The 57,671-nt window shown below is 65.2% G+C and carries 47 protein-coding genes (1 of these 47 running past the window's edge); 32 read left to right on the top strand and 15 right to left on the bottom strand.

Annotated features, from left to right (window positions below; all coding sequences use genetic code 11):
* Window positions 1-10, top strand: partial view of a methyl-accepting chemotaxis protein gene (locus HU738_RS26415; protein WP_371260277.1) — the end only. 758 nt of this gene lie to the left of the window's left edge; the window shows 10 of its 768 coding nt (coding positions 759-768); the start codon falls outside the window, past its left edge; the stop codon is at window positions 8-10.
* A 59-nt stretch (window positions 11-69) separates the two neighbouring features.
* On the opposite strand, the gene HU738_RS22315 is transcribed toward HU738_RS26415, so the two are convergent.
* Window positions 70-849, bottom strand: coding sequence for an AraC family transcriptional regulator (locus HU738_RS22315; protein WP_186604112.1), 780 nt, complete (start codon window positions 847-849; stop codon window positions 70-72).
* A gap of 58 nt (window positions 850-907) precedes the next feature.
* Window positions 908-2,185, bottom strand: coding sequence for an acetyl-CoA C-acetyltransferase (locus HU738_RS22310; protein WP_186604114.1), 1,278 nt, complete (start codon window positions 2,183-2,185; stop codon window positions 908-910).
* Window positions 2,186-2,302: 117 nt separating this feature from the next.
* Here HU738_RS22310 and HU738_RS22305 point away from each other — a divergent pair, with 117 nt between their 5' ends.
* The 8 genes from HU738_RS22305 to HU738_RS22270 all read left to right on the top strand — a co-directional run bounded on the left by HU738_RS22305 (window position 2,303) and on the right by HU738_RS22270 (window position 8,410).
* Window positions 2,303-3,655 carry a 3-oxoacyl-ACP reductase gene (locus tag HU738_RS22305; RefSeq protein WP_186604116.1) on the top strand — a complete coding sequence of 451 codons (1,353 nt, stop codon included), beginning with the start codon at window positions 2,303-2,305 and terminating at the stop codon, window positions 3,653-3,655.
* 2 nt (window positions 3,656-3,657) lie between these two features.
* Window positions 3,658-4,509: a MaoC family dehydratase gene (locus tag HU738_RS22300; RefSeq protein ID WP_186604118.1), complete on the top strand. Its 852-nt coding sequence runs from the start codon at window positions 3,658-3,660 to the stop codon at window positions 4,507-4,509.
* 64 nt (window positions 4,510-4,573) lie between these two features.
* Window positions 4,574-4,879: a MazG-like family protein gene (locus HU738_RS22295; RefSeq protein ID WP_186604120.1), complete on the top strand. Its 306-nt coding sequence runs from the start codon at window positions 4,574-4,576 to the stop codon at window positions 4,877-4,879.
* Complete coding sequence (locus HU738_RS22290) at window positions 4,876-5,625, top strand: methyltransferase domain-containing protein (protein ID WP_186604121.1); 750 nt, start codon at window positions 4,876-4,878, stop codon at window positions 5,623-5,625. Before HU738_RS22295 ends, HU738_RS22290 begins: the two co-directional genes overlap by 4 nt.
* A 22-nt stretch (window positions 5,626-5,647) precedes the next feature.
* Window positions 5,648-6,283 (top strand): DUF4136 domain-containing protein, encoded by a 636-nt coding sequence (locus HU738_RS22285; RefSeq protein WP_176509634.1) that lies wholly within the window; start codon window positions 5,648-5,650, stop codon window positions 6,281-6,283.
* 19 nt (window positions 6,284-6,302) lie between these two features.
* Window positions 6,303-6,872 carry a DUF4136 domain-containing protein gene (locus tag HU738_RS22280; protein WP_186604123.1) on the top strand — a complete coding sequence of 190 codons (570 nt, stop codon included), beginning with the start codon at window positions 6,303-6,305 and terminating at the stop codon, window positions 6,870-6,872.
* Window positions 6,873-7,038: 166 nt separating this feature from the next.
* Window positions 7,039-7,509 (top strand): A24 family peptidase, encoded by a 471-nt coding sequence (locus tag HU738_RS22275; RefSeq protein WP_186604125.1) that lies wholly within the window; start codon window positions 7,039-7,041, stop codon window positions 7,507-7,509.
* A 133-nt stretch (window positions 7,510-7,642) separates the two neighbouring features.
* Window positions 7,643-8,410, top strand: a complete 768-nt coding sequence (locus HU738_RS22270) for a response regulator transcription factor (protein ID WP_186604175.1) — start codon at window positions 7,643-7,645, stop codon at window positions 8,408-8,410.
* Window positions 8,411-8,450: 40 nt separating this feature from the next.
* Here the strand turns inward: HU738_RS22270 and HU738_RS22265 are convergent, their stop codons facing one another.
* Together HU738_RS22265 and pbpC are read right to left on the bottom strand one after the other, a co-directional pair.
* Entirely contained in the window at window positions 8,451-10,112 is a 1,662-nt protein-coding gene (locus HU738_RS22265) for a ShlB/FhaC/HecB family hemolysin secretion/activation protein (RefSeq protein ID WP_186604127.1), read from the bottom strand.
* Window positions 10,113-10,202: 90 nt separating this feature from the next.
* The gene (pbpC, locus tag HU738_RS22260) at window positions 10,203-12,557 is read right to left on the bottom strand and encodes a peptidoglycan glycosyltransferase PbpC (protein ID WP_186604130.1); all 2,355 of its coding nucleotides are present in this window, start codon (window positions 12,555-12,557) and stop codon (window positions 10,203-10,205) included.
* Between the two features lie 77 nt (window positions 12,558-12,634).
* Here pbpC and HU738_RS22255 point away from each other — a divergent pair, with 77 nt between their 5' ends.
* Window positions 12,635-12,928 carry a hypothetical protein gene (locus tag HU738_RS22255; RefSeq protein WP_176509638.1) on the top strand — a complete coding sequence of 98 codons (294 nt, stop codon included), beginning with the start codon at window positions 12,635-12,637 and terminating at the stop codon, window positions 12,926-12,928.
* A gap of 161 nt (window positions 12,929-13,089) precedes the next feature.
* Here HU738_RS22255 and HU738_RS22250 read toward each other — a convergent pair whose 3' ends face one another.
* Window positions 13,090-17,991: an alpha-2-macroglobulin family protein gene (locus HU738_RS22250; RefSeq protein WP_186604132.1), complete on the bottom strand. Its 4,902-nt coding sequence runs from the start codon at window positions 17,989-17,991 to the stop codon at window positions 13,090-13,092.
* Window positions 17,992-18,171: 180 nt separating this feature from the next.
* Here HU738_RS22250 and HU738_RS22245 point away from each other — a divergent pair, with 180 nt between their 5' ends.
* Window positions 18,172-19,509 (top strand): MATE family efflux transporter, encoded by a 1,338-nt coding sequence (locus HU738_RS22245; protein WP_186604134.1) that lies wholly within the window; start codon window positions 18,172-18,174, stop codon window positions 19,507-19,509.
* Between the two features lie 105 nt (window positions 19,510-19,614).
* On the opposite strand, the gene HU738_RS22240 is transcribed toward HU738_RS22245, so the two are convergent.
* From HU738_RS22240 to HU738_RS22220, 5 genes are all read right to left on the bottom strand, one after another.
* Window positions 19,615-20,070 (bottom strand): REP-associated tyrosine transposase, encoded by a 456-nt coding sequence (locus tag HU738_RS22240; RefSeq protein ID WP_186604137.1) that lies wholly within the window; start codon window positions 20,068-20,070, stop codon window positions 19,615-19,617.
* 167 nt (window positions 20,071-20,237) lie between these two features.
* Entirely contained in the window at window positions 20,238-22,151 is a 1,914-nt protein-coding gene (speA, locus tag HU738_RS22235; protein ID WP_176509642.1) for an arginine decarboxylase, read from the bottom strand.
* A 151-nt stretch (window positions 22,152-22,302) separates the two neighbouring features.
* Window positions 22,303-22,674 carry a translation initiation factor Sui1 gene (locus HU738_RS22230; RefSeq protein ID WP_054886854.1) on the bottom strand — a complete coding sequence of 124 codons (372 nt, stop codon included), beginning with the start codon at window positions 22,672-22,674 and terminating at the stop codon, window positions 22,303-22,305.
* Window positions 22,675-22,890: 216 nt separating this feature from the next.
* Window positions 22,891-23,427, bottom strand: a complete 537-nt coding sequence (locus HU738_RS22225) for an NUDIX hydrolase (protein ID WP_176509644.1) — start codon at window positions 23,425-23,427, stop codon at window positions 22,891-22,893.
* Between the two features lie 2 nt (window positions 23,428-23,429).
* Window positions 23,430-24,497: a DUF2333 family protein gene (locus HU738_RS22220; RefSeq protein WP_054886852.1), complete on the bottom strand. Its 1,068-nt coding sequence runs from the start codon at window positions 24,495-24,497 to the stop codon at window positions 23,430-23,432.
* Between the two features lie 246 nt (window positions 24,498-24,743).
* On the opposite strand from HU738_RS22220, the gene HU738_RS22215 reads away from it, so the two are divergent.
* From HU738_RS22215 to accC, 6 genes are all read left to right on the top strand, one after another.
* A complete protein-coding gene (locus HU738_RS22215) occupies window positions 24,744-26,123 on the top strand; it encodes a diguanylate cyclase (protein WP_186604139.1) in 1,380 nt (459 codons plus the stop codon).
* Between the two features lie 105 nt (window positions 26,124-26,228).
* Window positions 26,229-28,190, top strand: coding sequence for a methyl-accepting chemotaxis protein (locus tag HU738_RS22210; RefSeq protein WP_186604141.1), 1,962 nt, complete (start codon window positions 26,229-26,231; stop codon window positions 28,188-28,190).
* A 239-nt stretch (window positions 28,191-28,429) separates the two neighbouring features.
* Window positions 28,430-30,208 (top strand): protein-disulfide reductase DsbD, encoded by a 1,779-nt coding sequence (locus tag HU738_RS22205; protein WP_186604143.1) that lies wholly within the window; start codon window positions 28,430-28,432, stop codon window positions 30,206-30,208.
* 179 nt (window positions 30,209-30,387) lie between these two features.
* Complete coding sequence (gene aroQ / locus HU738_RS22200; protein ID WP_027920816.1) at window positions 30,388-30,840, top strand: type II 3-dehydroquinate dehydratase; 453 nt, start codon at window positions 30,388-30,390, stop codon at window positions 30,838-30,840.
* Window positions 30,841-30,940: 100 nt separating this feature from the next.
* Window positions 30,941-31,402, top strand: a complete 462-nt coding sequence (gene accB / locus HU738_RS22195) for an acetyl-CoA carboxylase biotin carboxyl carrier protein (RefSeq protein ID WP_054886848.1) — start codon at window positions 30,941-30,943, stop codon at window positions 31,400-31,402.
* A gap of 17 nt (window positions 31,403-31,419) precedes the next feature.
* Window positions 31,420-32,775 (top strand): acetyl-CoA carboxylase biotin carboxylase subunit, encoded by a 1,356-nt coding sequence (gene accC, locus HU738_RS22190; RefSeq protein ID WP_054886847.1) that lies wholly within the window; start codon window positions 31,420-31,422, stop codon window positions 32,773-32,775.
* Between the two features lie 98 nt (window positions 32,776-32,873).
* Here accC and HU738_RS22185 read toward each other — a convergent pair whose 3' ends face one another.
* Entirely contained in the window at window positions 32,874-34,727 is a 1,854-nt protein-coding gene (locus HU738_RS22185; protein WP_186604145.1) for a sigma-54-dependent Fis family transcriptional regulator, read from the bottom strand.
* Window positions 34,728-35,007: 280 nt separating this feature from the next.
* On the opposite strand from HU738_RS22185, the gene HU738_RS22180 reads away from it, so the two are divergent.
* From HU738_RS22180 to HU738_RS22125, 12 genes are all read left to right on the top strand, one after another.
* Window positions 35,008-36,063, top strand: coding sequence for an NAD(+)/NADH kinase (locus tag HU738_RS22180; protein WP_186604147.1), 1,056 nt, complete (start codon window positions 35,008-35,010; stop codon window positions 36,061-36,063).
* A 22-nt stretch (window positions 36,064-36,085) separates the two neighbouring features.
* Entirely contained in the window at window positions 36,086-37,063 is a 978-nt protein-coding gene (locus HU738_RS22175; RefSeq protein WP_186604149.1) for a thiamine pyrophosphate-dependent dehydrogenase E1 component subunit alpha, read from the top strand.
* A 32-nt stretch (window positions 37,064-37,095) separates the two neighbouring features.
* Complete coding sequence (locus HU738_RS22170) at window positions 37,096-38,118, top strand: alpha-ketoacid dehydrogenase subunit beta (protein WP_186604151.1); 1,023 nt, start codon at window positions 37,096-37,098, stop codon at window positions 38,116-38,118.
* Entirely contained in the window at window positions 38,115-39,221 is a 1,107-nt protein-coding gene (locus tag HU738_RS22165; RefSeq protein WP_186604153.1) for an acetoin dehydrogenase dihydrolipoyllysine-residue acetyltransferase subunit, read from the top strand. Before HU738_RS22170 ends, HU738_RS22165 begins: the two co-directional genes overlap by 4 nt.
* Before the next feature lie 235 nt (window positions 39,222-39,456).
* The gene (gene prmA / locus HU738_RS22160) at window positions 39,457-40,335 is read left to right on the top strand and encodes a 50S ribosomal protein L11 methyltransferase (RefSeq protein WP_054886842.1); all 879 of its coding nucleotides are present in this window, start codon (window positions 39,457-39,459) and stop codon (window positions 40,333-40,335) included.
* A 42-nt stretch (window positions 40,336-40,377) separates the two neighbouring features.
* A complete protein-coding gene (locus HU738_RS22155; RefSeq protein WP_186604155.1) occupies window positions 40,378-41,694 on the top strand; it encodes a DUF3426 domain-containing protein in 1,317 nt (438 codons plus the stop codon).
* Between the two features lie 159 nt (window positions 41,695-41,853).
* Window positions 41,854-42,867: a tRNA dihydrouridine synthase DusB gene (gene dusB, locus HU738_RS22150; protein ID WP_186604157.1), complete on the top strand. Its 1,014-nt coding sequence runs from the start codon at window positions 41,854-41,856 to the stop codon at window positions 42,865-42,867.
* Window positions 42,864-43,184 (top strand): DNA-binding transcriptional regulator Fis, encoded by a 321-nt coding sequence (gene fis / locus HU738_RS22145; RefSeq protein WP_008093076.1) that lies wholly within the window; start codon window positions 42,864-42,866, stop codon window positions 43,182-43,184. Before dusB ends, fis begins: the two co-directional genes overlap by 4 nt.
* Before the next feature lie 80 nt (window positions 43,185-43,264).
* The gene (gene purH / locus HU738_RS22140) at window positions 43,265-44,872 is read left to right on the top strand and encodes a bifunctional phosphoribosylaminoimidazolecarboxamide formyltransferase/IMP cyclohydrolase (RefSeq protein WP_054886839.1); all 1,608 of its coding nucleotides are present in this window, start codon (window positions 43,265-43,267) and stop codon (window positions 44,870-44,872) included.
* 182 nt (window positions 44,873-45,054) lie between these two features.
* Window positions 45,055-46,350 carry a phosphoribosylamine--glycine ligase gene (purD, locus tag HU738_RS22135; protein ID WP_054886838.1) on the top strand — a complete coding sequence of 432 codons (1,296 nt, stop codon included), beginning with the start codon at window positions 45,055-45,057 and terminating at the stop codon, window positions 46,348-46,350.
* Window positions 46,351-46,485: 135 nt separating this feature from the next.
* Window positions 46,486-49,257, top strand: a complete 2,772-nt coding sequence (locus tag HU738_RS22130) for a hybrid sensor histidine kinase/response regulator (protein WP_186604159.1) — start codon at window positions 46,486-46,488, stop codon at window positions 49,255-49,257.
* 51 nt (window positions 49,258-49,308) lie between these two features.
* Window positions 49,309-49,902 (top strand): MarC family protein, encoded by a 594-nt coding sequence (locus HU738_RS22125; RefSeq protein ID WP_186604177.1) that lies wholly within the window; start codon window positions 49,309-49,311, stop codon window positions 49,900-49,902.
* A 9-nt stretch (window positions 49,903-49,911) separates the two neighbouring features.
* Here the strand turns inward: HU738_RS22125 and cobJ are convergent, their stop codons facing one another.
* Genes cobJ through cobG form a run of 4 tightly spaced genes read right to left on the bottom strand, consistent with a single transcriptional unit; the run spans window position 49,912 to window position 54,287 of the window.
* Window positions 49,912-51,618, bottom strand: a complete 1,707-nt coding sequence (gene cobJ, locus HU738_RS22120) for a precorrin-3B C(17)-methyltransferase (protein ID WP_186604161.1) — start codon at window positions 51,616-51,618, stop codon at window positions 49,912-49,914.
* Window positions 51,606-52,337, bottom strand: a complete 732-nt coding sequence (locus HU738_RS22115) for a precorrin-2 C(20)-methyltransferase (protein WP_186604163.1) — start codon at window positions 52,335-52,337, stop codon at window positions 51,606-51,608. Before HU738_RS22115 ends, cobJ begins: the two co-directional genes overlap by 13 nt.
* Entirely contained in the window at window positions 52,337-52,963 is a 627-nt protein-coding gene (locus HU738_RS22110) for a precorrin-8X methylmutase (protein ID WP_186604165.1), read from the bottom strand. Before HU738_RS22110 ends, HU738_RS22115 begins: the two co-directional genes overlap by 1 nt.
* Complete coding sequence (gene cobG, locus HU738_RS22105) at window positions 52,956-54,287, bottom strand: precorrin-3B synthase (protein ID WP_186604167.1); 1,332 nt, start codon at window positions 54,285-54,287, stop codon at window positions 52,956-52,958. Before cobG ends, HU738_RS22110 begins: the two co-directional genes overlap by 8 nt.
* A gap of 223 nt (window positions 54,288-54,510) precedes the next feature.
* On the opposite strand from cobG, the gene cbiE reads away from it, so the two are divergent.
* Genes cbiE through HU738_RS22090 form a run of 3 tightly spaced genes read left to right on the top strand, consistent with a single transcriptional unit; the run spans window position 54,511 to window position 57,594 of the window.
* Window positions 54,511-55,722: a precorrin-6y C5,15-methyltransferase (decarboxylating) subunit CbiE gene (gene cbiE / locus HU738_RS22100; RefSeq protein WP_186604169.1), complete on the top strand. Its 1,212-nt coding sequence runs from the start codon at window positions 54,511-54,513 to the stop codon at window positions 55,720-55,722.
* Entirely contained in the window at window positions 55,715-56,809 is a 1,095-nt protein-coding gene (locus HU738_RS22095) for a cobalt-precorrin-5B (C(1))-methyltransferase (RefSeq protein ID WP_186604171.1), read from the top strand. The genes cbiE and HU738_RS22095 overlap by 8 nt, the downstream gene beginning before the upstream one ends.
* On the top strand, window positions 56,806-57,594 hold the full coding sequence (locus HU738_RS22090) for a cobalt-precorrin-6A reductase (protein WP_186604173.1): 789 nt from the start codon (window positions 56,806-56,808) through the stop codon (window positions 57,592-57,594). The genes HU738_RS22095 and HU738_RS22090 overlap by 4 nt, the downstream gene beginning before the upstream one ends.
* The last annotated feature ends 77 nt before the right edge of the window (window positions 57,595-57,671 follow it).

Raw genomic sequence — 57,671 nt, 5'->3', positions numbered from 1 at the left:
CCGCACCTGAGTTTCGTCTGTCCGGGCCTCTTCGCGGGTTTACCCGCGAGGAGCCCGGCACAGCGGACATCAAAGCCTCAATTCCCCGGGAGTCGCCCCGAACAACTGCTTGAAGGCCGCAATGTACGCCGAGGTTGAATCATAGCCACAACCCAGCGCCGCCTCGGTCACACTCTCCCCCGCCTCCAGCAACGCCAGCGACGACAGTAGCCGCATCCGCTGGCGCCAGTTGCGAAAACTCAACCCGGTCTCGCGCTGGAACAGCCGCATCAAGGTCTTTTCCGAGCATCCCAACTGCACCGCCCACTGCTGCAAGGTCTGCATCTGGTCCGGCGCGGCGATCAGCCCGTTGCACAGCGCCAGCAAGCCGGGGTGCCGCGGCAACGGCAACGAGAACCCCACCTCCGGCAAGGTGCGCAACTGGTCGAGCAACACGGCTACCAGGCGGCCTTCGGCACTGTCACCCTCGGCATATTCAGCCGGGAACAGGCAAAACTGCTTGATCAATTCCCGCGCCAATGCCGTCACTTCCAGCACCCGGCAGTGCACCGGCGCCCAGGGGCAGGCATCACGGCGGATGTACAGGCTGCGCATTTCAGCCTGCCCGGAGGTAACCACTTCATGTTCGGCATCGGCCGGTATCCACACGCCCCACTGCGGTGGGGCGAAGTAGCTGCCATCGTCGGTATACACCCCCAATACTCCGCTGATGGCGTAGGAAAACTGCACCCAGTCATGGCTGTGGCGAGTGGTCCAGGACCCCGCGCCAAGGCTTTCGGCACGGGCATAAAGTGGCCGGGGCAACTGCTCCAGGGCAGGAATGGCGCGCGGATGTCCGATCGTCTGCATAGCGAATTCTTGTAGTGCTGAGCAGACAAGCCTAACAGAGATCAGCAGCGCCCTCCGGTCAACGCTCGACGATCACCGTCACCCCTTGCCCGCCCGCAGCGCAGATGGATATCAAGCCACGTCCTGTCCCCGCCTTTTCCAGCAACTTCGCCAGGTTGGCCAAAATCCGCCCCCCGGTCGCGGCGAACGGGTGGCCTGCCGCCAACGAGCTGCCCTTGACGTTGAGCTTGCTGCGATCAATGGTGCCAAGCGCTGCCGCAAGCCCCAGCTTCTGCCGGCAGTACTCGGCATCCTCCCAGGCCTTGAGGGTGCACAGCACCTGGGCCGCAAAGGCTTCGTGGATTTCGTAGTAATCGAAGTCCTGCAAGGTCAGGCCATTGCGTGCCAGCAGGCGCGGCACTGCGTACACCGGCGCCATCAACAGCCCTTCGCGGCCAGTGACGAAGTCCACCGCAGCGGTTTCGCCATCGACCAGGTAGGCCAGTATCGGCAGGCCCTGTTGTTGAGCCCATTGCTCGCTGCCAAGCAGCACCACCGAGGCGCCATCGGTCAGCGGCGTGGAGTTGCCCGGCGTCAACGTGCCCAGCCCACTGCGGTCGAACGACGGCTTGAGCCTGGCCATCTGCTCCAGAGTCAGGTCAGCGCGCAGGTTGTTGTCTCGCGAAAGGCCCAGGAACGGCATCACCAGGTCATTCTGCCAGCCTTCGCTGTACGAGGCTGCCAAGCGCTGGTGGCTGTGCAGCGTCAGCGCGTCCTGGTCGGCGCGGTCAATCCCCCAGGTTTGCGCCATGCGTTCGCAATGCTCGCCCATCGACAGGCCGGTACGCGGTTCGCCATTGCGCGGCAGTTCAGGTTTCAGATGGCCCGGGCGCAATTGCAGGAACGGCTTGAGCCGCTCAGCCAAGGTCTTGCCGCGATTGGCTTGCAGGAGGATGCGCCGCAGCCCCTCATTGACGCCGATCGGGGCGTCGGACGTGGTGTCCACGCCACCGGCGATACCGCAGTCGATCTGCCCGAGGGCAATCTTGTTGGCCACCAGCAGTGCCGCCTCCAGGCCGGTGCCACAGGCCTGCTGGATGTCGTAGGCGGGCGTTTGCGGCGACAGGCGTGAACCGAGCACGCACTCCCGGGTCAGGCTCATGTCCCGCGAGTGCTTGAGTACCGCCCCGGCCACCACTTCGCCCAGGCGCAGCCCGTGCAGGCGATAACGCTCGATCAGGCCTTCCAGGGCTGCGGTCAGCATCGCCTGATTGCTGGCGGTGGCGTAGGCGCCGTTGGAGCGGGCGAAAGGGATACGGTTGCCGCCCAGGATCGCGACCCGGCGAGTTGAACGCATGCGTTTGCTCCTCCTGAAACAATTTGATCCGTACAGCCTAGGTGTTTTTGCCGCATTCGAACGACCTGGCCACAAACTTGGTCCACACTTGCAAGCTTGCCTTCTGGAGACCCGCACATGAGCGATCGCTATCTCGGCTTTGCCAACTCCCAGCTCGGGCGCCGCCTCGTCGATGCCCTTGGCCTGCCGCGCCCAGCGCCGCTGGAGCGCTGGCAGGCGGGCCGCCTGCGTCCGGTGGAGGGCGCGCTGGTGCTGGGTGGCGGGCCACTGGCGAACCAGGTCGAGGCCATCGCCCCGCGCCTGACCGACACGCTGTTCAGCTTCAATGGCGACGCCTTGCAGGCCCCCGCTTGGGTCGCCGGCCTGGGGCCGAAGCTCAAGGCCGTGGTGTTCGACGCCAGCCATCTGTCCGACAGCGACCAGTTGAAACAATTGCGCGAATTCTTCCAGCCCCTGCTGCGCAGCCTCGCTCCGTGTGCCCACGTGGTGATCCTTGGACGTGCGCCTGAATCGCTCGACGACCCGCTGGCCAGCGTCGCCCAGCGCGCCCTGGAAGGCTTCTGCCGTTCGCTGGCCAAAGAGCTGCGCAACGGCGCTACGGCGCAGTTGCTGTATGTGGCGACGGGCGCTGAAGCTCAGCTCGAAGGGGCCTTGCGCTTCTTCCTGTCACCCAAGAGCGCCTTTGTTTCCGGCCAGGTCCTGCGCCTGCAGGCCTGCGCAGCCCAGGTCGAAGACTGGACCCGCCCGCTCGGTGGCCGTCGCGCGCTGGTCACGGGCGCTGCACGTGGCATCGGCGCCGCCATCGCCGAAACCCTGGCGCGTGATGGCGCCGAAGTGATGCTGCTCGACGTGCCCCAGGCCCAGCAGGAGCTCGACGCCCTCGCCGCACGCCTGGGTGGCAAGGCCTTGGGCCTGGACATTTGCGCCAGCGATGCCGCCGCGAAACTGCTCGAAGCCCTGCCCGAGGGCATCGATATCGTCGTGCACAACGCCGGCATCACCCGCGACAAGACCCTGGCCAACATGACCCCGGAATACTGGGACGCGGTACTGGCAGTCAACCTCAAGGCCCCGCAGGTACTGACCCAAGCCTTGCATGACGGGGGTGCGCTGGGCGACAACGCACGTATTACCCTGCTGGCGTCGGTCAGCGGTATCGCCGGCAACCGCGGCCAGGCCAACTACGCCGCGAGCAAGGCCGGCCTGATCGGCTTCGCCGAGGCCTGGGCGGCGAAGCTTGCCGAGCGCGGCGGCAGCATCAATGCGGTGGCGCCTGGTTTCATCGAAACCCACATGACCGCGGCCATGCCCATTGGCCTGCGCGAGGCCGGGCGGCGCCTGAGTTCACTGGGCCAGGGCGGGCGCCCGCAGGACGTCGCCGAAGCCATCGCCTGGCTTAGCCAGCCAGGCTCTGGCGCGGTCAACGGCCAGGTGCTGCGTGTCTGCGGCCAGGCCTTGATGGGGGCCTGAACATGAGCCGCCAATGGCAAGACGTGCATAGCCCGGACTCACGCGCCAGCCTCTACCTGCGCGCCGCCAGCAAACGCAAGATCGGCGGCGCTACCCTGCCCGCCGGCGGTCTGCGCAGCTTCATCCGAGTGCAGCCCGGCAACCTGGCGGCCTATCGTCGGCTCTGCCATTTCACCGACGATGGCCGCTTGCCTGGCACCTACCCACACATAATGGCGTTCACCCTTCAGTTGCAACTGCTGACCGCCCACGACTTCCCTTTTCCGTTGCTCGGGCTGGTGCACCTGCACAACCGCATCGACGTGCTCCGCCCGCTGGGTGGTATCGACGGGCTGCGCTTTGCGGTGTACGCCGACAATCTGCAGGCCCATGCCAAGGGCGGCACCTTTGACCTGGTCACCGAAGCCGAGGATGGCTTGGGCCTGCTGTGGCGCGAAACCAGCCGTATGCTGGTGCGTGGCCTGAAGCTGGAGGGGCCGTTCGACGAAAGCCAGGTAACCGAGCCTGCGGCGCTGCCGGAGGTCACCCGCTGGTATGCCGACAGTGATATCGGCCGGCGCTACGCCAAGGTCTGTGGTGACTACAACCCGATTCACCTGAGTGCCGTCAGCGCTCGCCTGTTCGGCTTTCCCAAGGCCATCGCCCATGGCATGTGGAGCAATGCCATGGCGCTGGCAGCCCTGCGCACGCACATGCCCAACAGTGGTTATCGCTTCGCGGTGGACTTCCGCAAACCGGTGCGCTTGCCATCGGAGGTTGTCCTGAGCGCCAGCGAAGCGGGGCCGGCGGGTGAACTGAGGCTGGACGGACAGGGTGGGGTGCTGCACATGGTCGGGCGCTGGGCCGTGCTCTAGCACCCTGATTGCACTTGCTTTGCATCGGGCCTGGGCAGAAGCTATGCGGCATTAGGAGACCCAGATGAACCTGCAAGAACTCACCGAACGCCTGCATCGGATCCGCGACAACAATGACTGGCACGGCTTTCACAGCCCGAAGAACCTGGCGATGGCAGCCAGTGTGGAAATGGCCGAGCTGGTGGAAATCTTCCAGTGGCTGAGCGAGGACCAATCGCGCCAGCTGCCCGCCGACCAGCTGGCCCACGCCGGCCAGGAAGTCGGCGACGTGGTGCTCTACCTGTTGCTGCTGTGCAACGAGCTGGGCCTGGACATGGAGCAGGTGGTGCGCGCCAAGCTGGCCGACAGCGAGAGGCGTTTCGCACGATGAATGACCGTCACTTCGACCAACTGGCCACACGCTTTGCCGAAAAGATCTATGGCGGTGCCAAAGGAGCCATTCGCCTCGCCGTGCTCCAGGCCGACCTGGCCGACGCGCTGCCCGACCGACCGTTGCGGGTGCTCGACATCGGCGCCGGCCTGGGTCACATGGCCTTGTGGCTGGCCCAGCGCGGGCACGATGTAACGCTGGCCGAACCCGCCGCGCCGATGTTGGAGGGCGCCCGGGCACGCTTCACAGAAGCGGGCCAATCGGCAACCTTCATCCAGGCGCCCTGGCAAGAGCTGCTTGGCCAGCTCACCGAGCCTTATGACCTGGTGCTCTGCCACGCTGTGCTGGAATGGCTGGCCGAACCGCAGAGCATCCTGCCGGTGCTGCACCAGCTGACCAGCCCGGAGGGCTGGCTGTCGCTGGCGTTCTACAACCGCGATGCGCTGGTCTACCGCAACTTGCTCAAGGGCCATTTCCGCAAGTTGCGCAGCAACCGCCTGGAAGGTGAAAAGCAAAGCCTGACCCCGCAAAAACCGCTTGATCCACGGGAACTGAAGGCGCAACTTGAAGGGGTGTGGCACGTTGAAAGCGAGAGCGGCGTGCGCGTCTTCCATGACTACATGCCCAAGGAATTCCAGGACAAGGCCGAGTTGCTCGACCTGCTGGAAATGGAACTGGCCCACCGCCGTCACCCAAGTTTTGCCGGGCTTGGCCGCTACCTGCACTGGATGTGCCGCCCCCGCTGATTGCGCCCTCCGGGAGGGATACATGCCGTACCGTCCGTTGTGCCTGGCCCTGCTGCCGCTCGCCCTGGCCGCCTGTCAGGCCAGCAACCCCTACGTGGCCAGCAGCCGCCCGCTGCCGCCAGCCCCTGCGCAAGCGGCCAACACCTTCGACGCCAGTGCCTACCCGGCGCCAGCGCGTGACTATGGCCACTACCGCAGCTGGAGCTGGCGTAACGGCCAGCTGCCAAGCGGCAATGCCGACGCCGACCCGGCACAAATCGCCGACGCCGTCAGCGGTGCCCTGGACCAACATGGCCTGCGCCCTGCTCACGGCGCTATCGGCGACCTGCTGGTGAGCGCCGACATGCGCCTGGAACGGCGCCTGCGCCAGGTGCGCGACTATGACTATTACGACCCGTATTACGGCCCGTACCCCTACGGCAGCGTCGGTTTCGGCGGCTACCGCAATGGTTACGGCGCCTACGGCAGCGTGCCGGTCGTACGCACCTACGAAGTGGAGGTGATGGTAGTGCGCATCGACCTGTTCGATGCCCGCAACGGCCAGCCGGTGTGGAGCGCCAGCGCTGAAAGCGGCAGTGACAAAAGTTCGCCGCGCGATCGCGAGACCGCCCTGCGCGAATCGGTTCACAAGGCGCTCAGCGGCTATCCTCCCAGTTAATGCCTAACGGAGAACCATCATGTTGCGCCGCCTCGTTCTACTGTCAATCGCGCTGCTGCTGGCCGCCTGCTCCAGCAACAACGTCCAGCAGGATTTCGACGCCAGCCGCGATTTCGCCGCCTACCGCAGCTGGGCATGGCAGGAACCGGGCCTGCAATATCGCCCGGATGATCCACGCATCAAGAGCGACCTGACCGAGCAACGCATCCGTGCCGCGGTCGCCGACCAGCTCGAGCAGCGTGGCCTGCGCCCGGCCCAGGGCAATGCCCGGCCTGACGTCACCGTCCGTGCCTACCTGATCGTCGAACAGCGCCAGCAGCAGATCACCACCAACTATGGCGGGGCTTGGGGCGGCTACTGGAACGGCTATTGGGGCGGGCCGATGTACAACGAAACCCGCAGTGTCGATTACAAGGTGGCTACCATCCAGATCGACATGTTCGATGGCCGTGACGGCAAGCTGGTCTGGCGCGGCAGTGCCGAACAGATCATGAACAATTACCCGCCTAGCCCCGACGAGCGTAACAGCGCCATTCAGAAGACCGTTGCCCAGGTGCTCGGCAACTACCCGCCGGGCCGGGTGAAGTAAGCCCGTCGCAGGGGCCGCTTCGCGGCCCTTCTTGCGACACAGGGCCGCTCCTGCAACGACCTTTTTGCCAGTCGGCCATGCCCGTTCGTCAGATCGCGTCTACCCTGATTAGGAAACCTGACTGATCGGGTAGCAGTGTTCAACGAATGGGAAAGGCGGCCTGCCGATGCAAAGCATTGTTCTCCTGATGTGGCTTGCCTTGTGCACCGAACAAGATATCCGCGAACGCCAGATCGCCAATATGCTGACCCTGGGTTTCGCCGCTGGCGCGCTGGTCTGGCTGTTTGCCACGGGCCACTCATGGATCGGCGCCGATGCCAGCGACGCTGGCTGGGCTCTGGCCATAGTCATGCTGCTGACGCTGCCAGGCTACATGCTGGGCCGCTTCGGCGCTGACGACGTCAAGCTGATGGGAGCGCTGGCGCTTGCTACCAGCCCGCAATACGTGCTCGGCACCTTCATCGGAGCCGGGGTCAGCGTGGTGCTCTGGTTGCTGACCCGCAGGCGCCTGTGGACGCTGCTCAACCCCAAGGTGAAGAAGCGCCTGGCCACACTCACAGAAGAAATGGGCGACAAACAAGCCTTCGTGCCTTACGTGCTGGCAGGCTTTTTATTGACTGCCGTATGGATCCAATGAGCGTTCACAGGGTCCGATCACTTGTACAAGACTTGTACGGAATCGCAGGCAGCGTCTATTTTTAAGCTGCCAGAGCGTCTGGCTCGGGGAGCCGGGGTCATTTACGAACAGGGAGTTGATCGTGACCAAGTCAATGAGTGATGTGAAAGTTCTGGTGGTGGATGACCAGCCGCTGATCGTCGAACAATTGTGTGAATTCCTTCTGTCCCAGGGCCACCCTTGCGTTGCGGCCCACTCCACCGACGAAGCCATCGAACGGTTCAGCGCCGACGACGCGATTGGCCTGGTGTTGTGCGACCTGCACATGCCCAATCGCGATGGCATCGAGCTCATGCAGGCACTCAAGGACATTGCCGGGCGCCAGCGCATGTTCGAAGCCATCATGCTCACCGGGCGCGCCGACAAGCAGGACGTGATCCGTGCCCTGCGTGAAGGTTTCGCCGATTACTACCAGAAGCCCATGGACTTCGACGAACTGCTCGAGGGCGTGCGCCGTCAGGAACAAGTGCTACTGGAGCGCAGGTCCAATCTCCAGGACCTGGGCAACCTCAACCAACGCCTGCAGGACCTGGCCGGTTCCATCGACGAGCTGTATCAGGACCTGGAAAAAGCCCGAGGCCAGGGCGTTCACCGCCGCGCCACCGATGCCGCCGAAGAGCCCGAAGGCGAGCTGCCGGCAGCGTTCGAGAAGCTGTCTCCGCGGCAACTGGAGGTCGCCCGGCTGGTAAGCAAGGGCAAGACCAACTACCAGATTGCCTGCGAACTGGGGATCACCGAGAACACTGTGAAGTTGTATGTGTCGCAAGTGTTGCGTTTGACCCACATGCACAACCGCACCCAACTGGCGTTGGCGTTGACGCCAAGTTCGTCTCCTGTTCACCAGCGGTTTACCACGCACTAAGCGTTTCCCAGGCGTTTCATGAGGCCGCTATCGCCTGGATTCACTCCAACCAGTAGCTGAAGCTCACCGTCCAGCGTGGGCTTCTGCTCATGCTGTCCAAGGCCACATCGGCCAGTGGCTTGGCCACCTCCAGCGCCACGTTGCCGTACCGCCCCTCCCCCAGCCGCACACCCAACGCCACGGAACGCATCCTGGCATCTTCGAGTGGTCCGCCGTTGTACCAGGCCTGCGCAGCATCCAGCAGCACATACGGCTGCATCAGCCGCACCCAGCCAGCGCCAGGCGTAATACTGTAGTTCAGCTCGTAGGCGACACCCCAGCCCTTGTCACCCGCCGCCTGATCCTGCGGGTAGCCATGACCGAAATGCTGCCCGCCGAAGACCGCATGCTCACTGTCGGGCAGCCGGTCATCGGTCCAGTACAAGGCGCCTGACAGCACGCCTTGCCAGCGTTGCGACAGCGGGTCGCTCTGCAACCCGGCCACGCGAAAACGCAGGAAGTCCATGTCGTAATCCGCATCGGTGCGAGCGCCCAGGTAATCCAGCCCCTGATACACCCCGGCGCTGACCCTGCGAAACCGCCCGCCCTCGACCTTGCGCCAATCGCCTTCGAACGACAGCGCACGTACAGAGGTGTCGATGCGTGCCCGGCCGCCGTAGAGCGCTTCGTCATGCTCACTGACCGCATACACATGCCCTGTCACCGCCAGCCATTCATCGGCCGTGACGATCACCGGTTGGCCAAGCCCGATTGCATAACGCTCGCTTTCAATCCGTTGGAAAAACTGCGAACCATGTTCCACACGCACAGGTGTGCCTGGCTCGCTGCGGTAGCGAGCGGCTGAAAGCAGCAGCTGGCTGCCTTGTGCGTCCAGGTGCTGGCTGTAGTCCAGGCGCTGGTAATGGCTGTGGTCATCTCCCGGTGGCAGCAGCACGCTGGCCGTCAACTGCTCGGCAAAACGCGTCTGGGCATTGCTGGACACCTTGAACAACCCCTGCGGGCCATCGCGGCTGCCATCGCTGAACGCCACGGCCATATCGAAGGGCTTGCGCCAGGCCCGCACGGTAAGCTGCGCGGCCCCATCACTGTGCTCCGCCCGACCCAGGACAGCCTGCAACGTCACACCGGGAATGCGCTGGGCCAGGCCGATGAAGCGGTCGAGCGTCGCCTGGGTCAGAGGGCGCTCCGCCCGCACGTGCTCCAGCAGCGCCTCGAGGTAGGCGCCAGCGGGCCCGACATCGCCTTGCCGTCGAACGTCATGGACATACCCCTCGACCAATACGACATGCACGCGGCCATCGGCAAAATCCTGATCCGGCAGGTACGCCTGCGATAGCAGGTAGCCGTCGCGCTGGTAGCGCTGGGTCAGCCGTTCGGTGAACTGCTGCAGCTCGCCAACACTCACTTCACGGCCAATCAAGGGCTGGTAATGCTCGCGCAATTCGCTCAACGGGTAGACCGTCCCGCCCTCGAAGCGCACCTTGTGCAGCACGAAACGCGTCGCCCGTGTCGGCGTCCCGGTGGCGATCACGGGCGGCGCCAGGAGCGGGTCCGCAGCACGGGGGCGGTAGGCGTCGATCGGCAGATTCGCGCTGGGCAGGCGGCGCTCGTATTCATGGCCGTCGAGAAACACCGGCAATGGCTCGGCAACCAGCAGACTGGCCCAGGGCGACAGCAGCAGGGGCATCAGCAGAAGACGCATAGGTCGCTCAACAATCCCTTGGGTACCGGGGCGTCGCCGGCCTCGCCCGTCACTTGCAAGCGTAGGTGTTGCCCTGGTAAACGTCGAACCCTACTCGTTGACCTGGAACGCCACCCGTGCCGTTTCTCCACTTTCGTCCAAGGCACTGAGTTCGAACTGCCCGGCCTGGTCGAACCGCACCAGCATGCTGCCCTGCCCTTCGCTTTCGCCCAGCGGCTGGCCGTTGAGGAACCACCAGCGCCGCCCGCCGCCGCCAAGGGCAGACACCTGCAACTGCAAGGGTTCACTGCTGGTGGCTGGGCGCCGCAGGTGGTCGCCGGGGCGCACGCCGACGATGGACAGCGGCGGCGCGCTGGCCGGTACCTGTGGCGGACAGCTCGGGTCCACCGTCGGCAGCCGCGCAGCACGCCGCTCGACGCGTGGCAACCAAGGCTCCAGCGGCGCTGGCCACAAAGCGATGTCGAGCGCCTTGGCCCCGGGGCAACTGCCGTCCACGCGCAGGCCCTGGGCATTGACCCAGATGCTTTCGCGCAGCCCCAGGCCGAGCGGCTGGTCGGCGGCCTGCAAGGTGGGAGGCGTGGTGCCATCGAGGGTCCAGGCAAAGCGCTGGCGCCGGCAGTTCGGGTCCTGCCGGTTCATGGGCTGGCCCAGCGGCCAGCAGATGGCCGCCACCCCGACACTGTCCGGCACGCGTTCCACTGGCTGCCGGATGCCTCGCTGGCTGTCGCGGTTGCTCAGCAGGTCATGCACTTGCAGCATCAGCGGGGCCGCCGAGGCCAGGCCGAACTGCCCGGGCACGGGCGTGCCGTCAGGGCGACCGATCCAGACACCGATCAGGTAGCGCGGCCCGACGCCAATCGACCAGGCATCGCGGAAGCCATAGCTGGTGCCGGTCTTCCAGGCCAGTTGTGGGCGCTGTACCAGTTCGGCATGCGGGTCGCGGTCGGGCCGCGCCTGGCCGCTGAGGATGCGCCGGATGATCCAGGCCGCGCCTGGCGACATCAACTGGCGCTCCAGCAAGGGATCCTGCGGTTGCAGGCGCACCTGCGCACTGTTGCCACCCCGGGCCAGTGCCGCATAGCCGCCGACCAGGTCCTCCAGGCGGCTGCCGGCACCGCCCAGAATCAATGCCAGGTTGGGCTCGGCCAACGGCGGCAGCGCCAACGGCACGCCGGCCATGCGTAACTGCGCGGCGAAGCGCTTGGGGCCATAGGCTTCGAGCAATTGCACCGCTGGCAAGTTGAGCGACAGCGCCAGCGCTGAACTGGCGGAGACCGGGCCGCTGAAGCCCATCGAGAAATTGCCGGGGCGATAGTCGCCGTAGCGCCGCGGCACATCCTGCAACAGCGATTCGGAGTGAATCAGGCCATCATCCATGGCCAGACCGTACAGAAACGGCTTGAGCGTCGAGCCTGGCGAGCGTAATGAGCGGACCATGTCGACATGGCCAAAACGGCGCTCGTCGTTCAGGTCGATCGAGCCCAGGTAAGCGCGTACCGCCATGGTCTGGGCCTCGACCACCAGGATCGCCGCCGAGGTGCGCTCCGGCAAGCGCGCCCGCCAACCCAGCAACAGGTCTTCCAGGCGCCGTTGCAACGAGGCGTCGAGGGTGGTGCGAATCAACGTCGGGCTGTCAGCGGTGTACAGCCGCCGCGCCAGCAACGGAGCCAGTGCGGGTTCCTGACGCGGGGCCAGCAGCAATGGCTCCTCAACCGCCTCCTTGATCTGTTGCGCCGGCCACACCTGGTACTCGTCCAGGCGCTGCAGCACCTTGTCGCGGGCGCGTTGGGCACGCGCCGGGTGGCGGTCCGGGCGCAAGCGGCTCGGTGCCTGCGGCAACACCGCCAGCAGGGCAGCTTCGGCGGGTGTCAGCTGCTGCGGCGACTTGCCCAGGTAAGCCCAGCTGGCCGCTGCCACGCCCTGCAAGGTACCGCCGAACGGCGCACGGTTCAGGTAGATCTGCAGGATCTCGCGCTTGGACAGGTGCCACTCCAGTTGCGCAGTGCGCCACAGCTGCCGCAGCTTGCCGGCCAAGGTGCGATCATGCGGGTCGAGCAGGCGGGCAACCTGCATCGACAACGTGCTGCCGCCGGACACTACCCGCCCACCGCGCAGGTTGAGCCAGACCGCCCGCGCCAGCGCCAGCGGGTTGACCCCCGGGTGCTGGTAGAACCAGCGGTCTTCGTAGGTCAACAGGGCCTGCAGGTAAAGGGGCGAAACATCCTCCGGGCTGACCGGATAGCGCCACACCCCATCGGCATCGGCAAAACGCCACAATGGAGTGCCGTCTTCAGCCAGCACTACCCTTGCCAGGTCGTTGCCCGGCAACGGTAGCGGCCAGATGCGGTCGGCCAGCCACAACAGGCCGAGCAACAACAGGATGCTGACCGCGGCAGCACGCACGAGCCTTCCCGCTCGGGTACGCGGCCGCGCTAAGCTTGGCATCGGGAACCGACCTGGCCAGGTAGTGGCCAAAGGCTTGGGAACGGCAAACGTGCCGATTCGTTCATCAGGAAGCAACTATGCATGTAGAAGGTTTTTTCGAGTGGCTTGGCCAGGCACTGGGGTCGTTGATCCGCTTCATCGTCGACGCCTTGAGCGGCCTGTTCAACCTGCTGGCCAACGCCGGGGGCAATTTCATCGATGGCCTGGCACGCACGTTGGGCATGGACACCTCGCTCCTCAGCATCCTCGCCCTGATCATCGGCCTGATGCTGCTGTACTCGGCGATCCGCGCCTTCATGCGTGCTTCGATCATCCTCGGGATCATCTGGCTGATGCTGGGGCTGTGGGTGATGAGCTGGGTGATTCATTGACATTGAACTGCCCGGCGCGGACCTGTGGGAGCGGCCTTGTGTCGCGAAAGGGCTGCGCAGCAGCCCCAGGATCTCAGCTCCGTAGCTTGAAATGCCGGGGCCGCTTTGCGGCCCTTTCGCGACACAAGGCCGCTCCCACATAGTCCGTGCAAGGCAGGTGCTTAGCGGGCTTTTACAGTCATCTCCCCTTGCCCATCCCCCACGGCCTGCAGGTTCGGCCGGTACATCGACTCCACTTGTGGCGGCGGCACCCGGTAAGTGCCCGGGGTCACCGCACGCGCCAGGTACAACAGGTGCGTGGTGCCATAGCCGTCGAGCTTGAGGGCCGCCACGTAGCGGTCATCACGGTACTCCTGATGCACCACGCTGGCGTTCTGCATCGACTCGCGCCACTGCTTCACCGCGCTGCTGGCGTTGTCCAGGCTGGCAGCGCTCTGGGCCAGGTTCTGGTTCTCCAGTTCCAGGCCGGCAGGCAGCAGGTCAACCACCAAGGCATCCGGCACGCGATCGCTGGTCTTGAGCGCCAGGTGCACCAGCACCAGGTCGCCACTGCGCAGGTTATGCAGGTCCAGCGGCTGGCCATTCATGCCCAGGTAGTCGCGGCGAATCTCCATGCCGTTGCCACCGGCAGCAGGCGCCTGGCGTGGATAGCCCGACAGGGTCAGTTGCTGGTAGAGCGTTTCGCTGCCCTCGTTCTGCACAGTCAGAGGCGAGGCCAGCAACGGCCCCTCGAGCTTCATGCCCGCCTCGACATTATTGAACTCACGCACCTCACCGGCACTGTCCAGGCGCGCCTTCCACGGCGCTTCCGGCTTGCCCAGCAGCCCACGGCCGGCCAGGTACAAGGCATTGCGTTCCTGGGTCGACAGCCAACGGTTGGCCGCCAGCTCGTCCGACAGGGCGAACAGGCGCTGGTCGACCTGGTTGCTGGCCAGCTTGCTTTCCTGCAGCAGCGCCAGGATCAGCGCCTGGTCGCGCAGGCTGCTGCCATAGTCGGCCATCCAGCCCTTGCTGCGGCTGATGCCCAGGCCCGCCTGCAGCGCCTGCTCGGCACGCGGCTTGTCGCCCATGGCGTCCAGCGCTACCGCCAGTTGCACCAGCGGCAGGCCGGAGCGGGCATCGGCGCGGCGCTCGAACAGGCTGCGCAGGGCACCCAGCGGTGCTTGCTGGCTGCGCGACAGCACCAGCGCAGCATAGGCTTGTACGGCAAAGCGGGTGTGCTCGGCATTTTCGCTGTAGTCGACTTCGATCAGATTGCGTTCCTGCAAGTAGCGCAACAGGCGTTCGTTGGCCTTCTTCAAGGCCTCGGCCGGCACGCCGTAGCCCTGGTCGCGGGCTCGCAGCAGGAAGTCGGTGACATAGGCGGTCAGCCAGTACTCTTCTTCACTGTCCGAGCTCCACAGGCCAAAGCTGCCGTTGTAGCGCTGCATGCCCAGCAGATGCTCGATGCCCATCTCGATCTTGCGCTTGCGCACCTCGGCCGGCTCGCCCTTGATACCCAGGCGCTTGAGGCTGGCCGCATCGGCGTACAGTGAGGGGTAGAGGCCGCTGGTAGTCTGCTCCAGGCAGCCGTAAGGGTAAGCTTCGAGGGCGCGGATCTGTTCGGCGAGGTTCAGTGGCGGGCGGCTCGACAGCGCCAGGCTGGCTTCCAGGCCGGCCGGCTCGAAGGCGGCCAGGTCGCTTTCCGGAAGGGTCCATGGCTGGTCCTTGAGGGCCACACGGTAATGCTTGAGCAGCGCCGGGTAGGCCGGGCGCACGCCCAGCGTCCATTCCCGTTCGAAGGTGTTTGCCGGTTCGCCTGTCAGTTGCAGGCCATTGACCCGCACCCGCACCTTGCCCTGCCCCAGCCCACCCTGGGCTTGCACCGGGATAAGCAGCGTGCTGCGCTGGCCTTCGGCCAGGGCGACAGTCTGCTGGGCGCTGGCCGTCAGGCTCAGCTGGCCCTCGGCGAGGATCTCGACACTCAGCTGCTGGGCACGCCCCGACAGGTTTGCCAAGTCCAGCGCCAGGCTGGTGCGGTCACCACCCGCCAGGAAGCGCGGCGCCGACAGCTCGGCGATCAGCGGCGCGGCCACCACCGTCTTGCCTTCGGCCATGCCGAAGTGCTCGTCGGTCCAGGCCTGGGCCATCAGCCGCAACTCGCCATTGAAGTCCGGAATATCGACGCTCGCCTCGCCTTCGCCCTGGTCGTTCAGGGTCACCGGCAGGCTTTGCTGGGCAACGATGGTCACCGTGGTATTGGGGCGCTTGCCACCCTTGGCCATCGCCGCGTCACCGCCAAAGGCCAGGCTGGCCAAGCGGCCCTGGCCGGCCTCGATCAGCTGGCCGTAGATGTCCAGCTGGTCGGCACCGTAGGCCTTGCGACCGAACAGGCTGGCGAACGGGTCGGGGGTCTTGAAATCGGTGATGTTGAGGATACCCACGTCGACGGCAGACAGCAGCACGTGCACCTGCTTCGGCACGCTGCCGTCGGCATTGGCGGCCTTGATCTTCACCGTCAGCGGCTGTTTGGGCCGCATCTTCTCAGGCGCCTGCAGGCTGACCGCCAGCTTGCGCTCGGCACGCGCCAGTGGCAGGTGCAGCACGCCGACGGCGCGCTTGGGCGTGGCATTGGCCTTGCGTTCACCCGGGCGGATCACCAGCGCGCTGATGTACAGGTCGTGGCGCGCCCACTGCTTGTCCAGTTGCACATCGAACGTCTTGCCTTCGGCGGGTACGTCGATTTCCTGCCACCAAAGCGGGCCATCACTGGATTCGACCATCAGGTAGCCGCTGCCGGCCGCAGGTGGGGTCACGGTGACCTTGGCGGTAGCACCGTCGGCGTAGGCCGGTTTGTCCAGCGCCAGCTTCACCTGGTCTGGCCGCACCGCGCCGCCTTCGGCGTTGTCCTGGGCGCGGTATCCGGCCCAGAAGCGCTCGCTGGAAACCAGCCCGGTCTCAGGGTCTTCCACCTCGACCCGGTACGGGCCCCATTCCACCTGGAAGCTCAGTTTGGCAGTGGAGCCGGCCTTGACGCTGACCGTCTCCTCGCTCTGGGTGAGGAATTTCTCGTTGTAGTCGTAGCTCCAGCCATCGCTCTGCGAGTAGTTCCAGTAGTAATCGCGACGCTCACGGATCAGGCGCACCTTCAGGTCATTGGCGGCGAGCTTGTTGCCTTTACGGTCGGCCACGAGCACTTCGAATTCGACCGGCCCGTCGCTGTCGGTTTCCTCGCCGTCGAACAGGCCGCGCAGGCCGGGCAAGCGTTCGGCAGGCCAGATCGGCTGTTCGAGGCGGCGGGTGATCGGCCGGCCGCCGGATTCCTGCAGGCTGGCCTGTACGGTCAGTTGCAACGGCGAGCGTGCTTCGCTCCAACGGCTCTCGATATCGACCACTGCCTTGCCGGCCTGGTCGAGGGTGACTTCGTCGAGTTCCAGGTCCTGGGCCAATTCGGTTTCGGTCACGGAGCCGAACTGGTAGCCCGGCAGCGCCTGCACCGCTTCGCGCAGCGGGCGCACATAGGCTTGGCCACTCAGGCGATTGCCGGCAGCGGGCGCACCGTAGAGGTAGCGGCCATTGACCTGGATACGCGCATCCTCATCGGGCGATAACGGCGTATCGCTGCCCTTGAGTTCAAGCGCCAGGCGCTCGGGGAGGAAGTCTTCGACCAGGAATTCATAAACCTGCTTGCGACCGCCCCCCAGGTCGAGCAGCAGCTGCCAACGGCCAGTCGGCGCCTCCGTGGCCAGCTGCAACTGATATTGATACAGACCACTGGCGTCAGCTTCCCAGACGAACTTGCGGCTGACCTGCTCATCCGGGCGGCGCACCTCGACGCTGACCGGCTGGGCCTTCACCGGCTTGCCATCCTGGTCGCGCAGCAGGCCGTTGAGCAGCACCGTTTCACCCGGGCGGTAGAGATCGCGCGGGCCGAAAATGAAGAATTGCAGCGGGTTGGCCTGGGGGCCGGTGATGTCGAACTCGGCCAGGTCCAGGGCCGCGGTGTTCAGCCGCAGCAGGGTGGTGTGCACGCCTTGGGTAGCGATCAGCGTATCGGCCTTGGCCGTGATCGGCAGTTGGGCATGGCCGGCGCCATCGGTCTTGGCCTGGGCCAGCAGCTTGCCCTTGTCGTCATGCAGTTCGAGGTTGACGTCCTTGAGCGCCTTGCCGCCTTCCAGGGCCTGGGCGAACACATCCAGACGGTCACGGTAGCGGTGGGCGGATACGCCGATGTCGCTGAGGGTGAACAGCGTCGCCGGCTGTGAATAGTCATAGGTACCCGAGGCGCGCATCACGGCCAGGTACACACCGGGCTCCTGCAGCGGCTTGATGCCTGCAATCGGCAGCAGCACGGTCTCGCGGGTGTTGCGCGCCGGGTTCAGGTCGAAGCGGCCGCTGTAGACCAGCTCGGCCATGTCCAGGGTTTCCTTGGACTGGTAGTAGTACAGGCTGCTGTTGCGGCCCCAGTTGGCGAGGAAGGTCGAGAGCATCTCTGGCTTGACCCGGAAGAACTCGACATCGACCTTCGGCACGTTCAGCGCGATCACCGGCAGGCCTTCGGCCAGGCGCGTGGGCAGCAACGAACCGCGGCTGGCGAAGCCGACGGTGGCTTGCATGTCGCGGGTTTCCAGGCGGCTCACGGACTCACTGTCGAGCTTGTTGCCGTTGACGGCCAGCAGGCCCTTGTCGACGGTCAGCACCAGCTTGCGCTGCGGCTCGAGGTGGCGCAGGCGCAATTCCATCTGGTTGTCGGAGAGTTCCCAGGCACCATCGACCTTGCCTTTGACCGTATCGACCAGGTGCACCTTGGCGGCGAAGTCCTGCTTGGCGTCCAGCGGGGCCGAGAAGCTGATCGACAGGGTACTGGCGCCATCGAGTTGCACTTCAGAGACGTCCAGCACGCTGAGCTCGCGCCCCTCATAGCGTTTGGCGAGGACGGCAGGGTCTTCTCGCTTGGCCGCGGGGGCCTCGACCGCAGCGCTTGCGGCCGGTTTTTCGGGGGACGCGGGCTTGTCCGGCGTCGAGGAATCACAGGCACTGAGCAGGGCCAGCGCGCAGGCCAGCAACAATCCTTTGTTGAGCATGGAGTGGTAACTCTTTGGCAGCGTGTACGTAAGGGCAGCAACTATAGCGCAACGGCGCGTCCGGGAGTTTCGTCGATGCGGCAAGTGAGACCGTGTTCGCGCAGATGGGTTGCCCGACCGGTACACTGTGGCCAGCCGAACCCTGGGGCGCGAAACAGCCCCACAGCCTCAGGAATTGCAATGTCGCAACTGACCACCGACTGGCAGCACCGCCCCACCCACCGCAGGGTATGGGCGCTGGCCGCGCCGATGATCCTCTCCAACATTTCGGTACCGCTGGTGGCCTTGGTCGACAGCACCGTGATCGGCCACCTGCCCCACGCCCACCAGCTCGGAGCGGTGGCGGTGGGCGCCACGCTGTTCACGTTCATGGTTGGCTTGATGGGTTTCCTGCGCATGGGCTCCACTGGCTTCGCTGCACAGGCCGCCGGGCGTGCCGATGGCACGGCGCTGCGTCAGGTACTGGTGCAGGGGCTGCTGCTGGCCGTGGCCTTCGCGCTACTGATCGGCCTCCTTGCCCTGCCCTTCAGCCAGCTGGCCCTGCACGCCATGCAACCGAGCGAGGCGTTGCAGCAAGCCACCGAAGCCTTTTTCCATACCCGGTTGCTCGGCCTGCCGGCAGCGCTGGCCAGCTATGCGCTGGTCGGCTGGTTCCTGGGCACACAGAACGCTCGCGCGCCACTGGCGATACTGCTGGCCACCAACCTGCTGAACATCGCCCTCAACCTGTGGTTCGTGCTGGGCCTGAACTGGGGCGTGCTGGGTTCGGCACGGGCCTCGGTGGTCGCCGAATGGTGCGCTGCGTTGCTCGGCCTGGCCCTGACCCGCCCAGCCCTTCGTGCCTACCCCGGGCAGATCGCCTGGACTGCGCTCAAGCGCTGGCAGGCGTGGCGGCCATTGCTGGCGGTGAACCGCGACATCTTCCTGCGCAGCCTGGCGTTGCAGTTGGTGTTCCTGCTGATCACCGTGCAGGGCGCACGCCTGGGTGAAGCCACGGTGGCGGCCAACGCCCTGCTGCTCAACGGGCTGCTGCTCACCGCCTACGCCCTCGATGGCCTGGCGCATGCCGTAGAGGCGCTGTGCGGGCATGCCATTGGTGCGCGGGACCGGGATACCTTACGCCGCTCGCTGGTGGTGGCCTGTGGGTGGTCGTTGCTCACCAGCCTGGGGTTTGCCGGCGTGTTCCTGCTGGGCGGGCATCTGTTCATCGACTTGCAGACCAATATCGATAGCGTGAGGGCGGCGGCTTACCCGTACCTGCCGTATCTGGCGCTGCTGCCGTTGATTGCGGTATGGAGCTACCTGCTCGACGGGCTGTTCATCGGCGCGACCCGGGCACGGGAGATGCGCAACACGATGGTGCTGTCGGTGCTGATTGCGCTGCCCTTGGGTGTGGTCATGAGCGGGTTTGGCAACCACGGGTTGTGGCTGGCCTTTCTCGGGTTCATGGCGTTGCGGGCGGTGACGTTGGGGTGGGTTGGGTGGCGGCTGCAGGAACGAGGGCGCTGGATTCAGTAATGCCGGGGGCCGCTTTGCGGCCCTTTCCGAACGGTCCGGCGTACGCCGATCAATGTGGGAGCGGCCTTGTGTCGCGAAATGAGGGCGAAGCCCTCACCTGCAGACTTACAACCACACACAATCCCAATGTGGGTAATCGCCTGCACGTTCAACCAATCCAGCGCGAATAGGATTGGCGATGATGTACCTGGCCACAGCCTTAACATCTTCTTCGCGACGTAAGGCCCGGTCATGAAAACTGGATTGCCAGATATGACGCCGGTCCGCGCCGGCCCTGTAGAGCGCACAGCTGCTTCGCGACTTGAAAGCGCACATCAGGTCACTTAGCCCGACGTCATGCAACTCGATCAACCAATGCAAATGATCCGGCATGAGCACCCAGGCTAGAGACCGGCACGCCTTGTCTTCATCACTTTTGCGCAGTTGCTGCACAACGGCTCTGGCAAAGTGAAGATTACAGAACAGCGGGATGCGATTTCGTGTGTTGGTTGTAACGAGGTAAAGACGTCCGGATTCGGACCAGCACCCTCGCCGCAATAGATTGGAGCTGGGACTCTCCATGTCGCTCTCCTTTGAACATTGCGTTCAAAGGTAGACGCAGTGCGGCTGTGCCCTCTGAGAGGTTCATTACCGAGTGTGAATTCGGTGAGGGCTTCGCCCTCATTTCGCGACGCAAGGCCGCTCCCACAAGAAAAGCCATACAGCTTTTGCAGGAGCGGCCCCGGCGATCACGAGGAGAGGTAGGAAGAACGCGTCAGCCCCAGGCGCAGCGCATCGAGGAACTGGGTCCGTTCACGCGCAGTGATCTTGGCGCTGGCCACCTTGTCGCGGTAATGCGTCATCAACTCCTCCGGTGACAGGTGCACGTAGCGCAGCATGTCTTCGATGGTGTCGTGGGTCTCGATACCGGCGTGGTACACGCTGCCATCGGCGTTCTGGTAGATGTTCACCGAGTCGGTGTCACCGAACAGGTTATGCATGTCGCCCAGGATTTCCTGGTAGGCGCCGACCAGGAACACACCCAACAAGTAATCCTCGCCTTCCTTGACTGCATGCACCGGCATGCTGGTCTCGATGCTCTGCTCGTCGACGTACTGGTTGATCTTGCCGTCGGAGTCGCAGGTCAGGTCCTGCAGTACCGCACGACGCATCGGCTCTTCGTCCAGGCGGTGCAGCGGGATGATCGGCAGTACCTGGCCGATGGCCCAGGTGTCCGGCAGGCTCTGGAACACCGAGAAGTTGCAGATGTACTTGTCGGCCAGCTTGTCGTTGAGCTCGTCCAGCACCTGGCGGTGCGAGCGCTGGCGGGCCTTCAGCGAGTTGTGCAGGCGGCGGCACACGGCAAAGTAGCACTGCTCGGCCAGGGCCTTCTCGGCCAGGCTGATCTTGCCGTCGGCATACTGCGCCGCCACATCGCCCATGTAGTGGGTGGCGCGCCAGTAGGTTTCGGTGACCATTTCGATATCGGTCGGGCCAAGCAGGTCGACCAGCCATTGCACGGTCTCTGGCAGGGCTTCCTTGTTGTCGATGGTCGGCACGTCGTCGTTGTGCTTCTCGACGTCGGTCACCTGGATCACCAGCATCGCGTGGTGCGCGGTCAGCGAGCGACCGCTCTCGGAGAAGATGTGCGGGTGCGGCAGGCCCTGCGCGTCGCAGAACTCCTTGAGCATGCCCACCACCACGCCGGCGTAGTCGTCCATGTCGTAGTTGATCGAGCTGGCGTTACGCGAGTGGGTACCGTCGTAGTCGACGCCCAGGCCGCCGCCGACGTCGATGTGGTCGACCGGCAGGCCCAGCGCACGCAGCTCGCCGTAGTAGCGAATGGCTTCCTTGAAACCGTGCTGGTAGTCGGCCAGGTTGGCGATCTGCGAACCCATGTGGAAGTGCAGCAGGCGGATGCCCTGGTCCAGGCCTGCATCGCGGAAGCGCTGCACCACCGAGATCAGCTGGGCGGCGGACAAACCGAACTTGGATTTCTCGCCCCCGGTGTCGGCCCATTTGCTCGACGCCAGCGACGACAGGCGCACGCGCAGGCCTACCTGTGGCTTGACCTTGAGATCGGCGGCCTCATCGATCACCAGCGCCACTTCCGACTCTTTCTCGATGACGATGAACACGTTATGGCCGAGCTTCTGGCCCATCAGCGCCAGGCGGATGAATTCGCGGTCCTTGTAGCCGTTGCAGACGATAGTGCCGCCTTTCGGCGCCAATGCCAGCACCGCCAGCAGCTCAGGCTTGGAACCGGCTTCAAGGCCGATCGAGACGTTCTGCGTGGCGATGATGTTTTCCACCACCGCTTCCTGCTGGTTGACCTTGATCGGGTACAGCGCGGTGTACTGGCTCTGGTATTCCAGGCGCGCGATGTTGGCATCGAAGGCACCGGTCAGCTGGCGCACGCGGTCCTGCAGGATGTCGGGGAAGCGCACCAGCAGCGGCAGCGACAGCCCGCTCTGACGCAGCTCGTCGACCTGCTCGAACAGGTCGATCGGCGCGCTGCTGGGGCCGTTGGGGCGCACTTCGACGCGCCCGGCTTCATTGATGGCGAAATAACCAGCGCCCCAATGGCGGATGCCATAAACACTGCGGCTGTCGGCCACGGTCCATTGGCTACCATCGTCTTTGCGTGTGCGTCGTACGGACATTGAAGTCCCCTATAGATAAGTCGAAGACACTGCCCCGCAAGGAGGCGGGCGCAGTGTAAAAGCCGAAAATGACGATTCGTCCGTGCCCTGGGTAGACCCAGATCACGGGAACGAGTTTAGAAAGCGTTGGGCAAAAAATCGCCTGGGCGTATCAGCCGCCGGACTTTTTCGCCTTGAAGCCCTGCTTGATCAGCTCAGCGATCAGCAGCTCGACATGGTCGCCCTGGATCTCGATGACCCCATCCTTCAGCGCTCCGCCTGTACCGCAACGGCGCTTGAGGGTGGTGGCCAGCTCCTTGAGCTGGTCGAGCGGCAGCGGCACGCCGGTGACGGTCGTCACGGTCTTGCCGCCACGCCCCTTGCTTTCACGACGCACACGGGCGATGCCGTCACCTTCAGGGATGACGTGCTGCTTGCAGATGCAGGCGTCCACCGGCTGGCCACAATCGGGGCAGTGCCGACCGGCATCGGTGGAGTAAACGAGACCGCCAAGGGCGGCGAAGGAAGAAGCTTTCTTGGCCACTTTTGTTCCTCTGTGCTGAGGACAAAAACTGGTCGTGCCTTAAGGTTGAGGCCGACCGCGAAGCCCCACTCTGGCAGGGGCGGCGCTACTGCTGCAGGAACTGCGGCAGCCCGAAAAGGGCGCGCAGTGTAACGATAAATCAGGCCCTTGCTAAGTAGCGGAATGCGCCATTTTGCGAATGTTTTGCGACCTTGGCGCCGCTGTGCGGCCCGTGCTTCATTCCAGGCCGGCCTTGTAGCGCTGCAACGCCGCCAGCGAGTCCGGGCAATAAGGCTTTATCAGGCTTTCTTGCTCGGCCTGTTCAAGGCTGACGAATTTCGCCTCGATCACTTCCTCCGGCTGCAATCGCAGGGGGGCATCCGACACGGCCGAATACACCGCGCACCACAGGTGGTTGTCCGGCATATCAAAATAGAACCGCTCATGAAAGCGCAGTTCGACGCCTTCGATCCCCAGTTCTTCAGCCAGCTCGCGGGCAGCCGAATCGTCATAAGCCTCCCCTGCCGTCACCATGCCACCGGCCGCCACGTCCCAATAACCTGGGTACAGTGCCTTGCTCAGGGCACGCCGGTGCACACACAGCTCACCGGCACTGTTGAACAACAGGATGAACGTGCAGCGGCCGATCAGGCCACGCTCGCGCAGCTCGGCCCTGGGCAGCGCGCCAAGTACCTGGTCGGCTTCGTCGACCCAGGTGACCAGCTCACGGTCGGAAGCCGCCCGGTGGGCGGCCTCGTTGGCGCTGATCGCCATGCTCAACCCTGCGACAGCAGCTGACGCAGGTCGATGACCGCAGCGTTGGCCCGGGAAATGTAGTTGGCCATGACCAGCGAGTGGTTGGCCCACATGCCGAAGCCGCTGCCATTGAGCACCATCGGGCTCCACAGCGGCTCCTGCGAGGCTTCCAGCTCACGGATGATCTGGCGCACGCTGACGGTGGCGTTCTTCTTCGCCAGCACGTCGGCGAAGTCGACTTCGATGGCTCGCAGCAGGTGCGACAGCGCCCAGGCCTGGCCACGGGCTTCGTAGAACACGTTGTCGATCTGCAGCCATGGGGTTTCCACCAGTTCTTCATCCACCTGTGGCGCCTGGCCGGCAACGACCGACTCGGTCTTCAGGGTGGTGTTGAGCTTGACCCGTCCAACGCTGGCCGACAGGCGCTGCGACAGCGAACCCAGCCGGGTGGCCACGTCACCCAGCCAGTTGTTCAGGTTGTCGGCACGGGTATAGAAGATCGCGCCCTTGTCGCCAGCGGCCAGACGGGTCTGGTAACGGGTCAGCGACTTGATGCCCTCTTCGAATTCCGACTCGCTCGAAGGCAGGATCCAGCTCTTGTTATCGAAGTTGAAGCGCGGCTCGGCCTTGGCCAGGTCGGCATCTTCGGTGGACTGCGACTGCGAACGGGCAAAATCCTTGCGCAGGGCACGGGACAGGTCACGCACCTGCACCAACACGCCGTACTCCCAGCTCGGCATGTTGTCCATCCACAGGCCCGGCGGGAAGCGGTCGTTGGAAATGTACCCGCCCGGCTTGTTCAGCAAGGTGCCGGCCACGGTCTTGAGGGTTTCGATGGTGGTGTAGCCGACTACCATCTGCTGGCCGCTGCGCTCAGCGGCGGCCTGGGCATTCTGCTGTACCGGGAACAGCTTCGGCTCCTGGCTCCAGTACCAGCCCAGGCCGATGCAGACCAGCAGGTACAACCCGATGAGGGTTCCCAGGGCTCGGCTCCACAGCCCGCCAAGGTAGCTACGGGCTGCGGCGCCGCGGCCATCCACACGCTCGCGGGGCTCGGCTTTGGCCTCGCGGTTTTTCCAGTCCAGCATGGCTTTGTCCTTAATCAGTCACGACGGTTCAGGGCTTGGACCACAGGCCAGCGCCAGGGTGCCACGGCAAGCCCGCGTCGCAGCACTATAAAGCAGACACTGCCGTACGCATAAGCGACCAATGAGTCAGTAACTGAATATTCGTTCGCCAGCCTTTGTTGATGCGGCGCACGTACGGGGGCAAAAAGTGGTGCTAGCATAGAGCCATCATCGAACCTGCATAGCCCACTGACAAGTAGCCAGGACATGACCCAAGCCGCGGAGCCGAGCCAGGAGCGCCTATCGCAGGAGCTCGAACAGCTGTTGCAGCGCCTGTCGCGCACGCGCCTGCGCCATGACGACCAGCCCGATCAGCTGGAGCTGCCCGCCGCACGCAAACCGGTCTACCTGCTGCTGCACGACCACGAGCGTGCCGAGCGCCTCGCCCAGCAGCTGGAATTCTTCGGCCTGAGCGCGCAGCCGCAGCCTTGCGCCAGTGCGTTTCTGGCATCGCTGGCCGAACAGCCTCCGGCCGCCATCGTCATGGATGTCGACTTCGCCGGCCCCGGTGCTGGCTTGCCATTGGCCGCGCTGGCGCAACGGGGCCAGGCGCAACCCATACCGTTGCTGTTCTTCAGCCTGCACGAGGCCGATACGCCGACCCGCCTGGCCGCAGTGCGCGCCGGTGGCCAGGCGTTCCTGACCGGTACCCTGGAAGCCTCCAGCCTGCTGGAAAAGCTCGAAGCCATGACCAGCCACGCACAGCAAGACCCCTTGCGCGTGCTGATCGTCGACGACTCCCGCGCCCAGGCCCTGCATACCGAACGGGTACTGGCCAGCGCCGGGATGCTGACCCGCAGCCTGAACGACCCGATCCGCGCCATGGTCGAGCTCGCCGATTTCCAGCCCGACCTGATCATCCTCGACCTCTACATGCCGACGTGCTCGGGCCCGGAGCTGGCCAAGGTGATCCGGCACAATGACCGTTACGTGAGCGTGCCGATCATCTACCTGTCCGCCGAGGACGACCTGGACAAGCAGCTCGACGCGATGAGCGAGGGTGGCGACGACTTCCTGACCAAGCCGGTACGCTCGCGACACCTGATCACCACCGTGCGCAACCGCGCCGCCCGCGCCCGCCACCTCAAGGCCCGCATGGTCCGCGACAGCCTGACCGGGCTGTACAACCACACGCACATCCTGCAATTGCTCGAAGACTGCAGCTACCGCGCCCGACGCGAGCGGCAACCGCTGAGCTTCGCCATGCTCGACATCGACCACTTCAAGAAAATCAACGACCGCCATGGCCACCCCATGGGCGACCGGGTGATCAAGAGCCTGGCGCTGTTCCTCAAGCAACGCCTGCGCAAGACCGACTTCATTGGCCGCTATGGTGGCGAGGAGTTCGCCATCGTCATGCCCAACACCTCGCTGGAAGCCGCGTACAAGGTGCTGGACGAGATTCGCCGGCGCTTTGCCGAGATCCTGTACCCGGCGCAGCCGGAAGATCTGCGATGCACCTTCAGTGCCGGGGTGGTGCAGCTGGAGGATGAGCTGGATGCATTGAGCATGGCCAGCACGGCGGACGAGGCGTTGTACCGAGCCAAGCATGCCGGGCGTAACTGCGTGGTCCGGGTCGAACCGTAACCGTCGCCAGCAATAGCTCAACGCCATCATCGTCATCACCTGGTAACAAATTCGCCATAAATTCAGGCACCTATCTCTCGACTCCCCCGCAGGAAGTTCGCGGCTATGCGCCTGAAGTGGCTGACCAATTTCAACACCCTGTTGCTGGTGACCGTCTGCATCGCCCTGGGTGCGACCCTGTGGTGGTCGCAACGCGCCCTGGAGCGGCCCTATCAGTTGATGGAGCGCTACCTGGGCCTGTCGCAGCAGTTTCAGAACCAGGCTGCGCGCAATATCCAGGCTTACCTGGGCAGTGGCGATGCCTTGCGCCACGCCGCGGCCGTCGAGGCCAACAAGCAGCTCGAAGCCTCATTGACCGACTGGCCGCCAGCACTCGCCAGCAGGCTGCGCCCGAGCCTGGGCACCTTGCAGGCCTTCACCGCCAACGAACTGCTAGCCGCCGGCAAGCTGGCCGGCGACCCGCAGGCGCTGCTGCTGCAGGCCGAGCGCGAACTGGGTGCCAACTTCGAACAGCTGACCGCCTATGCCCGCGACAGCGGCAACAGCGAAGCCAACCGCTACCTGGTGCCATTGCTCGACGCCAGCGTGCATCTGGGCCGGTTGTCGCTGGCCCGGGACAAACTGGTCAGCAGCGGCCGCGCCGAACTGGCCGACGAGGTCGAGCGCGAACTGCAACTGATCCGCAACCAGGCGCAAATCATCGACGGCCTGCCGCTGCTGGGCGTGACCCGAGCCGCCGCATCCGGCGCCGACGACTTCGCTGCCATGATGGGCCTGGAGTCCCAGGCCGATGGGCAACAGGAAGACGTGGCGGTCAGCCTCAAGCGCGAGTTGCAAAGCCTGCTCAACCGCTATCCCGCCGAGCTGCAACGCACCCGCGAACAGATCGAGCGCCGCACTGCGCTGGCCGCCAGCACCAACCAGCGGCTGGAAGCCGTGCAACAGGCCATCGCCGGCCTGGAGCCGGAAGTGCGCGGCCAGCACGCGAAGATTGCCAGCGAAGTGCGCAGCATGCAGGCGCTGATGATCGGCCTGATCCTGCTCATCGCCTTGCTCGTCGACACCTTGCAACGGCGCCTGGCCCGCACCCTGACCAGCCTGGCGCCAGCCCTGTCGCGCTGGGCCGAAGGCAACTTTGCCGAGCCTGTCGTGCTGGGCAAGACCAACCGCGAGCTGCACGATATAGCGGAATCGCTCAACCGCCTGCGCCACTACCTGGTGGAGCTGGTCGGCACCATTCGCCACAACGCCGAGCAGGTCGCCGGCAGCAGCCACGCCCTGGCCGGGATGAGTGCCGCCCTGCACGACGGCGCCGAGCGCCAGGCCGGCGACACCGGGCAGATTCGCGATGCGCTGGGCGAGCTGGAAGCGACCATCCAGCAAGTGGCCGGCGACGCCAGCTCCGCCGCCGATGCCAGCCGCGATGCCGGGCGTGCGGTGGAACAGGGCCAGGCGGTGATCGGCCAGAGCCTCTCGGGGCTGCGGGCGCTGGTCGACGAGGTGCAGGGCAACGCGCGGATGATCGAACAGCTGGCCGAGGAATCGGCGACCATCGGCGGGGTGTTGACGGTGATTCGTTCCATCGCCGAGCAGACCAACCTGCTGGCATTGAATGCCGCCATCGAGGCCGCCCGTGCAGGCGAGATGGGCCGTGGCTTCGCGGTGGTGGCCGACGAGGTACGCTCACTGGCGCAGCGCACCACGGGGGCTACCGGTGAGATCCAGGCACTGATCGACCGTTTGCAGCAGGCGGCGCGGGAGTCGGTGGCCGGCATGCGCACCCAGCTCGAACACGCCGAAACCACCGCCAACCAGGCCCAGGCCGCCGATGGCGCGCTGGATGAGATCGTCAGCGCGATCCGCACGATCGCCGATACGGCGGTACGCATTGCCGACCTCACCGCGCAACAGACTGGCGCGGTGAGTGAGATTCGTGACCATAGCGAGCGGATTCACGCGTTGGGTGAAGACAACCTGCAGCGCATTGGCGAAGGGCGTGAGCAGGGTGAGCAACTGCTGAGCCTGGGCGGAGAGCTGAGCAAGGCGGTGCGGGCCTTCAGAGTCTAGCAGGCATACGCTATACATGTGGGAGCGGCCTCGTGTCGCGAAAGGGGTGCGAAGCGCCCCCAGGATTTGTGTATCACAGCTGATATTGCCGGGGCCGCGTTGCGGCCCTTTCGCGACACAAGGCCGCTCCCACAGGTTCGGTGCACGCTTCAAGGTTGCAAGCGGCCTTGTGTCGCCGTCCCTTTCAACCTGCGCCAACTCCGTTATCATGCGGGCACGTTCCACCTCGCGAGTCCGCCATGCGCCGCCTGTTTTTCCTGCTTTTCCTGCTGCTGGCCAGCCCTGCCTTCGCTTCAGGCCTGCTCGACAACCGCCCCAGCGCCACCCTCGGCGCCGCTTCGTTGTCCAACAATGCCGATTTCCTGCCGGTGCACGAGGCTTTCAAGCTCAGCCTGGTGCAGGCCGACTCGCAAACCCTCAAGCTGCGCTTCGTCGCCACCGACGGTTACTACCTGTACCGCCATCGCTTCAACTTCCGCACGGAACCGGCGGACATCGCCCTGGGCGCGCCGAACATCCCCAAGGGCGAAGCCAAGCATGACGAGTTCTTCGGCGACGTCGAGGTCTACCACGGCGTGCTCGACATCGAGATCCCACGCACCGACGCCCGCGCCTTCACCCTGCTGGTGGGCTATCAGGGCTGCGCCGACAAGGGTCTGTGCTACCCACCGGAAACCGCGCGCCTGAACATTGATGGCGAAGCTCCCGCTGCTGGCGCCGCCGTGCCTGCAGGCAGCGAACAGGGCTGGAGCTGGAGGTCACTGCTGCTGTTCTTTCTCGCCGGGGTCGGCCTGACCTTTACCCCTTGCGTGCTGCCGATGCTGCCGATCCTTTCAGGCGTGGTCCTGCGGGGCCAGGTCGGCGGCCTGCGAGGCCTTGCGCTGTCGCTGGCCTATGTGCTGCCGATGGCCGCCAGCTTCGCCGGGCTCGGCGCGCTGATGGGCCTGTTCGGCGCCGGCCTGAACCTGCAGGCACGCCTGCAGTCGGCCTGGGTACTGGTGCCTTTCGCGTTGTTCTTCGTGGTGTTCGCCCTGGCCATGTTCGGCCTGTTCGAACTCAAGTTGCCCCAAGCCCTGAGCAACCGCCTCAACAACGTCGCCAACCACACACGAGGCGGCTCGCTGCTGGGTGCGGCCGTGCTCGGTGTGCTCTCCAGCCTGCTGGTCTCACCCTGCGTGTCGGCGCCGCTGGCCGGTGCCTTGTTGTACATCAGCGCCAGCGGCGATGCGCTGGGCGGTGCGCTCAAACTGTTCGCCCTGGGCCTGGGCATGGGCGCCCCCTTGCTGATGATTGCCACAGGGGGAGCAGCCTGGTTGCCGAAGAGCGGCCCTTGGCTGAATACCGTGAAGAACGCTATCGGCGTCTTGCTGCTGGGCCTGGCCATCGCTCTGCTCAGCCGCGTGCTGCCGGGGCCGGCGACCTTGTTGCTGGTAGGTTTCCTGGCAGCTGGGGTGGCGCTGTTCCTCGGTGCCCTGGAATTCGTGGTCAAGCCACCACGCCAGCGCCTGTCACAACTGGTGGGCCTGGCGTTGCTGGTGTATGCGTTGGCCTGCTGGTACGGTGCGCTGAGCGGCCAGGGCGACCCGCTGCGCCCATTGCCGTCCCCCGCCGCCGCCACAGTCAGCGGTGCGGTGCCCAAGGCCGATGCCTGGCAAACCGTCACCTCCCCGGCCGCACTGGACGCAGCCCTGGTCGAGGCCAAGGCGGCTGGCCAACCGGTGCTGCTGGACTGGTACGCCGACTGGTGCATCAGTTGCAAGGTGATCGAACACGACGTGCTCAATGCGCCGCAGGTCCAAGGGCAATTGAGCGGCTTCAAACTGCTGCGCTTCGACATCACCGAAAGCAGCGCCGAGCAGCGCACGCTGCTTGACCGCTATCAACTGTTCGGCCCGCCTGCGCTGCTGTTCTTTGCGGCGAACGGCAGCGAAATGACCAGCGATCGGGTCGTTGGCGAGATAAACGCCGGCGAATTTGCGCAGATTCTGACGCGCGTTCGCGGCAAACTCGGTCTATAACTTTCCGCGTGCCGGGCATTTTCTCCAAATGAGTGACCAGATTTAATTATCTGGTCACATACTTCGCGCGAACCTCGGGCAACGTGCTGGCTATTGCCGGGAACTGGACACTTGCTGTCGCTTTGCGGCACACTCGCCGCGCTGTGTCGAATTGCCCTACAAATCCAAGGAAACCGCAGATGGCAACCCTACTGGTGCTTCACGGCCCCAACCTGAACCTGCTCGGGACTCGCGAACCAGGCCACTACGGTGCCGTGACCCTGGCCCAGATCAACCAGGACCTGGAACAGCGCGCCCGTGCCGCTGGCCACCATTTGCAGTACCTGCAGAGCAATGCCGAGTACGAACTCATCGAGCGTATTCATGCCGCACGCAACGAGGGTGTGGACTTCATCCTGATCAATCCGGCTGCTTTCACCCACACAAGCGTCGCATTACGTGACGCATTGCTCGCGGTGAGCATCCCATTCATCGAAGTGCACCTGTCCAACGTGCACAAACGCGAACCGTTCCGTCACCACTCCTACTTTTCAGATGTTGCCGTAGGAGTGATCTGCGGCCTGGGCGCCAGCGGTTATCGCCTGGCCCTGGAATCCGCGCTGGAACAACTGGCTGCCAACGCACAGCCCTGATAACGAAAACCCTGGCCTCAGTGGGCCGGGGTTGAAGAGAAACGTTCAGATACGTTTTTAAATTTCGCCCCCTGACCGAACCTTTGGGAGTTGATGATTAATGGATATCCGTAAAGTCAAGAAACTGATCGAGCTGCTGGAAGAGTCTGGCATCGACGAGCTGGAGATCAAGGAAGGCGAAGAGTCGGTCCGTATCAGCCGCCACAGCAAGACCCCGGCTGCCCAGCAGTTCTACGCACCTGCTCCAGTAGCCGCCGCGCCTGCCGCTGCTCCGGTTGCCGCTGCTGCGCCTGCCGCCGAAGCCGCTGCTGCCGCTCCCGCCCTGAAAGGCACCGTGATCCGTTCGCCGATGGTCGGTACCTTCTACCGCAAGCCTTCGCCGACCTCGCCGAACTTCGCTGAAGTGGGCCAGAGCGTGAAGAAAGGCGACACCCTGTGCATCGTCGAAGCCATGAAGATGATGAACCACATCGAAGCCGATGTTGGCGGTGTCATCGACGCCATCCTGGTGGAAGACGGCCAGCCGGTTGAGTTCGACCAGCCGCTGTTCACCATCGTTTGAATCGCGGAGAGCCAACGATGTCTGGGAAGCTCGAAAAAGTCCTGATCGCCAACCGTGGGGAAATTGCCCTGCGCATCCTGCGTGCCTGCAAAGAGCTGGGCATCAAGACCGTCGCCGTGCACTCCACGGCCGACCGTGAACTGATGCACCTGGGCCTGGCAGACGAGTCGGTCTGCATCGGCCCTGCATCGTCCAAGGATTCCTACCTGCACATCCCGGCGATCATCGCTGCCGCCGAAGTCACCGGCGCCACTGCGATCCACCCGGGTTATGGCTTCCTCGCGGAAAACGCCGATTTCGCCGAGCAGGTGGAAAAGTCCGGTTTCGCCTTCATCGGCCCGAAAGCCGACACCATTCGCCTGATGGGCGACAAGGTTTCGGCCAAGGACGCGATGATCAAGTCGGGCGTGCCAACCGTACCGGGCTCCGATGGCCCACTGCCGGAAGACGAAGAGGTCGCCCTGGCGATCGCCCGTGACGTCGGTTACCCGGTGATCATCAAGGCCGCCGGTGGCGGTGGTGGTCGCGGCATGCGCGTGGTGCACAAGGAAGAGGACCTGATTGCCTCGGCCAAACTCACCCGGACCGAAGCCGGTGCCGCCTTCGGCAACCCGATGGTCTACCTGGAGAAGTTCCTGACCAACCCACGTCACGTGGAGGTTCAGGTTCTGTCCGACGGCCAGGGCAACGCCATCCACCTGGGCGACCGTGACTGCTCGCTGCAGCGCCGCCACCAGAAGGTACTGGAAGAAGCCCCGGCCCCAGGTATCGACGAGAAGGCCCGTCAGGAAGTCTTCAAGCGTTGCGTCGATGCGTGCATCGAGATCGGCTACCGCGGTGCCGGTACCTTCGAATTCCTGTACGAGAACGGCCGTTTCTACTTCATCGAAATGAACACCCGCGTGCAGGTTGAGCACCCGGTGTCGGAGATGGTCACCGGTATCGACATCGTCAAGGAGATGCTGAGCATCGCCGCTGGCAACAAGCTGTCGTACCGCCAGGAAGACGTGGTCATCCGTGGCCACTCGCTGGAGTGCCGGATCAACGCCGAAGACCCGAAGAAGTTCATCCCGAGCCCAGGCAAGGTCAAACACTTCCACGCTCCGGGCGGCAACGGCGTACGCGTCGATTCGCACCTGTACAGCGGCTATTCGGTTCCGCCGAACTACGACTCGCTGATCGGCAAGCTGATCACCTACGGCAAGGACCGTGACGAAGCCATGGCGCGCATGCGCAATGCCCTTGACGAGATCGTCGTCGACGGCATCAAGACCAACATCCCGCTGCACCGCGACCTGGTGCGTGATGAAGGTTTCTGCAAAGGCGGCGTGAACATCCACTACCTCGAACACAAACTGGCCAACCAGGAGTGATCGCGTTAGCGTGATGCAGCAAAACCCCGGACTGGTTCCGGGGTTTTTTATTGCCTGCCTTCAGAGATGTGCGCCTATCAGATCGAGCGCCGCCCAGCCTACCCTTTCATCCGCGGCATTTCGATCCGGTGCTCATGCACCCGCCGATACAAGGTCGCCCGCGATATCCCCAAGGCCCGCGCCGCTTCCGCCGGTATCCAGCGGTGCCGTATCAAGGCATCAAGCAGCAATTGCCGGGCTTGGCTCGATACCCCGGCATCAGCCGCAGGCACGGCATCGCCCCGCACCTCCGGCGGCAGACTCTCCAGGCACACCTGCCCGCCTTCGCTGACCGCGCAGGCATAGCGCAACACCTGCCGCAGCTGGCGCAAGTTGCCCGGCCAGCGGTAAACCAGCAGCGCCTGCAACGCATCGTCGCCCAGCACCACATCGACGCCGCAAGCCTCGGCCTCTTCAGCCAGCAACCGATGAATCAGCCCCAACCGGTCCTCCCGCTCGCGCAGCGGCGGCAACTCGAAGCGGGCATTGGCCAAGCGGAAATACAGATCCTCACGAAAACGCCCTTCACTCACCAGGGTGGCCAGGTCGCGATGAGTCGCACAGATCACCTGGATATCCACCCGCTCGCGCCGCGCAGCCCCCAGTGGCGCCACTTCACCTTCGGCCAGCACCCGCAGCAGGCGGGTCTGCAGGTTCAGCGGCATGTCGCCGATCTCGTCGAGGAACAAGGTGCCGCCATCGGCCTGCTGCAGCAGCCCCTGCATACCTTTGCTCGACGCACCGGTAAACGCCCCGGCGACATAACCGAACAGTTCGCTCTCGATCAGGCTCTCGGGAATGGCGGCACAGTTCAGGGTGACGAACGGCCCGTCACGGCGCTGGCTCTGCTGATGCAACTGGCGGGCGAAGACTTCCTTGCCGGCCCCGGTCTCGCCCTGCACCAGCACCGCCAGGTGGCAATCCTTGACCCTTGTGGCCAACCGAAGGTGCTGCTCGATGCGTGCATCCTGTGCTTGCTGCAAGGGTTGCACCCGGCCCCGTCGCTGAGGCGCGCTGACCCGCCCGTACAACCCGCCCCACCCGGGCAGGCGCTGGGCCGAAGCCTCGTTGGCGCGGCGCAGCTGGCCCATGTCGAACAGTTCACCGATGTGCTCAGGCAGACGCCCGTGCTGCGCCAGCAAACGCGCGCGGGCCAGGCTGTTGATCGCCTGCAGGCGGCCGTCGGCATCCCAGGCCAGCAGGTAGTCAGGCTGGCTCTCCACATAACCCGGCGTGCCGTGGGCGCGCATCACCCAGTGGCCTTGGGCGCTGTGCATGAAAAAGGCGTTTTCGATCTCCCGTGCAGTCTGCTCCACCAGCTGCAGGATCAGGTGCTGGCTGCGGCGGTCGTCAGGCGATTGCAGGGCCGACACATCCACCACGCCAAGCAGCTCGCCCTGCGGGTCGAATACCGGCGCCGCCGTGCAGGTCAGGCCGATGAACGCGGCGCGAAAGTGATCGCGCTTGTGCACAGTGACCGGCGCCTGGCTGGTCAACACCGCCGCCACGCCGCAGGTGCCCTCCTCGCCTTCCGACCAGCAGGTGCCCAGGTACAGGCCGGCCTTGCGGCAGTCGTTGCGGATGGCTGATTCGACCCGGTAATCGATGGTACGCCCCAGCGCATCGGTCAGCAGCACGCAATAGTCGGCACCACGCACCCGTGCATGCAGGCGGGCCACCGCGTCGCTGGCAATGCGCAGGAACAGTTCAGCGCGCTCGCGGCACTCGTTGAGCAGGCTTTGGGAGAGGATACGCGGCCCTTGCTGGGACCCAGGATCAAGACGGTAGAGCTCCATGGAACGGCGCCAGGAATCGAGGATCAGCGGCGGCACCGGCGCCTGGGGCAGGCGGTCGGCGTTCTTCAGCACCCGGCTGACGCAATCGACATGGGCTCGGGAGTTCGCGGCAAGCATGAGGCCTCCGGTTCCTGTTTGTTCTTGTCGTTGTGCGGCCATTAAGCGCCTGACGGCCGGTGCAAACAAGCACTGTGTGATTACCGGCGGGCGTGAGACGCAGCGTCTCAGGCGCCCGGCAAACACCCGGCAATACTGGCACGCAGCGTCTCAGGCAAGGCCCTTGGCAGCCTCGCCCTGTAGCGCTCTAACCCATCTGGCACGGGCCTTCCGGGGTCTGTGTAGAAAGCTGGCACCCAGCTTGCTCAAGCCTTGGGCAAACAAGAACACGAGGTGTGCCATGCCGCATCCCGCCCCGACCATCGGGATCATTGCCAACCCTGCTTCCGGCCGCGACCTGCGCCGCCTGACCAGCAACGCCGGGCTCTTCTCCAGCACCGACAAGGCCTCGGTCATCCAGCGCCTGCTCGCCGCCTTCGGCGCCACCGGGGTGGCCGAGGTGCTGCTGCCCACCGACATGACCGGTATCGCCGCCGCCGTGCTCAAGGCCAGCCTTGGCCCCGTGGCGCAGGACCAGCACTGGCCGCGCCTGGTACTGCTCGACCTGCCATTGAGCCAAACGGTCAGCGATACCCGTCTGGCTACCCGGCACATGGTCGAGCGCGGCGTGGCGATGATTGCCGTGCTGGGCGGCGACGGCACGCACAAGGCCGTGGCGTCCGAGGCTGGAGACACACCGCTGCTCACCCTGTCCACAGGCACCAACAACGCCTTCCCGGAACTGCGCGAAGCCACCAGCGCCGGCCTGGCTGGCGGTTTGCTCGCGGGTGGCCTGGTTCCGGCCAGCATCGGCCTGCGTCGCAACAAGCGGTTGCTGGTGAAAGTGCCGCAGCAACGGCTGTGTGAATGGGCACTGGTCGAAGTGGCAGTGTCGCCACAACGTTTCATCGGTGCCCGCGCGCTGAGCCGCAGCGAAGACCTCAGCGAAGTCTTCGCCTGCTTCGCCGAGCCCCACGCCATTGGCCTGTCGGCGCTCTGCGGCCTGTGGCAACCGGTGGCTCGCCATGAACCCTACGGCGCCTGGGTACGGCTGAACCCCGGTGCCGACCAAGCCTTGCTCGCGCCACTGGCCCCCGGCCTGCTGCAAGGCTGCGGTATCACCGCCAGCGGCCTGCTCAGCCCGGGGGTAGCGCACCGCCTGAGCCTCGCCGCCGGCACCCTGGCCCTGGATGGTGAGCGCGAGATCGAGTTCGCCGAACACGACACCCCGACCATCACCGTCGACCTGCAAGGCCCGCTGACCGTCGACGTCGAGGCTGTGCTGGCCCATGTCGCCCGTCATCACCTGCTGGCCGTCCCGCGCGGCCATCGGCTGCACCCTGCAACCCCGTGTTGAGACAACCCTGGAGAACAACAAGATGTCCACTCACCTCAGTTCAGAGCAATTGCTGCATGCCTATGAAGTGATGCGCACCATCCGCGCCTTTGAAGAACGCCTGCACGTGGAGTTCGCCACCGGCGAGATACCCGGCTTCGTCCACCTGTATGCCGGTGAAGAAGCCTCCGCCGCCGGGGTCATGGCGCACCTGCGCGACAGCGACTGCATCGCCTCGACCCACCGCGGCCACGGCCACTGCATCGCCAAGGGCGTCGATGTGTACGGCATGATGGCCGAGATCTACGGCAAGAAGACCGGCGTGTGCGGCGGCAAGGGCGGTTCGATGCACATCGCCGACCTGGAAAAAGGCATGCTCGGTGCCAACGGCATCGTCGGTGCCGGTGCGCCCCTGGTGGCCGGTGCCGCCCTGGCGGCGAAGATCAAAGGCAATGACAACGTGGCCGTGGCCTTCTTCGGCGACGGTGCCTCCAACGAAGGCGCGGTGTTCGAGGCGATGAACCTGGCTTCGATCATGAACCTGCCATGCATCTTCGTCGCCGAGAACAACGGCTACGCCGAAGCCACCGCCTCTACCTGGTCGGTGGCCTGCGACCACATCGCCGACCGCGCCGCCGGCTTCGGCATGCCGGGGGTGACCATCGACGGCTTCGACTTCTTTGCCGTGCATGAGGCTGCCGGCGCCGCCATCGAGCGTGCTCGCGCCGGGCAGGGCCCGTCGCTGATCGAGGTCAAGCTCAGCCGCTACTACGGCCACTTCGAAGGCGATGCCCAGACCTACCGCGCCCCGGACGAAGTGAAGAACCTGCGCGAGTCCCGCGATTGCCTGCTGCAGTTCCGCAACAAGACCACCCGTGCCGGCCTGCTGCAGGCGGCGCAACTTGACGCCATCGACGCCCGAGTCGACGACCTGATCGAGGACGCCGTGCGCCGCGCCAAGGCCGATCCCAAGCCGCAGCCCGCCGACCTGCTCAGCGACGTCTACGTCAGCTACCCCTGAGCCCGGACAACAAGAACAACAGGAGAACCACCATGGCTAGAAAAATCAGCTACCAGCAGGCCATCAACGAAGCCCTGGCCCAGGAAATGCGCCGCGACACCAGCGTGTTCATCATCGGCGAAGACGTTGCCGGTGGCGCCGGCGCCCCCGGTGAAGACGACGCGTGGGGTGGCGTGCTCGGCGTCACCAAAGGCCTTTATCACCAGTTCCCGGGGCGGGTACTGGATGCGCCGCTGTCGGAAATCGGCTACGTCGGTGCCGCCGTCGGCGCTGCCACCCAGGGCCTGCGCCCGGTGTGCGAGCTGATGTTCGTCGACTTCGCCGGCTGCTGCCTGGACCAGATCCTCAACCAGGCCGCCAAGTTCCGCTACATGTTCGGCGGCAAGGCAGTCACCCCGCTGGTGATGCGCACCATGTACGGCGCCGGCCTGCGCGCCGCTGCCCAGCACTCGCAGATGCTCACCTCGCTATGGACCCACATCCCCGGCCTGAAGGTGGTCTGCCCGTCCTCGCCGTACGACGCCAAGGGCCTGCTGATCCAGGCGATCCGCGACAACGACCCGGTGATCTTCTGCGAACACAAGCTGCTCTACAGCATGCAGGGCGAGGTGCCGGAAGAGCTGTATACCGTGCCGTTCGGCGAGGCCAATTTCCTGCGCGACGGCGACGATGTGACCCTGGTGACCTACGGGCGCATGGTCCACGTGGCCATGGAAGCCGCCAACAACCTGGCCCGCCAGGGCATCGACTGCGAAGTGCTGGACCTGCGCACCACCAGCCCGCTGGACGAGGACAGCATCCTTGAAAGCGTGGAGAAGACTGGCCGCCTGGTGGTGATCGACGAAGCCAACCCGCGCTGCTCGATGGCCACCGACATCAGCGCCCTGGTTGCGCAAAAGGCCTTCGCCGCGCTCAAGGGCCCGATCGAGATGGTCACCGCCCCGCATACCCCAGTGCCGTTCTCCGATGCCCTGGAAGACCTGTACATCCCTGACGCGGCGAAGATCGAAGCGGCCGTGCGCAAGGTGATCGAAGCTGCAAGGAGTGCCGCATGAGCCAGATCCATACCCTGACCATGCCCAAGTGGGGCCTGTCGATGACCGAAGGCCGGGTCGACGCCTGGCTCAAGCAGGAGGGGGACGAAATCAGCAAGGGCGACGAAGTGCTGGATGTCGAAACCGACAAGATCAGCAGCAGCGTCGAAGCGCCGTTCAGCGGCGTGCTGCGCCGCCAGGTGGCGCGACCCGACGAAACACTGCCGGTCGGCGCGCTGCTGGCCGTGGTGGTGGAAGGTGAGGCCGAGGAGTCGGAGATCGACGCCGTGGTGCAACGCTTCCAGGCCGAGTTCGTCGCCGAGGCTGGCGCCGACCAGGCCCAGGGGCCGGCACCGCAGAAGGCCGAGGTGGCCGGGCGCCTGCTGCGCTGGTTCGAGCTGGGTGAAGGCGGCACGCCGCTGGTGCTGGTGCACGGTTTTGGCGGCGACCTCAACAACTGGCTGTTCAACCACCCGGCGCTGGCGGCCGAGCGTCGGGTCATCGCCCTGGACCTGCCGGGGCATGGGGAGTCGGCCAAGGCCCTGGCAAAAGGTGACCTGGATGAATTGAGCGAGACCGTGCTGGCCTTGCTCGATCATCTGCACATCGCCAAGGCCCACCTGGCCGGGCACTCCATGGGCGGCGCGGTCTGCCTGAATGTGGCGCGCCTGGCACCGCAGCGGGTGGCCAGCCTGAGCCTGGTGGCCAGCGCCGGGCTGGGCGAGGCGATCAATGGTCAGTACCTGCAAGGTTTCGTCGCCGCCGCCAACCGCAATGCGCTGAAGCCGCAGATGGTGCAGCTGTTCGCCGACCCGGGGCTGGTAACCCGGCAGATGCTCGAGGACATGCTCAAGTTCAAGCGCCTGGAAGGCGTGGATCAAGCCTTGCGCCAGCTAGGATCGGCGCTGGCCGACGGTGACCGTCAGCGGCATGACCTGCGTGGCGTGCTGGGGCAGCATCCGACGCTGGTGATCTGGGGGGCCGAGGACGCGATCATTCCGGCGGCGCATGCCGAAGGGGTCGAGGCCGAGGTGCTGGTAGTGCCAGGCGTCGGGCACATGGTGCAGATGGAGGCGGCGGAGCAGGTCAACCAGAGGCTGCTGGAATTCCTGCGCAAGCACTGACAACTTTCTACCGCTTGCTCTGGCCTCTTCGCGGCGGTTCGACGCTTCGACAAACCCGCTCCTGCAGGTACCGCGCCGCCTTTGGATGCGGCGCCAATCCTCAGGGAGCGGGCTTGCCCGCAAGAAGGCGACGCGGTCTACCGCACCTGCTCTACAAACCCACCGCACTCGCGTAAACTGCCAGGCTTCGCGCAGCCTCGGGCTGCCCCTGTCAGATTTACCAAAGGTGCCCGCCATGCCTTGGCTGCAAGTACGCCTGGCCATCAGCCCGGAACAAGCCGAAACCTACGAAGACGCCCTGCTCGAAGTGGGCGCCGTATCGGTCACGTTCATGGATGCCGAAGACCAGCCGATCTTCGAACCCGACCTCAACACCACGCCGCTGTGGTCGCATACTCATTTGCTGGCACTGTTCGAAGCCGACGCCGAGCCGGAAGCGGTATTCGCCCACCTGCGCTTGCTGACCGGTGCCGAGCTGCCCGAGCACCAGGCCGAGGTGATCGAGGACCAGGACTGGGAGCGCAGCTGGATGGACGGCTTCCAGCCAATGCGCTTCGGCCAGCGCCTGTGGATCGTGCCGAGCTGGCACGAGGCCCCGGACCAGGACGCGGTCAACCTGCTGCTCGACCCAGGCCTGGCCTTTGGCACCGGCACCCACCCGACCACCGCGCTGTGCCTGGAATGGCTCGACGGCCAGCAGCTGCAAGGCACTCAGGTACTGGACTTCGGCTGCGGCTCGGGCATCCTCGCCATCGCGGCCCTGCTGCTGGGCGCGCGCGAGGCGGTCGGTACCGACATCGACGTGCAGGCCATCGAAGCCTCGCGCGACAATGCCCAGCGCAACGGCATCGCCGACGAAAAGTTCGCGCTGTACCTGCCCGAGCAGATGCCGGCGATGCAGGCCGACGTGCTGGTCGCCAACATTCTCGCTGGCCCACTGGTGTCGCTGGCGCCGCAGCTGTCCGGCCTGGTTCGCCCAGGTGGCCTGCTGGCCCTGTCGGGCATCCTCGCCGAACAAGGTGAGGAAGTGGCTGCCGCCTACGCTGCCGACTTCGACCTGGACCCGATCGTCGTACGCGACGGCTGGGTGCGCATCAGTGGTCGGCGCCGCTAAGCGGGCCTAGAATAATTCACTGCACAGCTCCCGGATCGCCGCATGACCGACAGTTTCGTCACCCAGTGCCCGCATTGCCAGACCAGCTTTCGCGTCACCCATCACCAGTTGAGCGTGGCTCGCGGCGTCGTGCGCTGCGGTCACTGCCTGCAGGTGTTCAATGCGGCCAAGCAGTTGCTGGAACAGAACCGTGCCGCAGCCAGCCCTGCGCCCGTTGTTCCACCGCCAGCGGTGGTCGAGCCGGTCGTTGCGCCTGAACCGGCCGTCAGCGAGCCGCCGCCGGTAACCAAAGAAGACTGGGCCATGACCGCCCAGGCTCTGGATGATCTCGATCTTGACCAGGAGCTGGCGCGCCTTGAACGCCGTGGCGAGCCGACCGAACCGCGTGCGGATATCAAGGCCAATGCCTTGCAAGCCCGCCGCGACGAGCCGGCTGCCGACGAGCATGGCGACGAACTGTTCGGCACCGCCACCGACGAACCCTATGAGCCTCATGAAGCCCAGGCTTCGACCCCGGTGCTGCTGGATGAACAGCCGCTGGAGCCTGAACCCGGTGATCGCCACGAGCCGACTCTTGGCGGCAACCTGGACCTCGACCTCGACGAGGAACCGACAACGCAGCGCGTAGCTGAACCTGAACCGGTTGAGCGCTTCGAAGATCCTGACGATATCATTCACGAAAAAGGCCTCAGCGCCCGTGATGACGACGACACCGACCTCCACCTGTCGGCCCGCGATGACGACCCGCTCGAGCCGCTGCCGGGTGAACGCCTGGAGCCCGGCTTTGGCGCCAAGCCAGAGCGCCCGTCACGCAAGGAACCGTTGGTCGATGTTGTCGACGACCCGCTGCAGCTGGGGTGGGAAAAACCCCGGCCCAACTGGGGCAAGCGCCTGTTGTGGAGCTTCCTGACCTTGCTGGCCGCTGGCCTGCTGGCATTCCAGTACGTGTGGTTCCACTTCGACGAACTGGCCCGCCAGGACCAGTACCGTCCGATCTTCCAGCAACTGTGCCCGATGTTCGGCTGCCAGGTGCCGACCCGCGTCGATATCGGCCGGATCAAGAGCAGCAACCTGGTGGTGCGCAGCCACCCGGACTTCAAGGGCGCCCTGATCGTCGATGCGATCATCTACAACCGCGCACCGTTCGCCCAGCCGTTCCCGCTGCTGGAGCTGCGCTTCGCCGACCTCAACGGCCAGCTGATCGCCAGCCGTCGGTTCAAACCCAGCGAATACCTGTCGGGCGAACTGGCCGGGCGCGGCGAAATGCCGAGCCAGACGCCGATCCACATTGCCCTGGATATCCTTGACCCAGGCCCCAAGGCCGTGAACTACAGCCTCAGCTTCCGCTCCCCGGACTAAGCCCGCTGCCACATGGGGGCGCGCTGACCAAAGCAAATGACATAAGCCGACAGCTGTACAGAATTTATCCAAATCCTTCTTTATCCGGTCACCGAGAGCGGGTATCATGCCAACCCTTTTTCGGACTCCCATGATTCGGCCCCACAACAGGGAACACCTATGTCGGCGGTACGCATCGGCCCATACACACTACGCAACAACCTGATCCTCGCACCCATGGCCGGGGTCACGGACCAGCCTTTCCGGACACTTTGCAAGCGCCTGGGCGCCGGCATGGTGGTGTCGGAGATGGTCAGCAGCGACATGAGCCTGTGGAACAGCCGCAAGTCCAGCCTGCGCCGCATCCATGAGGGTGATCCCGAGCCACGCTCGGTTCAGATCGCCGGTGGCGATGCGCAGATGATGGCCGCGGCGGCCCGGGCCAATGTCGAAGCAGGTGCGCAGATCATCGACATCAACATGGGCTGTCCGGCAAAAAAAGTCTGCAACAAAGCTGCAGGCTCTGCTTTATTGAGAGATGAAGACCTGGTCGCCGAAATCCTCCACGCCGTGGTCGGCGCGGTGGACGTACCCGTGACCCTGAAAATCCGCACCGGGTGGGACCGGGCGAACAAGAACGGCCTGAACGTGGCGAAGATCGCCGAACAGGCTGGCATCCAGGCGCTGGCGGTGCATGGCCGCACACGCGCTGACCTGTACACCGGCGAAGCCGAATACGACACCATCGCTGCCATCAAGCAGGCGGTATCGATCCCGGTTTTTGCCAATGGCGATATCACCTCGCCAGAAAAGGCCCGGGCGGTGCTGGATGCCACCGGGGTCGACGGCCTGCTGATTGGCCGGGCTGCCCAGGGGCGGCCATGGATCTTTCGCGAGATCGAACATTTTTTGGGGACTGGCCAGCATTTGCCGGCCCCGCAGTTGGACGAAGTGGAACGCATCCTGCTAGAGCACCTGGCCGCGCTGCATGCCTTCTATGGCGATGTGATGGGCGTACGTATCGCCCGCAAGCACGTGGGCTGGTACCTGGCAACACGACCCGGCGGCAAGGAGTTTCGCGCCCGGTTCAACGCTTTGGAAGACACACAAGCGCAGTGCGCCAACGTTCGCGAGTTTTTCAGTGAACGTCGACAGAGCCTTGAGACAGAGGACGGACAAGGGGTGGCCGCATGACGATGATGACCGAGACATTAGTGAGTGGAACAACGCCCGTGAGCGACAACGCCAACCTCAAACAGCACCTCAACACGCCGAGCGAAGAGGGCCAGACCCTTCGCGACAGCGTCGAGAAGGCGCTGCACAACTACTTCGCACACCTGGAAGGCGCGACCGTCACCGACGTGTACAACCTGGTGCTCTCCGAAGTCGAGGCGCCCCTGCTCGAAAGCGTGATGAACTACGTGAAGGGCAACCAGACCAAGGCCAGCGAGATGCTCGGCCTCAACCGTGGCACCCTGCGCAAGAAGCTCAAGCAGTACGACTTGTTGTAAGCCAGAATCCCAATCAGAAAAGGCGGCCTCTGCGAAGAGACGCCTTTTTTGCTGACTCCACCGCGTTATTGGAACCCGAAATGACCGACCAGACTACCCGCCTGCCAGTCCGCCGCGCCCTGATCAGCGTCTCCGACAAGACCGGTATCCTCGAATTCGCCCGTGAGCTGCAACAGCTCGGTGTCGAGATCCTGTCCACCGGCGGCACCTACAAGCTGCTCAAGGACAACGGCGTGAACGCGGTGGAAGTGGCCGACTACACTGGCTTCGCCGAGATGATGGATGGCCGGGTCAAGACCCTGCACCCGAAGATCCACGGTGGCATCCTTGGCCGTCGCGGCATCGACGACGCCATCATGAACGAGCACGGCATCAAGCCGATCGACCTGGTTGCAGTCAACCTGTACCCGTTCGAAGCCACCATTTCCAAGCCAGGCTGTGACTTGCCGACCGCCATCGAGAACATCGACATCGGCGGCCCGACCATGGTCCGTTCGGCTGCCAAGAACCACAAGGATGTCGCCATCGTGGTCAACGCCAGCGACTACGCCGGCGTGCTGGAAGGCCTGAAGGCCGGCGGCCTGACCTACGCCCAGCGCTTCGACCTGATGCTCAAGGCGTTCGAGCACACTGCTGCCTACGACGGCATGATTGCCAACTACATGGGCACCATCGACCAGGCCAAAGACACCCTGAGCACTGAAGCACGCAGCGAGTTCCCGCGCACCTTCAACAGCCAGTTCGTCAAGGCCCAGGAAATGCGCTACGGCGAGAACCCGCACCAGAGCGCGGCGTTCTACGTTGAAGCGAAGAAAGGCGAAGCCAGCATTTCCACCGCCGTGCAGCTGCAAGGCAAGGAACTGTCGTTCAACAACGTGGCCGACACCGACGCCGCGCTGGAGTGCGTGAAGAGCTTCGTCAAGCCAGCCTGCGTCATCGTCAAGCACGCCAACCCGTGCGGCGTGGCCGTTGTGCCTGAAGACGAAGGCGGCATCCGCAAGGCCTACGACCTGGCCTACGCCACCGATACCGAGTCGGCATTCGGCGGCATCATCGCCTTCAACCGCGAGCTGGACGGCGAAACCGCCCAGGCCATCGTCGACCGCCAGTTCGTCGAAGTGATCATCGCGCCGAAAATCTCCCAGGCTGCCCGCGACGTGGTGGCGGCCAAGCAGAACGTGCGTCTGCTGGAGTGCGGCGAGTGGCCAGCCGAGCGCGCTGCCGGTTGGGACTTCAAGCGCGTCAACGGTGGCCTGCTGGTGCAAAGCCGCGATATCGGCATGATCACCGCCGATGACCTGAAGATCGTCACCAAGCGTGCCCCTACCGAACAGGAAATCCACGACCTGGTGTTCGCCTGGAAAGTGGCCAAGTTCGTCAAGTCCAACGCTATCGTCTACGCCAAGCAGCGCCAGACCATCGGTGTCGGCGCCGGCCAGATGAGCCGCGTCAACTCCGCCCGCATCGCCGCCATCAAGGCCGAGCATGCTGGCCTGCAGGTGCAGGGTGCGGTCATGGCGTCGGACGCGTTCTTCCCGTTCCGTGACGGCATCGACAACGCGGCTAAAGTGGGTATCAGCGCCGTGATCCAGCCAGGTGGTTCGATGCGTGATGCCGAAGTCATCGCCGCTGCCGACGAAGCCGGCATCGCGATGGTCTTCACCGGCATGCGCCACTTCCGCCACTGATATACGGCAATCGGCCGCACTGAAGCAGGCATCTGCTGCGTTGGGGCCGTTTCCGCTGATGCTCGTTGCCAGCAGGCAACTGCGCTCATCGGAACCGGCCCCGCCTTGCATCCACCTGCTTCATTGCGACCTCGTACAGCGAGAGGCACGGTCTCTCGTTCGACAGATTTCGAGGTTTTGACATGAAAGTTTTGATCATCGGCAGCGGCGGCCGTGAGCACGCCCTGGCCTGGAAAGTCGCCCAGGACCCACGCGTCGAAAAAGTCTTCGTTGCCCCGGGCAATGCCGGTACGGCCATCGAGCCGAAATGCGAGAACGTCGCCATCGACGTATGCGCCCTGGAACAACTGGCCGACTTCGCCGAGAAGAACGTCGACCTGACCATCGTCGGCCCGGAAGCGCCGCTGGTGATCGGCGTGGTCGATCTGTTCCGCAGCCGCGGCCTGGACTGCTTCGGTCCCACCAAGGGCGCGGCCCAGCTGGAAGGCTCCAAAGCCTTCACCAAGGACTTCCTGGCACGCCACAAGATCCCGACCGCCGACTACCAGAACTTCACCGAGATCGAGCCAGCCCTGGCCTACCTGCAGGAAAAGGGTGCCCCGATCGTGATCAAGGCCGACGGCCTGGCCGCGGGCAAGGGCGTGATCGTCGCCATGACCCTGGCAGAAGCCGAAGCCGCCGTGCGTGACATGCTGGCCGGCAACGCCTTCGGCGAGGCCGGTTCGCGCGTGGTCATCGAAGAGTTCCTCGACGGCGAGGAAGCCAGCTTCATCGTCATGGTCGACGGCCACAACGTGCTGCCCATGGCCACCAGCCAGGACCACAAGCGCGTCGGCGATCAGGATACCGGCCCGAATACCGGCGGCATGGGCGCCTACTCCCCTGCCCCGGTGGTTACCCCGGACGTGCACCAGCGCGTGATGGACCAGGTGATCTGGCCGACCGTGCGTGGCATGGCCGAAGAAGGTAACGTCTACACCGGCTTCCTGTATGCCGGCCTGATGATCGACAAGGCGGGCAACCCCAAGGTCATCGAGTTCAACTGCCGCTTCGGCGATCCTGAGACCCAGCCAGTCATGCTGCGCCTGGAGTCGAGCCTGGTGCTGCTGGTCGAAGCCGCCTTCGCCAAGGCGCTGGACAAGGTCGAAGCACAGTGGGACCCGCGCCCGAGCCTCGGCGTGGTGCTGGCTGCCGGCGGTTACCCGGGTGACTACGCCAAGGGCGACGTGATCAACGGCCTGGAGGCTGCAGCCAAGATCGAAGGCAAGGTGTTCCATGCCGGTACTTCGCTGAAGGACGGTCAGGTTGTGACCAACGGCGGCCGTGTGCTCTGCGCTACCGCCATGGGTGCCAGCGTCGCCGATGCCCAGCAGCAGGCCTACCGCCTGGCCAAGGAAGTCAGCTGGAACGGCAGCTTCTACCGCACCGACATCGGCTACCGGGCCATCGCCCGCGAGCGCGGTGAACACCAGCAGTAAGGGCTACCGGAGTGCCGCAGCGCCTTGTGCATGCGGCATCCGGCTCGTCGACAGGGCCCCATGGGGGCCTTGCCTTCGGCTTGGCGCGCCGCGCATAGTTAGTATCTGGCACATCGGCTAGGAAGGGATCTCGTAGTGCGTCGGCTTCGGATTGCCACAGCTCTGATCGTCAGCTTGCTGACCCTGCTCTGCCTGTTGCCGGCTTCGGCCGAACAGGGCGGAGGCTGGTCCGTTCTGCTCGATGAACAGGCCAACCTGCAATTGAGCGACGTGCGTTCCGATCGCTATCGCAGCCAGTTCAGCCCTACCACCCTTGGCGAACTCGATGCCGCACCGGCTGAACAAGCCCTGTGGTTGCACTATCGCCTGGAACCGGGTGACCAGGAGCAACTGCTGCGCATCTTCGCTCCCGACTTGTCGCGCCTCGATCTGTACGCCCTCGATGGCGACAGGCTGCTGCGCCAACTGCACCATGGCCGCCAGGCCGGTAACGGCAGCCCGACCCTGCGCGGCAGCGACCATGTATTGCCCTTGCCCAACAGCCAGCACGCGCTGGACATCTACCTGCGCCTGGTCTCGGAGCACCAGCTGCGCCCGGCGATAAGCCTGGAGCCCGCGGCGGTAGCCGCCTCCGACCATGGCCAACCCCTGCTGTTCGGCATGCTGTTCGGCGGCCTGGTGATGCTCATCCTGCATAACCTGATCCGCTTCATCTACACCCGCTCCAGCACCACCCTGTATCTGGCCCTGTACCACGGGCTGATGCTGCTCAGCGGCCTGATCCTGCTCAACCTCAGCGGCCCGTGGTGGCACCTGTGGCACAGCGCGCAAACCCCGGCGGCCTACCTGACACTGGTTCTGGCCGGGCTGTCGGGGCTGTATTTCACCCAGCATTTCTTCTCTCCCTGCAACTCACCGCGGCTGAACCGCCTGCTGCAGGGCGAAATGCTGGTCGCAGCGGTCAGCGGGCTGGTCCTGCTGTTCGTCGATACCCTGCCGCTCAACCTGATGACCTATGCCCTGCTGGCCGTCGGCAGCATGACCATGCTGATAGCCAGCAGCTACCACTGGTACAAGGGCTATGCGCCGGCACGGCTGTTCAGCGTCGCCATGCTGGTGTTCAACCTTGGCGGCCTGGTGCTGCTGCCCGCCCTGCTGGGCCTGACCCGCACCTCGACGCCGTGGCTGCTGTGCATCCTCCTGGGCATGACCGTGGTCAGTGGCCTGCTGCTCAACCTGGCCGTCAGCGAGCGCCTGCGGCGCATCAGCGAAGAACGTTTCCGCGCCAGCCGTGCGCTGGCGGCCAGCGATGCCGAGATCAACGCCAAGGCCGAATTCCTGGCCAAGATCAGCCACGAAATCCGTACCCCCATGAACGGTGTACTGGGCATGACCGAACTGCTGCTCGGCACACCGCTGTCGGTCAAGCAGCGCGACTATGTACAGACCATTCACAGCGCCGGCAACGAGCTGCTGACGCTGATCAATGAGATTCTCGACATTTCCAAGCTCGAATCGCGGCAGATCGAGCTGGATGACGTGCAGTTCGACCTCAACGCCCTGATCGAAGACTGCCTGAACATTTTCCGCGCCAAGGCCGAGCAGCAGAACATCGAGCTGATCAGTTTCACCCAGCCGCAGGTGCCGCAGGTCATCAGCGGCGACCCGACACGCCTGCGCCAGGCCTTGTCGAGCCTGCTGGAAAATGCCCTGAAGAATACCTCCCAGGGCGAAATCCTGCTGGTGGTGGCGCTGGATCAACGGGGTGAAATCCCGCGCCTGCGCATTGCCGTGCAGGACAGTGGCGAGCCGCTGCCCGCGGCCGAGCGCGAGGCCTTGCTGCAGGCCGAGCTGCACAGCCACCACTTCCTATCCAGCAACAAGCTCGGCGGCCACCTCGGGCTGGTCATCGCCAAGCAACTGATCGGCCTGATGCAAGGCGAGTTCGGCATCAAGAGCAGCACCAGCATGGGCAATACCCTGTGGCTGACCTTGCCGCTCGACCCGTCACGCCTGGAGCAGCCCCCGGCTGACCTGGACGGCCCGTTACGCGACGCCCGGGTCCTGGTGGTCGACGACAACGACACCTGCCGCAAGGTCCTGGTGCAGCAGTGCAGCGCCTGGGGCATGAATGTCAGTGCGGTGCCATCGGGCAAGGAGGCGCTGGCCCTGCTGCGGACCAAGGCGCACCTGCGCGACTATTTCGATGCGGTGTTGCTGGACCAGAACATGCCGGGCATGACTGGCATGCAGCTGGCGGCCAAGATCAAGGAAGACCCGAGCCTGAACCACGACATCCTGGTGGTCATGCTCACCGGTATCAGCAACGCGCCCAGCAAGGTCATCGCACGTAATGCCGGGATCAAGCGCATCCTTGCCAAACCGGTTGCCGGCTATACGCTCAAGACCACCCTGGCCGAAGAACTGGCCCAGCGTGGCCGCGATCAGGCCGTGCCGGCGGCGATGCCCGGCGCGCAGGGCGCGCTTGAGTTGCCGAGCGACTTCCGTGTGCTGGTGGCCGAAGACAACAGTATCTCGACCAAGGTCATCCGCGGCATGCTCGGCAAGCTCAACCTCGAGCCCGATACCGCCAGCAACGGCGAAGAGGCCTTGCAGGCGATGAAGGCGCAGCGTTACGACCTGGTGTTGATGGACTGCGAAATGCCGGTGCTGGACGGTTTCTCCGCGACCCAGCAGTTGCGTGCCTGGGAAACCACCAACCAGCGCCAGCGCACCCCGGTGGTGGCGCTGACCGCGCATATACTGGCTGAGCACAAGGAGCGCGCACGGCTGGCCGGCATGGACGGCCACATGGCCAAGCCGGTGGAGCTGTCACAGTTGCGCGAGTTGATCCAGTACTGGGCCAATCAGCGCGAAGCCAAGGCTGATCCGGCGCACAGCTCATAACCAGACGGGTCGCTCCTGCACGCCACCCTTATCGCCAAGGATCATCCCATGCTGCATGACTTGTTCAGTGTCTACCTGAAGATGCTGGTGCTCTATAGCCCGTTCTTCGTGCTGTCGTGCTTCATCAGCCTGACCCGTGGTCACTCCAGCAAAGAGCGCAAGCAGCTGGCCTGGAAGGTCGCCTTTGCCGCGCTGGTGGCCAGCGTGCTGCTGTACCTGTTCGGCAGGGTGATCTTCGGTATTTTCGGTATCACCGCCGACGCCTTCCGCATCGGTGCGGGCAGCGTACTGTTCATCTCGGCGTTGGGCATGGCCCAGGGCAAACCGGCGGTGCAGGCCGACAACGTGCAGCAGGACGTGACCATCGTGCCACTCACCATCCCGCTCACCGTGGGCCCCGGCACCATCGGGGCCCTGCTGGTGATGGGTGTGGGCCAACCGCACTGGGACGACAAGCTGCTGGCCATTGTCAGCATCGCTCTGGCCAGCTTCACCGTCGGCCTGGTGTTGTACCTCTCGCACAGCATCGAAAAACTGCTCGGTGACCAGGGCCTGCAGATCGTCAGCCGCCTGATGGGGCTGTTCGTCTGCGCCCTGGCGGCGCAGATCATCTTTACCGGGATCAAGGGCTACCTGGTCGGTTAGCCCTCAGGTTCAGGGCGCGGCGGGATACCAACGCGGGGTGTAGACCCATTGCCCGCCACTGGCACGGTCGAAGGTGCAGGTCGTGGAGGAACCGACCAGCACCATGGTACGCATGTCGACCATCTCCGGCGTCAGCTCGGCCAGGCTCACCACCTTCAGCGTCTGCCCTGGCCGGCCGATATCGCGCCCCAACACCACCGGCGTCTGCCCATCCCGGTGCCGGCGCACGATCTCCAGTGCCGTGCCAAGCTGATGCGGCCTGGACCTGGAAATCGGGTTGTAGAAGGCCAGCACCAGATCCGCCTGGGCCGCCAGATCCAGGCGCTTTTCGATGATCGACCAGGGTTTGAGGTTGTCAGACAGCGACATCACGCAGAAGTCATGCCCCAACGGCGCGCCGGCTTGCGCGGCGGTTGCCAGCGACGCCGATACCCCTGGCAGGATCTCGAGCTCGACACGGTGCCAGGCAGGGTCGCAGGACTCATGCAGCGCTTCGAGCACCGCTGCGGCCATGGCGAACACACCCGGGTCGCCCGACGATACCACCACCACCGAGCGCCCCTGGGCCGCCAGTTCGAAGGCATGCCGGGCACGCTGCATCTCTTCCCGGTTGTCGGTGCAGTGCTGCACCTGATCATCGCGGAACGGACCCGCCATGCGCACGTAGGTCTCGTAGCCGAGGATGTCCTCGGCACGTGCAAGCTCGGCTTTCACTGCCGGCACCATCAGCTCGGCCGCACCTGGGCCCAGGCCGATCACGGCCAGGCGACCACGCCTGCGCCCCAACCGTGCCGTGTCGACCGGCAATGGCGCCGCAGCGATGACCAGGCCCGACTGCTCGATCAGGCGCGCCTCGGGCAAAGCCTCGGCGGCCATGCTGGCCAAGGTATCGTTCATGGCCGCGAAGCGCAGTACGACGCCCAGTGCTGCGGCAGCCTCGTGCAACAACGGCTCGGCCATCGCCTGCTCGGCGACCAGCAGACACGCCAGCGAGGGCTCGGCAATGCCGGCCTCACGCAAGGCGCCACGCACCTGATCGGCCAGGCCGGGCCCGCCTGCGGCGAGCGCCACCACCACCGAGCGAGGGTGGATCAGCAGCTCGTCACGGCTGGCCACGCGCGCGTCACAGCCGACATGGATGGTGCGCCGGGCGGTGTCGCTGGCCGGCAGTTGCGCCTGCGCAAGCCAGGGGGCATCACCCTCGACACGCACGCTTTCGCCGGCCAGCAGGTCGGAGACAAAGCGCTTGCCCTGTTCGAGGTCCGCCAGGGCATAGCCCTCGGGCGGGTTGAGCAGGCAGGTGCCGAAGCGCAGTTCACCACTGGTGGTGATCGCCGCCGCCACGCCCAGAGCCTCGCCGAGTTCGCGAGCCATGACGTTGACCCCGCTCAGGCCACCCAACAACGGCACCACCGCGCTACCGTCCTCGGCCACGGCCAGCACTGGCGGCTCTGCACCTTTCTCATCGAGCAGGCTGGCCAGGCTGCGGATGACGATGCCGGCAGCACACAGCGCGATGATCGGGGTGGCCTGCTGGTAGAGCATGCGCAGGGTCTCGCCAAAGCCGTCGTAGTACTGATCGGCGCCCTCGACCCGACCGCGCAGGCCGTAGACGGTCGCCTGTGGATAACGCTGCTGGATGCGCTGCGCCGTGACCAGGCTACCCGCGCCAAGGATGACGATGGCCGCTGCCTGTTGCCTGTTCAGCCCTGCCATTTTTCCCCCGGTACGATGATCAGCGAGAAGTACGGCGAGGACTGCGGGTCCACTTCATCCAGCGGCACGATCTTCTGGTTGGCCATGGTCGCCCGCTCGACGTACAGCGCGCGCCCGTCCAGGCCGAGTTCGCCGAGTACCTGGCGCACCTTCGGGAAGTTGCGGCCCAGCTTCATGATCACCGCCGCATCGGCGTCTGCCAGGCGTCGCGTGAGCTCTTCGGCGGGCAGCACGCCCGACAGTACCGACAGGCTCTGGTTGCGGTACACCAGCGGCGCGCCCAGCACCGAGGCGCCACCGAGCATCGAGCAGACGCCCGGGACCACTTCGGCCTCATGCTGTTGGGCAAGCCGGTCGTGCAGGTACATGTAGGAGCCGTAGAAGAACGGGTCACCTTCACAGATCACCGCCACGTCACGGCCGGCATCCAGGTGCTCGGCCACCTGCACGGCCGCTTCATCGTAGAAATCGCTGATCACCTGTTCGTAGGACAGCGGCGCCGGCAGTGCCTCGGTCGTGACCGGGTACACCAGCGGCAGCAGGGTCTGCTCGGCTTGCAGGTGGGCCTCGATGATGCCGAAGGCGTTGCCGCGCTTGCCCTTGGCCACGAAGTACGCCACCACCGGCGCCTCGCGCAGCAGGCGCAGGGCCTTGACGGTGATCAGTTCAGGGTCGCCGGGGCCAACGCCCAGGCCCAGCAGTCTTCCGCGCGGCGCCATCACTCCACCTCCGTGGCCAGGGCGTTGACTGCGGCAGCGGCCATTGCGCTGCCGCCCAGGCGGCCTTGCATGACCACGAATGGCACGCCGCGGCTGTCGGCGGCGAGCATCGCCTTGGACTCGGCGGCACCGACGAAGCCGACCGGGAAGCCGAGGATCAGCGCGGGTTTGGGCGCCCCGGCATCGATCATCTCCAGCAGGTAGAACAGCGCAGTCGGGGCATTGCCGATCACCACCACGCTACCCTCCAGGTGCGGCCGCCACAGCTCCAGGGCCACGGCGGAGCGGGTGTTGCCGACCTCCTTGGCCAGGCCTGGCACGCTGGGGTCGCGCAAGGTGCAGATCACCGGGTTGTTGGCGGGCAGGCGTGCGCGGGTGATGCCTTCGGCGACCATGTGCGCGTCGCAGAGGATCGGCGCACCATTGGCCAGGGCTTCACGGCCTGCGCGGCCGGCACCTTCGGAGAACTGCAGGCCATCGATGGCCTCGACCATGCCGCAGGCATGGATCACGCGCACGGCGAGTTTTTCCAGGTCTGCGGGAATCCGCTCGAGCCGGGCTTCCTCGCGGATGATCCGGAAGGAATTGCGATAGATCTCCTGACCATCGCGGATGTAGTCAATCATCAAGGTGCTCCGTCGGCAGGGCGAGCATGGCGCCTGCTTCATTCAAGGTAAGGTCGGTGGCGCGCAGGGCACCCAGGCCCGGCAGGTGCGCGTCACGCAGATACAGGTCATAGCGGCCCGGTGAACGGGCCAGCAGCGTAGCCGGGGCAACATGGGCCACGGCGCAGGAACGAGGGCAGCCGGACAGATGCACGCTGCCGGGCGCGCCACTGCCCAACAGCGCCGCCAGCTCGACCGCATCCGCCTTGGTCTCGGCCTGAGCCTTGGCGCAGCCACTGCTGCCCGTGCAGGCAACCACCCGCACCAAGGGTTCATCGACCTGGCAGAGCAAGCCCAGCGCCGATAGCTCGGTACGGGCCTGTTCGAGACCGGCAGCGCTGATGTTGGTCAGCATCAGGCTTTGCCAGGGGCTCAGGCGCAGGCTGCCATCTCCCCATTGCCGGGCTGCTCGGGCAGCCCCCCGCAACATGGCAGGCGACAGGCGGCCCAGCGGCGGCGCGACGCCCAACGCCATGCCCTCCAGCTGGGTCACAGCACCCAGCCAAGGCTGTGCGCATGCGTGGCGTTGCCATCTGAGCACCGCCGGATCGCGGCGGACGTGCAAGCCAATGCCGTCGATGAAGGCCTCGACCGGGCAGCTCTGCAGCAGGTGGCGCATGCGCGACTGCTCCGGGCTGGCCAGCTCGAGAAAGCGATCGAGCACCGCCCGCACCAACGCCAGCCCCTGCTCCAGCGGCACCGCGCCCAGTACCTGGCCATCGGCCGGGCAGCTGGCCAGGCCGAACGCCAGCCACTCGCGCTGCTCCAGGCGCAGTGCCGAAAGCCACAGGTCGTGCGGGTGTTCGAGCATCGCCACGCCTTCACCACCGTCCAGCTGCACGGCGAACTTGGCCGACAGCTGATGGAAGCGCGGCGTGCCTTGCAACAGCTCAAGGATCTGCCCGGCCAGGGGGCGGACATCCAGCAGCATCGACGGGTCATGGCCGGCCAGTGGGCTGAGCATCAGGTTGCGCACGTCATCGCTGGCGGCGTCACGCGGACCGAGGCCGGCGGCCAGCAGGCTTTCGACCAGCCCGGCATGATCGCTGCCGATGCCGCGGATCTGCAGGTTGCCGCGGTTGGTGGCCTCGATCACGCCAGCAGCGAAACGCTCGGCTGCCGCTGCCACCGCGTCTGCCTGGTCGGCCAGCAGCAGCCCGCCGGGCAGCTTGATCCGGCAAATGCCACCGTCACGGGCGCTGACGATGCGCCACAACCCCGGGCAGGCCGAGGGACGGGGAGAGGCTACGGGCGTGTTGGCTGGCGTCAAAGGGGCGTCCGGCAATCGCTGAAAGTGCGCTTGAGTGTAGAAGGCGCGGTATTATGCCTGCTTTGTCCGGCGGCATGAAAAGCCGGTGGTCGAGCATTGACTGCGATCGAGCAGAAACTCAGGACCGCATCGCCCTCTTCGCAGGTAAACCCGCTCCCACAGGATCCCCAATCCCTGTAGGAGCGGGTTCACCCGCGATGGGGCGCGAAGCGGCCCCAACAATGGCGGAACGAAACACATGACCCCCTGGCTGACAGTAGTAGGCATCGGCGAAGACGGCTTCAGCGGCCTGGGCAAACAGGCCCGGCGCGCCCTGCTGGGTGCCTCGCGGATCATCGGCAGCCCGCGCCAGCTGGCCCTGCTGCCGCGCTGCATCGGCGCCGAGCGGCAAGACTGGCCGAGCCCGTTTTCGCTCGCCCCGGTACTGGCCCTGCGCGGCGAACCGGTCTGCGTACTGGCCAGCGGCGACCCGATGTTCTTTGGCGTCGGCGCCAGCCTGGCGCGGCAGGTGCCGGCTGCGGAAATGCAGGTGCTGTCGATGCCCTCTTGCTGTGCCCTGGCTGCTGCCCGCCTGGGCTGGCCGCTGCAGGACGTGCAGGTGGTGTCCGTGGTCGCACGCCCGTTGGCAACGCTCAATGCCCAGCTATCCAGCGGCCAGCGCCTGCTGGTGCTGAGCAATGACGGCGACAGCCCTGCGGCCATCGCCGCACTGTTGCGCGAACGCGGTTTCGGGCCCAGCCGCCTGCACGTGCTGGAACACCTTGGTGGCGCGGCCGAGCGTCATCTCTGCGGCACCGCCGATGACTGGCCCCACAGCGAAATCGCTGCCCTCAACCTGGTCGCCATCGAGTGCCTGATCAGCCCGAATGCCCTGCCGCTGTCACGTGTGCCCGGGCTGCCAGACAGCGCCTTCCGCCATGACGGCCAGCTGACCAAGCGCGATGTGCGTGCGATCACCCTGGCACGCCTGGCGCCGCAGCCCGGTGAGTTGCTGTGGGATGTCGGTGCCGGCTGTGGCTCGATCGGCATCGAATGGATGCGTGCTCACCCGGCCTGTCGCACCCTCGCCATCGAAGCCGACGAAAGTCGCCAGGGCTTCATCGAACACAACCGCGATGTCCTCGGCGTGCCAGGCCTTCAGCTGGTTCGCGGCAAGGCACCCGACGCGCTGGCCGAACTGGAACGCCCGGACGCGGTTTTCATTGGTGGCGGCGTGACCCGCGAAGGCGTGTTGCCGCTGTGCTGGGAACGCTTGCGCCCCGGTGGACGGCTGGTGGCCAATGCAGTGACCCTGCAAAGCGAGCTGGCCCTGGCGCACTTCCGTGAACAGCACGGTGGCGAACTGACCCGGATCCATGTCGCCCAGGCTCAGCCGCTGGGTGCCTTCGACACCTGGCGCCAGGCGCTGCCGATCACTGTGCTCGACGTGGTGAAGCCCCTCGATGCGTGAAGAGACCCTCGAGCAGCCCGCGCCCCTGCGCAGTGGCCTGACCACCGGCAGCTGCGCCACCGCCACCAGCCTGGCCGCCGCCAAGCTGCTGCTGACCGGCCAGTGCGACGACGCCGTGAGCATCACCCTGCCCAAAGGTAAGGTGGTGCAGATGCGCCTGGAATTCTGCCGCCTGGTCGGCGAGCGTGCCGAGGCGGGCACACTCAAGGATGCCGGCGACGACCCGGACGTCACCCACGGCGCCCTGCTCTTCAGCCAGATCCGCTTGCAGGCGCAACCCGGCATACGCTTCGTCGCAGGCCAGGGCGTTGGTACCGTCACCCGCCCCGGCCTGGTACTGGCAGTCGGTGAACCGGCGATCAATCCAGTACCACGGCGGATGATCAGCGAGCACTTGCAGCAGCTGGCCGACGATTGCGGCTACCCGGGCGGCTTCGAGGTCACGGTCAATGTGCAAGGCGGGGAAGCGCTGGCGCTGAAGACCATGAACCCGCGCCTGGGCATCCTCGGTGGGCTGTCGATCCTCGGCACCAGCGGCATCGTCCGGCCCTTTTCCTGCTCGGCTTATATCGCCTCGATCCACCAGGGTATCGACGTGGCCCACACCAATGGCTACACCCATATCGCCGCCTGCACCGGCAACGCCAGTGAAGACACCATGCGCCGTGTCTACAACCTGCCCGAAATCGCCCTGATCGAGATGGGCGACTTCGTCGGCGCCGTACTCAAGCACGTACGCAAGGTGCCGGTGCCACGCCTGACCCTGTGCGGTGGTTTCGGCAAGATCAGCAAGCTGGCTGCAGGCCACATGGACCTGCACAGCCGCCACTCGAGCATCGACCTGCCGCAGCTGGCAGGCTGGGCCGCAGACATCGGTGCCGATGCGCAGCTGCAGGCGACCATCATCACCGCCAACACCAGCCAGCAGGCGCTGGCGCTGGCACATGCCGCCGGTATCGCCCTGGGCGATGCGGTGTGCGCCCATGCCCTGGCTTTCGCCCGCAGCGTGGTGCCGGCTCAGGTGCACGTCGAAGTGTTTGCCATCGACCGCCAGGGCGGCATCGTTGGCAGGGCAGGCGTGCAATGAACCGCCGAATGCTGCTGCTCGGTGGCGTCACCGAAGCGTTGGCCATCGCCCGTCAGCTCGGCCCCGAGCACGTCTACAGCCTGGCCGGCATCGGCCGCGTACCGCAGGACCTCGCGTGCCAGGTACGGGTCGGTGGCTATGGCGGCGCTGATGGCCTGGCCGCTTACCTGCGTGAAGCCGGCATCACCCTGCTGATCGACGCCACTCACCCCTATGCGGCGCAGATCAGCCGCAACGCTGCCAGCGCCGCACGGGCGGCCGGTATTCCCTGCTGGGCCTTGCGCCGCCCGGCGTGGCAGGCACAGCCGGGGGACGACTGGCGCGAGGTGGAAGACTGGGCAGGGCTGATCGAAGCGCTCAAGCCGTTCAAACGCCCCCTGTTCACGTTGGGCCGCGAGCCGCTGCAACATCTTGCGGAGATTCCGCCGGAGCAGTTCTGGACCTTGCGGGCCCTGGAATCATACGTTGGCAATTCACGTTGCGAGATCATCGGGGCACGCGGGCCATTTCGCATAGACGATGAACGTAGGCTTTTTGCAGAGCGGGGTATCGATGTGCTGGTCAGCAAGAACAGTGGCAGCGTGGCAACCGAACCGAAACTGGAGGTGGCGCGGGAGCTTGGGGTTCCGGTACTGGTTTTGAAGCGCCCGGTATTGCCTGACGTAGATCGTGAGTTTGAGACTAGAGAAGCATTGATTGCGATGCTTGAGTCGCTTGACGATGTTGGCTCAGACTTCATGAACACTCGTGATCAACCTGGGCAGCAGGAGCGGGGGGATCTGTAGTTGCTTCTCGGACAGATTGCGTTGTTTGCCGGGTGTACGCCTTGAGTCCTTTGTAGAATTTTCGATCGAGCGCCGCG

It is taken from the genome of Pseudomonas vlassakiae, from assembly GCF_014269035.2.
Classification (GTDB): domain Bacteria; phylum Pseudomonadota; class Gammaproteobacteria; order Pseudomonadales; family Pseudomonadaceae; genus Aquipseudomonas; species Aquipseudomonas vlassakiae.
This window is presented reverse-complemented; position numbering and strand designations above follow the sequence as displayed.

Bases quoted from the DNA above. Each gene is read 5' to 3' on its own strand.
- HU738_RS22315 (WP_186604112.1), bottom strand. From the start codon at position 849: ATGCAGACGATCGGACATCCGCGCGCCATTCCTGCCCTGGAGCAGTTG.
- HU738_RS22310 (WP_186604114.1), bottom strand. From the start codon at position 2,185: ATGCGTTCAACTCGCCGGGTCGCGATCCTGGGCGGCAACCGTATCCCT.
- HU738_RS22305 (WP_186604116.1), top strand. From the start codon at position 2,303: ATGAGCGATCGCTATCTCGGCTTTGCCAACTCCCAGCTCGGGCGCCGC.
- HU738_RS22300 (WP_186604118.1), top strand. From the start codon at position 3,658: ATGAGCCGCCAATGGCAAGACGTGCATAGCCCGGACTCACGCGCCAGC.
- HU738_RS22295 (WP_186604120.1), top strand. From the start codon at position 4,574: ATGAACCTGCAAGAACTCACCGAACGCCTGCATCGGATCCGCGACAAC.
- HU738_RS22290 (WP_186604121.1), top strand. From the start codon at position 4,876: ATGAATGACCGTCACTTCGACCAACTGGCCACACGCTTTGCCGAAAAG.
- HU738_RS22285 (WP_176509634.1), top strand. From the start codon at position 5,648: ATGCCGTACCGTCCGTTGTGCCTGGCCCTGCTGCCGCTCGCCCTGGCC.
- HU738_RS22280 (WP_186604123.1), top strand. From the start codon at position 6,303: ATGTTGCGCCGCCTCGTTCTACTGTCAATCGCGCTGCTGCTGGCCGCC.
- HU738_RS22275 (WP_186604125.1), top strand. From the start codon at position 7,039: ATGCAAAGCATTGTTCTCCTGATGTGGCTTGCCTTGTGCACCGAACAA.
- HU738_RS22270 (WP_186604175.1), top strand. From the start codon at position 7,643: ATGAGTGATGTGAAAGTTCTGGTGGTGGATGACCAGCCGCTGATCGTC.
- HU738_RS22265 (WP_186604127.1), bottom strand. From the start codon at position 10,112: ATGCGTCTTCTGCTGATGCCCCTGCTGCTGTCGCCCTGGGCCAGTCTG.
- pbpC (WP_186604130.1), bottom strand. From the start codon at position 12,557: ATGCCAAGCTTAGCGCGGCCGCGTACCCGAGCGGGAAGGCTCGTGCGT.
- HU738_RS22255 (WP_176509638.1), top strand. From the start codon at position 12,635: ATGCATGTAGAAGGTTTTTTCGAGTGGCTTGGCCAGGCACTGGGGTCG.
- HU738_RS22250 (WP_186604132.1), bottom strand. From the start codon at position 17,991: ATGCTCAACAAAGGATTGTTGCTGGCCTGCGCGCTGGCCCTGCTCAGT.
- HU738_RS22245 (WP_186604134.1), top strand. From the start codon at position 18,172: ATGTCGCAACTGACCACCGACTGGCAGCACCGCCCCACCCACCGCAGG.
- HU738_RS22240 (WP_186604137.1), bottom strand. From the start codon at position 20,070: ATGGAGAGTCCCAGCTCCAATCTATTGCGGCGAGGGTGCTGGTCCGAA.
- speA (WP_176509642.1), bottom strand. From the start codon at position 22,151: ATGTCCGTACGACGCACACGCAAAGACGATGGTAGCCAATGGACCGTG.
- HU738_RS22225 (WP_176509644.1), bottom strand. From the start codon at position 23,427: ATGGCGATCAGCGCCAACGAGGCCGCCCACCGGGCGGCTTCCGACCGT.
- HU738_RS22220 (WP_054886852.1), bottom strand. From the start codon at position 24,497: ATGCTGGACTGGAAAAACCGCGAGGCCAAAGCCGAGCCCCGCGAGCGT.
- HU738_RS22215 (WP_186604139.1), top strand. From the start codon at position 24,744: ATGACCCAAGCCGCGGAGCCGAGCCAGGAGCGCCTATCGCAGGAGCTC.
- HU738_RS22210 (WP_186604141.1), top strand. From the start codon at position 26,229: ATGCGCCTGAAGTGGCTGACCAATTTCAACACCCTGTTGCTGGTGACC.
- HU738_RS22205 (WP_186604143.1), top strand. From the start codon at position 28,430: ATGCGCCGCCTGTTTTTCCTGCTTTTCCTGCTGCTGGCCAGCCCTGCC.
- aroQ (WP_027920816.1), top strand. From the start codon at position 30,388: ATGGCAACCCTACTGGTGCTTCACGGCCCCAACCTGAACCTGCTCGGG.
- accB (WP_054886848.1), top strand. From the start codon at position 30,941: ATGGATATCCGTAAAGTCAAGAAACTGATCGAGCTGCTGGAAGAGTCT.
- accC (WP_054886847.1), top strand. From the start codon at position 31,420: ATGTCTGGGAAGCTCGAAAAAGTCCTGATCGCCAACCGTGGGGAAATT.
- HU738_RS22185 (WP_186604145.1), bottom strand. From the start codon at position 34,727: ATGCTTGCCGCGAACTCCCGAGCCCATGTCGATTGCGTCAGCCGGGTG.
- HU738_RS22180 (WP_186604147.1), top strand. From the start codon at position 35,008: ATGCCGCATCCCGCCCCGACCATCGGGATCATTGCCAACCCTGCTTCC.
- HU738_RS22175 (WP_186604149.1), top strand. From the start codon at position 36,086: ATGTCCACTCACCTCAGTTCAGAGCAATTGCTGCATGCCTATGAAGTG.
- HU738_RS22170 (WP_186604151.1), top strand. From the start codon at position 37,096: ATGGCTAGAAAAATCAGCTACCAGCAGGCCATCAACGAAGCCCTGGCC.
- HU738_RS22165 (WP_186604153.1), top strand. From the start codon at position 38,115: ATGAGCCAGATCCATACCCTGACCATGCCCAAGTGGGGCCTGTCGATG.
- prmA (WP_054886842.1), top strand. From the start codon at position 39,457: ATGCCTTGGCTGCAAGTACGCCTGGCCATCAGCCCGGAACAAGCCGAA.
- HU738_RS22155 (WP_186604155.1), top strand. From the start codon at position 40,378: ATGACCGACAGTTTCGTCACCCAGTGCCCGCATTGCCAGACCAGCTTT.
- dusB (WP_186604157.1), top strand. From the start codon at position 41,854: ATGTCGGCGGTACGCATCGGCCCATACACACTACGCAACAACCTGATC.
- fis (WP_008093076.1), top strand. From the start codon at position 42,864: ATGACGATGATGACCGAGACATTAGTGAGTGGAACAACGCCCGTGAGC.
- purH (WP_054886839.1), top strand. From the start codon at position 43,265: ATGACCGACCAGACTACCCGCCTGCCAGTCCGCCGCGCCCTGATCAGC.
- purD (WP_054886838.1), top strand. From the start codon at position 45,055: ATGAAAGTTTTGATCATCGGCAGCGGCGGCCGTGAGCACGCCCTGGCC.
- cobJ (WP_186604161.1), bottom strand. From the start codon at position 51,618: ATGGCAGGGCTGAACAGGCAACAGGCAGCGGCCATCGTCATCCTTGGC.
- HU738_RS22115 (WP_186604163.1), bottom strand. From the start codon at position 52,337: ATGGCGCCGCGCGGAAGACTGCTGGGCCTGGGCGTTGGCCCCGGCGAC.
- HU738_RS22110 (WP_186604165.1), bottom strand. From the start codon at position 52,963: ATGATTGACTACATCCGCGATGGTCAGGAGATCTATCGCAATTCCTTC.
- cbiE (WP_186604169.1), top strand. From the start codon at position 54,511: ATGACCCCCTGGCTGACAGTAGTAGGCATCGGCGAAGACGGCTTCAGC.
- HU738_RS22095 (WP_186604171.1), top strand. From the start codon at position 55,715: ATGCGTGAAGAGACCCTCGAGCAGCCCGCGCCCCTGCGCAGTGGCCTG.
- HU738_RS22090 (WP_186604173.1), top strand. From the start codon at position 56,806: ATGAACCGCCGAATGCTGCTGCTCGGTGGCGTCACCGAAGCGTTGGCC.